We start from the raw sequence: 57,671 nt of genomic DNA, 5'->3' as shown, positions 1-57,671 counted from the left end.
TTGATAAGAATTAGCAACAGCCAGATTTCCTTCTTCCAAGAAGTCATTTTGAAAATCAATACCAATTACAGCCACGTCTTTATTAATTGTTGGATTAGAATTTAAGTTTTTTAAATTGGGCTTTTTTGTAGTCGCTTTCCCGATTAAATTAATATCAATTAATTCTTCAAATAAAATATTCATTTTTTTCATTCTCCTCCTATAACAGCTTCATGTGTTCAAGTTCTCCCCGGTGTTTTCTTTTCTATGTAGACTCTCAATATCAATGGACTGGCTGTTCGCTATAATATTGACAGGATTCCAACGAACAGAAATGATTTGTCCAATCGCTTGTTCAACCTTTTTATGGATTTTCACTTAGTAGACTTCCAGTAAGTCTTGGGCAACCTTCCGAAGCTTAGTGCCAGATTGTGATCTATGATACTGGGGCAAGTTGGTACATTTGCGTTTTATCATTTGATTTGGGATTCAAATGCAATTTTTTTCTGTCTGCCTAACACTGTTGTAAATCGTTTAGTTTGGAAGAGGATTTTATATGAAATTTTAGATATCGAGAGGTAATTTTTTTCAATCCTCTTCCAACCAATTGTAGAAAGGAACATGATCTTGGGCAGGATTTTCTTTATTGTTCACTATTTGTGAATACTCATCTTGCGTAAGTTCATACAACTTTTTACTCTGACTCCTTGGTATCTTTATAGGAACTGTATCAGTACTCCAATTGTCTCTAATTGCTTTCTTTATAAAACCTTCAACGTTTCTTACCTTTAAACGTGATTGCTGCAATATCAGAAGTACTTCCATACATCTCTGAATACCCACTTGAGATAACAATGCAACCATGTCTTCTGTAGGTGATGTTAATGTCACTGCTTTATATGCAAGAGTTACTAGGTCTCTGTTCTGATTTATTTCTTGATGGATAACATTGGTGTATGGCACTGAAGGAGATTGGGATTTAACAGGAGATTGCACCGGATGTGCTCGTTTAAATTTATTGTAAGTTAAGTCATTTTCAGGGATATGCCATCCCTGTACATCGCTGTCCTTAAAAGCGTTAGGGAATTGTTCACCAGATCTGACCAACGTTTGATGGTTTCCTCGCTTTTGCCTAGTCTAGAAGCGACCTGTGATACTGTTAGTGTCTGGTTATTTGTTTTAGGTTGTTCATTAATCGATGGTTTTGATAATAGAAAGATATCCGTCGCTGGTATTTTCCATCCTTCTTTATCTGAATTGTATTGGGCATTTGGAAAAACATCGCCTTTACGTAACCACCTACGAATAGTTTCCTCACTCTTACTCAATAAAATGGCACCTTCTTTAACCGTATAGTGTTTCATAAAATACCCCCAAGAAGTAATTTGATTCATTTCCTCTCACTCCAATTAATTATCTATACCTACTGGAAACAGCGTCTAATATTATTGAATCATACATTTTGCTATCGTGCAATAAAAAGAATCAGAATATTCAACCTATTGATTTTTTTATATAAAAACAAGGTTTTCTTTTTTATTTTTTTTGCTGATTATAAAAAAACCTATATAAATCAATATAAGAAGGAATACTTTTATGTCCTTTATTAAAAAACACTTGTCCTCGTAACCTTTCTATAAATTGACCAGTATAAAAATTAGTTAATAATTTTGTTTTCTTAAAATAATATTAAAACACGATAAAAGTATTGATTCGAGTCCAATCCGAGATTCTAATAGTATCTTGACTATGGATCATCTTTCATGCAATATGGCAAGATACATGCTTTTTCCAATACCCATTGGCCCGATCGGCTAAGACAGTTCTTTATAACACTCTCTGCTGGTTACTTTCCCCGAAAATCCAGTTGTTCGTTTGGATGTGGTAAAAGGAGAGAGCTTTTTCAGCATATGCACCTCCACTTCATAGGTGATCTGTTTGACTGTTCGAAACTTTTTAATCCTAGTATAGAACGGACTCTCATATTTTAAAGTTAAGATCTTGCATCAGGAATATTTTTCACTTTTTTCAACTCATCATTGGCTATAGGGTAAACGAGATTCTTATCGACCGTCCTTATACGAGGCTTATAAGCATGAAAGACCGCAAAGCTTTCTTGAAGAAGTGGTTTGCAGCCATTTTGTTTTGTCTCTTGTTTTACTGAAATAAATTCATTCGTGTTTCCTTAAAAATCCACTGCACGATACAGATACATAAAGAAAAGAATCAATTTTGATCAATCTAATTTCAAAATGGATTCTTTTTGTTTACGCTAATATAGTTGTTCATGAGGCACTTTTGACAATGAGATAATTCTTTATTGAATACTGAACATAAGCTTCAAGTATATGGAAATAACAAGAAATAAGCTTAACAATAATGAAATAACGGGGGCTTTTTTGATAAAAGACAATAAAACAAGGATTAAGAAAACAGCCGATAAACCAACAGAGAATTGGTGAATGAAATTAAGCTCTAGTTGAACTGGCAATGATGGTGGTACTGTTCCACCATAGATATATTGAAACAGAGTCCCACTATCTTTCATCGTCGTTTCAATCTCTTTTGGTGGCTCTTGCTGCCCGAGAACGGCCGTAACTGTAAAAATAAAAAATAACAGAATACTCTCTGCCTTCGTCCATGGCTTAAGGTTAAAGGTTGACCCGTTATACAGGTGCTTTTTTATCCAAAAACCATTTATAAAAGTAAATATCAATATAGGAAGTACGATTACATGCTTAATTAATAAGGCCTGTCCATAGTTCAGCATCCATGAATTTGCATAATCCTTGGCATCCAAGATGATTGACATAATAAGAAATCCCGATAGGATCGTCAGACCAAGACAAAAGATGGCTGTTGGTGTGAACCATTTTAAGAACGCTAACCAATTCTCCTGATTTTTTGAAAACCAGCTGACAATTAACAGTGTTCCCACCCATACACTTACCGCTGTATAGTGAATCGAATGATAAATAAAACCTGTCCACTCATTTAGAGAAGCAGGGTGGCTGGCCCAACCAATTGTAAAAATAATAAAAACGAAAAATAAAATGGAAATAACCGAATACCTCTTATTTTTTAACACAGGAAAGAAGGACACGAACAGATAAAAGAAAACCGAAATAATGAAGGTGATGATCCACCCCTTCCCAACTTTAAAGCTTAAAATACATCTTGAACGCTTAAAGAAATACCCGTGTCATTAAATAGCATAAAGATTAAATAAAGTACTGGCATTAAAGAGTACAGTAGAATACCTACTTTGGAAAATTGGAGCCATCGTTTATGAATATGAATCGATGGCTTTTTGGTTGATGGAATCAATTGCATGATAAACGTTCCCATCAATAAAGAAAAACATAAATATAATAATGTTTCAGTTAGATATAACGCGTAAATCATTTTTTTCCTTTTCTCATCAACCAGACAGTCACGAAAATCGCCACAACAAGTAAAATTCCTATTAGTATCGGCATGAAGTTAGCATTCGATTGAGATTCTTCTTGCACATCACTTGCAGCTGGTGCTTGTTCTGATGCCTTTTCTGGTTTTTCGATTGTTTGAGGTTTATCTTCATCCGATTTTGTTGGTGACTCGGTACTCTCCTTATTTGCATTCGCTTTCGCCACAGTAAAACCATATTCCCCATCGATGATGTGTCCGTCTTCCCCGATGATATTCCATTTCACTGTATACTTTCCGTTTTCTAACGGCTCATTAGACGCACCCGTCAATTTATTTCCATCCACTTTAATGTTTGAAACCGGGATTTCCTTTTCACCATCTAAAAGTAAAGTGAAGGAACTGCCAGTCTCCAATCCCGTTTCAAATTCCATCGTGATATCCTGAATTTCCTCTTTTATCGTGTCTCCATTTGATGGAGAAGACTTCTCTAACCCGGTATGTGCTGAAACTGAAGTAGAGAAAGCGAACAGTAGAAAGAATAAAATATAGAATGACTTTTTCAAAATCAATGACCTCCTTATTTTCACCAGCATTTTCAACTAGTTGATTAAAACGGTTTATATTGTTGTTGTCGTGATCTATAAAAAATCTAGTTTTTCAAAATGAAAAACAGATTCTTTACTAGGTTTAAATCATTTATTCCCACTTGTACTAACCTTTTATTTATTTGCAATGATAGAATATCAAGTATTTTATTTCCATACAGTACCATTTGATTAAGAGTACTTTAGTCGGATAAGGCTAACATAATAACAGATGTTTATCATGAAAATGCGGATTTAGAACGTTAAGAATATCCCAATTCCCAGAAATAATTACACGTTAAAACCTCAATAAAGAATGAAAAGCCAATATATAAAAATATGCTTAAATGTCTTTAAATTTTAAAAAATTCTAATAAAATTTTTATTTTCTTTGACAATAGAAGAAAATATCCCATAATATATAATAAAAGTTGCGTATGGTAAAAAAAAATGAAGAGGTGAAATATTGATGGGGTTGTCTAAAAAGATGTCATTATATGATGGAAACAAGGGAGACTTTATCCGCATCAATCATTTAGGTATCGTTGGTGTCATGCGGCGAAGGCTACTTGATTTAGGATTTGTTCCTGGAGCCGTTGTCGAAGTGCTTCGTAAAAGTCCCTTGGGCGATCCTATCGCCTTCCGTGTAAGCCAAACTTGCATCGCTTTAAGGAAAGAGGAGAGTCAAAAGATTGAAGGAGAGCTGGTTCAATATGAGTGATACGTTTCGAATAGCCCTTGCAGGAAATCCCAATACAGGCAAAAGCACCTTATTTAACCTTCTTACAGGTTTGAGGCAGCATACCGGGAATTGGTCTGGAAAGACTGTCGATATGAAAGCCGGAACCTTTTCTTTCAAGGAAAAGCAATATGAAATTATTGATCTTCCCGGCACCTACTCCCTATATTCAAATTCGTTGGACGAGGAAATCGCCAGGAACTACATCGTGTTTGAAAAACCCGATGTCACTATTGTGATTCTCGATGCGACAGCAATGGAAAGGAATTTGAATTTGGCTTTGCAGGTTTTGGAAATGACCGAACGGACCATCATCTGTATAAATTTAATGGATGAGGCGGAGAAATTAGGTATCCGTGTAAATGAAATGGCTTTAATGAGACGATTAGGCGTTCCCGTCATTAAAATTTCTGCAAGAAACAAAGACGGGATACCCCTGTTGCTTGATACCATTGACCGTTTATTAATAGGGGATATTCAGTGCACCCCTTTCCACATGCCCTATGATGATGAAATTGAACAAAGGATAAAAACTCTTGAACCAATGGTACGAAAGATATTCGGCGATGACCTTCCTACAAGATGGCTTACCTTACGTCTCTTGGATGGGGATAAGGACTTGTTAAGGCAAGTGGAAAAGAGAAATGCCATAAAAGAGGGAGGTAAATATGGAGATAAAAACATCGAAGGAACAGCTTAATATGGATGAACTATTTCAACAGGCAGACAGCCTTTCCTCTCCACATATCCGAGATCGAATAGTCGAACAGCTCTACAAACAAAGTAATCAATTAATCAAAGCAGGAGTCACTTTCTCAAAAGCCAAACATAACGAGAGAACGGAAAAATTGGATGCTATTTTTACCTCTCCAATTTTCGGCTTTCCCATCATGTTGATTATGTTGGGCGCGGTATTCTACTTAACCATCGCCGGGGCTAACATTCCATCTTCAATGTTGGCCGACTTTTTCGGATGGGTTGAAGGTTATTTGACTGTCTTCTTTATTAATATCGGCGCACCTGATTGGCTGCATGGGGTTCTTGTGCTTGGGTTATATCGCGGAACGAGCTGGGTGATCAGTGTCATGCTTCCACCTATGGCTATTTTCTTCCCTGTCTTTGCCTTGCTTGAGAATTATGGATATCTTCCACGAGTCGCCTTCAATATGGACCGATTATTCAAAACTGTAGGCGCCCACGGGAAACAATCGCTCACCATGGCGATGGGATTTGGTTGCAATGCAGCAGCCGTCATGTCCTCCAGGATTATTGAATCTCCAAGGGAACGTATGTTAGCCATCTTAACCAATAATTTTGTCCCTTGTAATGGACGTTGGGGTACATTAATCATTCTATCTTCCCTCTTTATGGCCTCGGGTTTCACTGGGGGGGTGAAATCAATCGTGACAACTTCAGTGATCGTTGGAATTGTGATATTCGGCATCATGACCACATTCCTTGTATCGTGGATACTTTCTAAGACGGCTCTTAAGGGGGTTCCCACACATTACACTCTAGAGCTCCCACCTTATAGGAAACCTAAATTTTTCGATACAATTGTGAGGTCATCTTTAAACAAATCACTCTCCGTTCTCTATCGTGCCATAAAAGTGGCAGCCCCGGCTGGAATTCTAACCTGGGTTCTAGCAAATATACAGATTGGGGATACTAGCATTCTTTTATACATCGTTAACTTCCTGGACCCGCTGGGACAGTTAGTCGGACTGGATGGGTATATACTAATGGCTTTTCTAATTGGTCTGCCGGCAAACGAAATTGTATTGCCTATCCTGTTAATGGGGTATCTATCGACGGGATCGTTAATGGATGTCGATGGTATCGAAGATTTAAAGCAAATATTTCTCGACCATGGTTGGACGTGGATTACCGCATTGAACATGATGTTGTTTTCCCTGCTTCATTATCCTTGTGGTACAACACTGATTAATATATATAAGGAAACAAAGAGTGTTAAATGGACATTCTGGTCCTTCATGATACCTACTGGGATTGCCTTCCTGGTGACATTTGCGGTGGCTCAGCTAGCACTTCTATTGGGCTTAGGTTGAAAATAGGTAAAATGAAATAAGGCCATTTCAAAGGGAAATAAAAATAGAGTACAGTTATGGGGGCTGGCCGTGTACATTGGTTTAGGAATAATCGTAGTCGCACTTGCGCTACTTTGCTTTATAACAGGGCTACACTTGCTAAAGGAAAAGAATAAACTTTGGTTGGTGATTGGTGTCTTTTCCCTCGCAATACTAATTGCCATTTCAGTGTTTCTATCATTGAATGGCAATCGTTAGGTCACTTGTAAAAATCATCATCACCAAGGGGGGTTCTTTAAATATAAGCATTCCTTAAAGTAGGTGTACGTCCTTTTATAGATAAGAGAATCCTGCCCTCTGTATTTTTGGGGGGCAGGATTTATTTTGTTGAATACAAATTTGTCATTATAATGACAAGTCACATAATCCGTCTATAGCTTTAACCCACCGTGTGGAGTATTCGTTTCTTTTAAATACGGCTAGAACTATTTATCAATGGCTAAAGGCAGCGATTTGCAGGAATAGAAAGGTTAGGAATCCAGCCAAAGCAGCTCCGAACATCAATGGGGTGAAACGGTCGGAAGCCCCCTTCCATAGTATTTCATAGAGAGTGACATAACTTAGGGTACCAAGAGCTGCTCCCAAAAGCAGGGTTTGGACCTTTATTGACCCAGTATTTATTGTGATTCCAATATATGAAGTGGTACCAACTGCAAAGGAAAGCAAAAGGCTAAACACCCAAAAAACTTTAGGGTTGGCATTTGAAATCATGACTGAAACCATCAAGACCATGCCTTCCGGAAAGTGATGAATCAGAATGGCCGAGAACAGGGATAGATTTTGGAATTGCGGGTCCTGAAAACTCATGCCTAAGGCCAAGCCTGTAGGTATGCTGTGAATGAAGAGTGCAAGGAACAGGAAAATGTACATTTGGGGCTTCTCAATATGTAAACCTTTCACGTTATGTAGAACGTGATCCATAATTATCATGAAGAAGATTCCTGAGGACATTCCAGCAAGTATGCCAAGGGAATTGTAATCACTAATCGTTTCCGGAAAGATTTCTAATCCCAATAACGCGACTAATAATCCACCACAGAACATATGTAACAGCGAATGATTATTCCTAAAAACCCCACCCATATATTTGGTGGCAAGGCCTCCTAAGCCTGTACCAAGGAAAATCATCATCATTATAAACAGGCTGATCTTCAGGCCATCTAACATAAACAACCTCCATTAATAAATGTTTGGTACATTATATTCATAATTTGGAGGTTAAGCTCTTTTATTTTGCTTTTGCACTGAACCATCATTAAGATATAATATGAATATATGCTCATATTATAATATTGAGGTGAATGAACTTGATTATTTTAGATACAATCATAGTCGGGGCCGGTCAGGCAGGGCTCTGCATGGGGTATTAGCTCTCTAAGACCGAGCAAACTTTTATCATCATTGATGGAGGGACCCGAATCGGGGATACTTGGAGAAAAAGGTATAATTCTCTGACTTTATTTACACCAAGATACCTTAGTTCCCTGCCAGGATTAACTCTAAAGGGGCATCCACAAGGATTTCCAACTAAAGACGAGGTAGCAGATTACCTTGAACAATATGCCCTAACTTTTGAGTTACCGATCCAAATGGAAACAGAAGTGATGGTTATGGATAAACAGGACGACACTTTTTTCCTGACGACGACAAAAGGCACATTTCAAGCAAGACAAGTCATTATCGCCACAGGCCCATTTCAAACACCTTTCATTCCGGAAATTGCTAGGAATCTTTCACCCATGGTATTTCAAATACACTCTTCATGGTATCGGGAACCTTCTCAACTAAAACCAGGTATTTCAGTAGTCGTGGGTGGAGGTAATTCAGGGGCTCAAATTGCAGTCGAACTTGCTGCAACGAGGAAAGTTTATCTCTCGGTAGGTCAAAAACCACGTCATCTACCGTTATCCATTTTAGGGAAAAGCACATTTTGGTGGTTCGACCGGCTCGGGCTACTGAGGGCGAAAAGGGACTCTAGAATAGGCCAAAAACTTAGAAACGCAGGTGACCCAATTTTCGGTAATGACCTTAAGGAATTGATAAGAGACGGTAAAATAAATATTTTGCCACGAGCTTTTAAATGCGAAGGACATTCAATGGGGTTCTTGGGCAGTGAGGAGCTGGATGTCCAGAACGTTATTTGGGCAACTGGATTCAAATCAAGTTACAGTTGGATTAACATTCCTTTCGTATGGGACGAAAGTGGCAACCCTATCCAACAAAGAGGCCTTTCCAATGTCGATGGCTTGTATTTTTTAGGAAGACCCTGGCAGCACAAGCGCGGTTCGGCCCTCTTGACGGGAGTCGGTGAAGATGCAGAGTATTTAGCCCAGGTCATTGGTAACAATTAAAAAAATCATGGGCATAAAATGCCCATGATTTTTAGTTCATATTTTTTGTTATAATTAGTATAGGGAGTTGATCACTTGGAGAACCAAAATGATAATCATCACTTGACAGATAACCTTGATGAAGAAACATTATTTATCGTTTCGCAAACTTTTAAAGCTTTATCAGACCCGACCCGCTTACGCATTCTACACTTACTGTTTCACGGGGAATACTCTGTAAATGACATTGCCGATAAACTATCTTTGCTTCAATCGACCGTATCACACCAGCTTCGCTTTCTTAAGAACTTGCGTTTGGTGAAATTTCGTAGGGAAGGAACCACCCTTTTCTACACGCATGATGATGAACATGTAATGGGTCTCTTGAAACAGGCCATTGATCATGCTAACCATCAATAGTTACATGTACTATGCGGACTTGCGCATCCCTGGTCTGCATTCTCCACCTGGAGCGTACTGTGATCAAACCCAAATTCATCGTGAAGGATCTTTTGCGCTTGATGGAGTATCGTATCATGGCTTCCTTCCCCACTAAACACGATGTGACAGCTTAACATTGGCATCTCAGAAGTGATGGACCAGACATGAAGGTCATGAACATCTTCAACTTGAGGGATGCCCTGTAGCGTTTCCTTTACTTTTTGTATGTCTATTTGTGAAGGGGTCCCCTCCATCAGGACATGGAAGGAATCCTTCGTCACCCTCCATCCGCTAATAATGATCAAAAAGGCCACAATGATACTGGCAATTGGATCAGCGATACCCCATCCAAAAAACATGATTAACACCGCGGCCACAATTGCTCCCACCGATCCCAGCATGTCCCCTAGGACATGTAAAAATGCACTCCGTACGTTCAGGTTTGTGTCCTTATCTCCTTTCATTAAGATAGCTGCAGCGATGATGTTCACGATTAACCCTAATACCGAGATTAATAGCATCCCCTTGCTTTGCACTTCAGGTGGGTTCATCAACCTTCGATACGACTCATAGAAAATGTAAAGGGAAATAACAATTAGCGTAATTCCATTTAAAGATGCCGCAATGATTTCGAACCGTCTATACCCGAACGTATTAGTGGCTGACGCTTTTCTTTCCCCTAACTTGATGGCAACTAAGCTAAGCCCTAATGCAGCTGCATCGCTAAGCATATGACCTGCATCAGACAGTAAAGCCAAACTGTTAGTGACTAGTCCACCAATTACTTCAACAACCATAAAACTAGTGATAATTATAAATGATAAAAATAATGCTTTTTTATTTCCCGACCCGTGACTATGACCATGGGAATGTCCGTGATTATGTCCCATTCCAAACACCCTCTCCATATATGAATATATGCTCATATATATTATGTAATATATAATTAGTTAGTTCAACATTTTTTTATTATTCCCCTCAAAAGGATTTTAAAAACAGTATACAGATGGTTATGATATTTATGGTATATACACAGTAATTACTCATACTAGTGTTTTAAAAATAAACTTAATTTAATTGAACCATAATAAAAAGGACCCTAGTAAAACTAGAGTCCTCTTTCAAATAAAACAATCTTAACCAAGAGCTTGTAAAGCCCCTGCCGTAATCGGTTTTGTCCCTATTTACTTAAAGGGGTCCTACCACATAGCCATCAAGGTAAGATATCATAATACCCCCAGAACGAAAATTTTGTGTATCTTACTCGTTTTTATCGTTTTGGGGTAACTCGTTATTGCTAGCTTGATGGCGATGTGGCTGTACCCCAATCGGAGATAATGTTGCTGGATGTTATAGCAATCCAAGTCCAGCAACTACTCCTGCTATAATTGCAATTGGGCCAATTACTCCTACGATTTGTTTTACGATCATTATTCAATCCTCCATTATTTTATTTAGTATCTTTTTCCCATGAACCGTGACGCCGTAAGTCTGCGTCACCTTTAATCCTATTTTTCTTTAAATCTTTGACGAGCGCTTGAACGCCTCCATAGAACATTGGGTTATCATTAGTTTCCAAATCATACCCATATGTTTTTAGCTGATCTTTTGTTTGTTCATTCAATTCAGCTTCTGAATAAAACTTATGCGACTCGAAAATCACTCGTTTGCTTTCAATGGATTTCTTAATTGATTGGTTATTTTCAAAATAGTTCCCCATTACTTGCATTAGCACTTGTGGAATTCGATTTCCACCCGGTGTACCGATGGCCATTATCCATTCGTCACCTTCTCGAATAATAGTTGGCGCTGTGAACGTTCTCGGGCGCTTTCCTTCTTCGATTTTATTAATTCCTTCACCGAACGTACTAAGCGTATTATTTAAAAAGAAACCATCTACATATTTACCGCTTCCGAAAAAGTTACTGAGTGTGTTCGTTGTAGAGACAACCGTTCCATCACCATCTATGACAACGAAGTGGGTTGTACTTTCGTGCTCTTCCACGTCACTAACTTTCGTTTTGTTAGCTTGGGTTTCATTAATTTGTTTAATTAATAAATTTACGTAGTGATCATCCACCCAGTCATCAGATGCTTGTTTAATAAATGATGGGTCAGCCATCTTTTTCAAACGATCTTGATACGCCACTTTCGAAATTTCACTGAGATAATGATAGAAAAGGCTTGGGTGTTTCTCTTTTAAACTCCAAACATCTTCTTTGTCGGCCATTTTCAACATTTGAATTAATGTTGCACCTGAAAACGGAGGAGGTGCGCTGATGATTTCATGCCCTTTATAAGTCGTCATTAAAGGCTTTCGTTCCACAGGCTTATACTCACGTAGATCACGTACTGAAATTTCTGTTTCACCCTGTATTTCATCTGCAATTTCACCTTTATAAAAAGCATTTGGTCCTTCTTCTTTGATGGTTTGCAACGTGTCTGCTAACTCCGACTGCTTTAAAGTATCACCAGTATCAATCGCTTTTCCATTTGAATAAAAGCTTTTTAGTTCTTGCTCATCAATGTTGCCGCTATACGATATGAGATGATCATGCAAATCTTGATCCACCGTAAAACCTTTTTCTGCATATCCAATAGCAGGATCAATTAACTCATTCATCGGCAACGTCCCATATTTGTGATGAATATAATCCATACCAGCGACGAATCCTGGTACACCTACTTCTTCACCTTTATCATCATTAGGTGCTACCTCTCGGTAATCAATAAATGTCGGAGAGGCATCGGCACGATCGATTAACATTCCTCCGCCTCCGCCAATTCCTGAGGCATAAGGTTCAACAACTCCAAGCGTATACGAAATCGCAATAGCAGCATCAACAGCTGTTCCCCCGTTTTTTAATACATCCATTCCAACTTTCGTTGCAAGCGGATCTGATGTACTAACCGCATATTCTTGTTTCGGAAACATGAATTGATAAGCATATACACCGACTACGAGTGAAAAGATGAGAATGGATGCGATTATTACGTTTCGTTTTTTCATCATCTTTCACCTCCTTCATGTACAGACCTACTGAAGTTCGTTTGAATATACTTCTTATTATTAACAGGCGTATCATTTGTTTGTTTATTTTTACGTTCTTTTGCTCGTTCCACAACGTGTGAGTGATCTAACTTAATTTCAAATTTATCTTTCTTTTGTTCTAAACGTGCTTCGTTTGATGCATATTTCGTTAAATCATTATAAAAAGATAAGTCACCCAAATACTTCTCTTTTAATGAATCAATATATCCTTCAAAATTAAAAGATACATATCGAATAGGTGTTACTGGTGTGAAAAAAGCTGGCATATTAAACCCTCCTTTAAATTTTTAAAGATGCGAAATTATCCACATCGATTTAAAACGTTTTTAAACGGCTTTATTTTTGTTTTTAGAACATTTAAGACTCATACCCTTACCTTTGACCAAAAAGTCCCGCAAAATCGATTCTGTGAAGCCGTTTTTTAGTTATCTGGGTTATAAACCGATAAATGGTGACGGATCAATCCGAGATCCATTTTGAAAAATCTCAAAATGTAAATGTGGACCCGTTGACGAACCCGAGTTGCCACACTTCCCGACTACATCACCCATTTCCACAACCCAGACTTACACTTAAACCGGATAAATGGGCGTATGTCGTTTTAGAACCATTTCCATGATCCACCCACACATAAAGTCCGTATCCTTCTTTATGATTATTCGGGTTTTGCCAACCGGCATAAACCACCTTACCGTCTTTTGAAGCTGGGACCGATTGGCCAATACTACACGCAAAATCAATTCTATCTGCATTTCCTAGCCGATCCCCACCTGGATATGACCAACCAATCCAAGTTAAAACCATGAATTGCAAATGTCCGATTGCCCCGACCGAGGACACCATAGTTTCTAATGTTGAAAACCTGGTTTCTACCCGGTGATGAGCCGCAAGCAGATTCCACGGAACCCCGTATTTTTCTTCAGCAGCTTTATAAACGGGAAGGTATTCAGCAGGGATTTCATTTTCTCCAATTTGCGAAATCTCCCCTCCAATGATCTTTGTTTCACCTTCTTCCGTCATCGTTCCAAAGATCATGAGAAACATGAACATAAACCCGAATAACAGAAGAAGCATAACCAGCAAAGGCGAAGAAGCTAACAAACTGCCCCCAATCAACCATTTCCACCACTTAGATCCTTGGTTAACTTCTTCCTTGCCAATTGATTCAACAGCAGCCTGTTCACTCATCGATCCTCACCCCGTCCACATTCCAAGTGTCGCCATTGGCTTTAAGTAAGACAGAATAGGGAGTGATAACCTTTTGCTTTTTCCCTTCAGTATCGGTTTGCTCGCTTGTTACTTCAATATTCCATATTTGCGTTTCTTCTTGAAAATCCCCTGGTGTAGCAGAAGTATTTTTCACTTCAATTTTTTGACCGTCTAACGTTCCCCTTTTAGGGGTTCCACCACATGCCCATCAAGCTAAGGGCAAATCATTTCCCCAAAAGCGAAAAAAACGCTATCCTTTCTGTAATATCATGGAAAGGCTGGTGTTTTTTTATGAGTCGCGAAATTTCAGACGAACTTACCCTCTTTTCACAGGAACTACAACGATCCTTGGCTCCACAAGCTCTCCAAGAGCTAGCTAAAAAGGTAGGTTTTGTTCAAAGGACGAGTAAGTACCAAGCTAAAGATTTAATAGCGTTGTGCGTGTGGTTAAGCCAAAAAGTAGCGAGTACTTCCCTAACACAGTTATGTAGTTGTTTAGAATCTTCAACGGGAGTCTTGATAAGTCCTGAAGGACTCAATCAACGATTTAATCCTTCGGCTGTCAAGTTCTTAGAACAGGTATTTACTTCCTGCTTACTCAAAAGCTATATGCCTCTCAGGCTCTTCCTCATCGTTACGCTTCTCAGTTTCAGCGTATACGAATCTTGGATTCTACGACCTTTCAACTCCCAGACATGTTTGCCTCAGCCTATCAAGGATCTGGAGGCAGTAGTCATACAGCTGGCGTAAAGGTTCAATTAGAATATGATCTCCTCAGTGGTCAATTCCTGCACGTTCACTCAGGACCTGGTAAACAAAATGATAAAACCTACGGTTCTACGTGCTTACAAACGGTAGAAACGGGTGACTTATGTATACGTGATTTAGGTTATTTTGACTTGAAAGATCTCTATCAAATGGGTAAGAAAGGAGCCTATTATATCTCTCGCTTAAAATTAAACACTCGGATTCATCTGCGAAATTCTAATCCCGAATACTTCAAAAATGGAACGGTCAAAAAACAAACCGAGTATATTCAATTGGATATGGAAGAGATTATGCATCAATTAAAACCAGGACAAACCTATGAGATCTCTGACGTTTACATTGGCCAGTATCAAAAGTTGCCGACTAGAGTCATTATCCACCGGCTTACGGAAGAACAAACCCGAAAACGGTGGGAAAATCAAGCCCTAAAGGAGAAAAAGAAAGGGATTGTCATGAAAGAACGCATTAAACGATTGAGTGCTATGAATGTATACATAACCAATGCTCTACCCGAAGATGTTGCAACGGAACATGTTCACGATCTTTATTCCTTACGTTGGCAAATCGAATTACTCTTTAAAACTTGGAAATCCTTCTTTGAAATAGATGATTGTAAAGAGATCAAAAAAGAGCGATTAGAATGTCATCTCTATGGTCAACTGATTGGCATTCTTCTCTGTTCCTCTACCATGTTTCAAATGCGACAACTACTCCTCATCCAGAAAAAACGAGAACTTAGTGAATATAAAGCTATTTATATCATCAAAGACTATTTTTTACTGCTGTTTCAAGCGATACAAAAAAGCACCCAAGAGCTATCAAAGATTCTACTTCGCCTGTTTGTCCTCCTACAGAAAAACGGGCGAAAATCCCACCGTTATGAGAAAAAGACAGTCTTTGATATATTGGGTGTTGTCTATCAGTATACCATGTGTCACAAGAGTGCAGCATAGCGAAAAAAAATGACCTATCAGAGGCTTATTTGGCATGTCTTTCTTTAATTGCATGAACGATTATCTTGTAGAAATAGATCTACTTTAAGTACTCTTTGGTGTTAGCTTGATGGGCATGGGGTGCCGCCAACATTTTGACATAAAACCCATGTTAATATAATAAATGGAAATGAAAAACTGGTTTCTCCCACGCTAAGTAGATATCAGCATCATTTTATATCTTTAATGGTCGTATTCAAATCAAATGAATATTCTCCAAGTAAATTTATATGTTCCCAACCTAGTCCCTTTGCTTTTAATATTTTTGTGGCCACTGTAAGGTAAACTAGTATGTCGACAGTCTGACAGCCATTTTAATGGTTGTTTTATTATTGTACATTTAATTTTATTGTTCATGCGTCCAAGTGACTGATTCACCTGTTGATGGGCAGCTTGGGAACTTTTCTCCTTGCTGAAGCACCACATGTTCTCCATCTGCATCTAGATAATGTCCTGATTCCATAACAGTTTCTCCAGTTCTATGAACGTGGCTTGCATGAGTCCAGGTTGTAGAATTTCCTGTGGAAGGACATTCAGGAAATGTTTCCCCTTGATGCAGTTCTTTTTTTTCTCCAGTAGTACAAATGTAAGCACCAGCTTCTGATACAGTTTCTCCTGTGTGGTGATGGTCTGTGATGTGAGTCATAAGAATTCCTCCTTTTGATTTAACTAAACAACAACTGATAGTTTCTCACAGACCCATTAAATTATTCATATTAAATGAAGGAAGAAATCGCAAGAAATAATGAATCCCCACGATTCCCAAAAGCACGATAAAAGCTACTTTTCCTTTTTGGAGGCTTTTCTAAAATATAAAACAAAAGGAATTGCCTACCCACTCCTCCTCTACCACTAGTTATATTAAATTCCTTTTTTGGTATTTTGTGTTTTTATAAGAACCATAGACACAATAATCAAAGTAAAAGCCGTTAAGGCTAAAAAGGGGATCGTTACAAAACCAAGCCAGTTGATATATTGGGCATTACACGGGACACCGTTAACACAAGGCTTTATTTCTGCAAAGCCAGGAACTTTTTGTATCAAGTAATGATAAATAGAAATAAACCAACCAATAATTGCCATAGGCAATACAAACTTCTTTACTGATGAGTCATTTTGAAAGGTGCCAATCCCAAGAATTAAAGCTAAAGGATACATTAATATCCGTTGGTACCAACATAGTTCACATGGAATAAAACCACGTATTTCACTAAAATAAAGACTCCCTAGCGTAGCCACTGTTGAAACAAGCCATGCTAAATAGAGAAAAAATTGTCTATTGAATCCGGCCTTAGCCTCCTTCATTATTCATTACCTTCTAGTTCTTGCTCAATAAGGCTTTTTATTTTTTCATAATCAAAAGGATCTTTTAGCATTGTCCCATTCACCACTATTGTTGGAGTTTGCTGTATCTTAAACTCTTCTACTAATTCTGTATCCTTATTTACTTCTCCCATCACTAACTCCTGTTCAATATCTGATTCCAATTTATCTGCATCAATGCCAGGTATAGCTTTAGCTACTTCTAGTATTTTCTCTTGCGTTATCCATAATCCATCATGATTTTGACTTGGCTGTTCCTTAAATAACCCTTTGTGAAATTCCCAATACGCATCTGGAGAGTTTTTAAATACTGATTCAGCAGCGACTGCACCTAACTGTGATTCATCTCCATGAAATAGTACATTTATATAAGAGAATTTCACTTTTCCATTATCGACATAATCTTCAACTAATTTAGGGAAAACCGTTTCTCCCCATGCCTTACAAGATGGACATTTAAAATCACCAAACTCTACAACGGATATAGGGGCATCGGCTTCCCCTATAGTCGGTTGTCCTTCAATAGGCGGCTTTTTTCCTGTGGTAGATACATTGGTTGTTTTTGAGTTCAAATTATTGATAACAACTAGTGCAGCGATTATAGCCAATATAACAGTGGTAAGTATAACTGCAATTTTAAAACTAGAATTCTTACTTTTCATCTCATTTCACCTCTTATTGTATTTTTAAATGATGCAAACTTTATTGGATGCTGACCATTAAAGTTAAATAACCCGTTACGACGCATAGTATGCTCATTGTGAAACTCAATAGGATAGGAGCCTTTTTTATGTATGACAATATGGTTAACCCTAAAAAGGATAATCCGGCTATCAATAACATCGCGCTATCAATGCCTAAATCTAGGACAATTTCTAAATCACGCGTTATGGTTCCCTGATAGAAAAGGTCAAACAATCGTGAAACTCCTGAAGATGCTACTGTCGTTTCAACACTAAAATAGCGAAAGTAATATACCGATAAAATAAACTACTAAGGTTTTTGGTACCTAATTCCCTATTTTTAAGTACTATAGGATCGATATTTGATTGATCTTGAATATCTATTGTTTCCATTTTACCCCTCCACCCATCCGTATATCTTACTTAAAGAATCAAACTTTTGGTTTATTTTTCTAGTTTAGAGTAAATGATTGGACGTCACCAAAAAGTATCGCCATTTTATATGTTTCCATTTTTGCAGTCTTAGCTACCTTCTTTACGACAGTTAAATATTCGTAAACGAAAACACTCTAATTAGATTCACCAATTACCCCAAATACATGTGTGAATACAAAAATCCGAAGAGAAAACGGTTTCATTTTTTTAAAAAAATAGTCATGTTAATACAGCTTGATATACAAATCTATTTTCGTTTGGCTGTATTGTCTTATTTCATCGTTTTATGATAATTCTGTTCTATTTAATAGTAATAGATTGAGAGACATTGTTTACAGTAACTTAGAAGCCTTGCTTTTGGTAGAACAATTTCAGTTGTCATATAATTTCTCCTTTATTAAAATTATTTCTAAAATGAAAAAAACGATGAAATTGTATTTTGTAAAATATTTATATTTAATAATAGTAATTGTTAGTGTATACACCATGTCAATAGCTTACAATAGGTTAGTTTTCGAGTATTATATAAAAAAATGGTGTTAGACCATATTTTTGCAGGGGGGCTGCCTAACGAAATAACTTGTCTAACTTTATGGGGTCAGTACAAAATGAGTGCTCTTTTCACTTCCACCTTATCGCTCCGTCACGACCCCTTGTACGTTGCGACATTTAATTCATAAACTCTTCCAGATCCCGACGACACAATTCTACTTTCTTTTTTACCAGGCTTCTTTCTCTGGTCATTCGAGGGTTTCATCGTTCTTACCAAAAACAACAACCGATTATTCGAATGCTTTATTTAAAATCTTTCCTAATTTCATGAACAATCTTTAGTATCCCAATTTTCGTCTTAACTATTTCGATTTTCAGATCCTTAAAATATACCCACTTTAGCTAAAGTGGCCTACTTATACTTATTTAGTCCCGAATTTAATTGTGTAAATAGTGATTTTTCAATGGAGAAATACTACTCTTTGGGCTGGATTATAAATTGTTAGTTAACAAAGTCGAATAAGAAATATGTTAGTACAGCACATTTCTTATTCGACTTCATTTTCCTCCATCATTCCACTTGCAAACAGCAACGATGCTAAAGCCCAGAATAAATTAGTACTTTGTTGATAATGCTGGTGGACCAGAACGTGGTCCGAATGGGCCTTCGTCTAACCATTTTCCTAATTTCGGAATATGCGGCGCTAAGAAAGCACTAATTTCTCGTTTTAGCTTAATCTCTTCATTTGTACCTTGAATATGTTCAAGAGCTAAGTTTGAACATTCACGATTATATAAACCTGCGCTTAGACGCTCATTCGCTGCTGCTTCAATAGCTGTTCGAGCTTCTTCAACCGTATCAGCTTTTAATGCGTGTGCAATACCTTGTACACCTACTATTGCATCAGGTACCCCAGAGTTTAATCCGCGCGCGCCGAATGGAGCGAATAAATGGGCAGCTTCACCAGCTAAAATGACGCGACGATTTTCATCTGTGTAGCTTTCTGCAACTACTTGATAGAATGTATAGGTTGAAATCCATGTAATACGTTCTGTATATTTCGGATCCATTACTTTTGGAAGCCATTCGCGTACGCCTTCTTCTGAACCGTAGTACGCACGATCATCTTCATCAAATAGCTGTAAGTCGATACGCCAGCCACCTGCAAATGGTACATACATCACATTACGGCCACCAGCATCTGGATGTTGATAATGGAAAATACGTTCCACTGGAAGTGGACTTTTTTCGTCTTCTTTTACATCCACTACGACAAACGCATCACTTGTACGTGGCCCTTTGAATTTGATGCCGACAGACTCTCTTACCTTAGAATGTGCACCATCTGCTGCAACAACATATTTTGCTTTCCAAGTACTCTTTGCGGTTTCAATTATAACGCCTACATTTGAAGGGACTACGTCTTTCACGGGTTCTCCCCATATAAACTCTATATTGGCAGCTTGACATGCTTTAAATAACGCTTTTTCAATTTCACGTTGATGTAAACTTGAGAACGCTGGAATCGTATTTGGTGCTGGTGGCTCATAAACACGTTTATAGATCGATTCGCCTCGATAGCACGTTTTCTTGACAGGCCAAACCACACCGATATTCGCTAATTCAAAACCTAAGCCTGGAGAAATACTTTCTAATAGTTTTAAAGTTTCTTTATGAATATAAATCGCGCGACTGCCTGCACGTTCACGTCCTTCTGGCTCTGCTTCAATAATTGTTGTCTGAATACCTTGGCTGTGTAGTGCAAGGGCAGCCGTCATACCAACTGGTCCTGCACCGATAACTAATACTTCACGTGTGTTTGTCATTTTTACCTACTCCTCTAATCATAGTTTATTTTTCACTTGTTCTGGAATTGCTACTGCCTTTGCACGCCCTTCTGCTGTTGAAGCCCATACTCGCATTTCATAGCCTTCCGCCACAAGTTGATCTTCACAATAAAATTGATGTGATAATTTGAACACTTTTTCTTTTAATAGTACGACTTCTGAGTACACAATCAGTTCTATATTGTATAGAACGGGTCGTTTAAACTCACAATGCGTTTCAATTAAAGGTAATGCCACATTCTCTTTAAATAAAACATCTGTGGGGTGTCCAATCGCTGAGAAAAATTCATGTGTTGCTTCATCCATCCATTTATAAAAATTTGGATAATATACAATGCCCGCAGCGTCCGTGTCGCCCCAATGTACTTTTACTTTATACTCCATTTAACAACCTCCTTCTTATACAGTTACTTTAGATGTACGATTGTCAATAACGCGACGAGCCTTCATTGTAAAACGGGACAAGGAATTGTCTTTCACTTGCTCCACTTCTATTCGTAGACCTACACGTTTGCGTAATAATTGTGCCAAAATTGGTATTACTTCTTCTCGCCTTTCAATTTGAATTTTCACTTGATTCATTTCAAAATCTGTATAGTAAATAATTCGGAAATTTTTTAATCAAATCGAATTTACGAACAATGGCTTCAAGGGATGAAGGATAATTCCATACTATTCCCTCCTACTACTCTTCTATTAATTAACGTATTTATTTTTCTCATAATTCGAAAAATAACTATACTAAAAACCCCACAATCTATTTCTGCATAATTTCAGAAGATTATTTACAGGGATACATATATGTGTTCAAGTCATAGCTCTGTTTTATAATCGCTCCCAAATAGATGCTATCCCTTGCCCCCCACCAATACAGACAGCAGAAGCTCCATACCTTTTGTTACGTCTTTTTAACTCATAGGCAAGGGAAAGAGTAATTCTTACGCCACTAGCCGCAAGTGGATGACCTAGAGCGATCGCACCACCATTCACATTTCCTTTCTCTAGGTCAAAGCCTAATTCTTTCTGGCATGCTAAATACTGAGCGGAGAAAGCTTCATTGATTTCAATTAAGTCCAAATCCTCCACTCTTAATCCTGCTTTTTGTAAAGCATTTTGAATCGCCGGTACTGGACCAATGCCCATGTATTTTGGATCGACACCAACAACATCCCAGGCAACTAGTCTAGCAATGGGCTTCAGACCTTTTTCGGCAGCATATTCGCTAGATGTGACAATAACAGCAGCAGCACCATCAACCATACCACTCGCGTTTCCAGGTGTCACAACACCATTTTCGATAAAGCGGGCTTTTAGTTTACCGAGCTTTTCCATGCTTGTTTTCCGGACATGCTCATCTTCTGCAACGACTCTGCTTCCTTTTCTTTCCTGAACCGTTATCGGAACGATTTCTTCCTTCAAATAGCCTTTTTCCATCGCTGCCAGCGCCCGCTCATGACTTGACAATGCATGACTGTCAATCTCCTCACGAGTGATCCCATATTTTTCTGCTAGATTTTCCGCAGTAACAGACATACTGCACTCACCAAACGTGTCATATAATCCATCCCACACCCAATCTTCTATAACAGGCCCACCCAACTGGCTCCCCCATCTCATTCCAGGAATGACGTGCGGGACTTGACTCATGCTTTCTGTTCCACCGGCCAATACCACTTTTGCTTCGCAGGACATAATTTATCGTGCAGCCGTTAATATGGATTCTACACCAGTTCCGCATAAGCGATTGATCGTCAATGCAGGTACATGGATGGGAAGTCCTGCCTTTAAACCCACATGACGAGCGAGATAATGTGCATCTTTACTGGACTGCTGGACATTTCCAAATACGACTTGATCGATTTCCTCTGGGTGGATTTTCGCTTTATGAATCGCTTGCCGAGCTGCTTCTACTCCTAAATCTGTTGCGGAAATCTCTCTAAATGAGCCTGAAATTTCCGTGAATGCAGTACGTGCTCCTTCTACTAGTACGACGTTGCTCACCCTACACATCTCCTTTTTAATAGAACGCTTTCATTTCAAACACTCATTTTTACTTTTTATATAAATCCTCGGTCAGTTCTGCTTTTATATCGAATTCAGGTAACGATTCTTCGGGAACCAATTGAACATCAGCTGTGAAAAACAGTTTAGACTGCAGCACAAATTCAAGTTCTTTTTTCAAACCCATTTTTTCTTCTTCAGTCAAACCATTGGAACAGTGCTCAAGTACTCTAAGTCGAAGCCAACTTTCTCACTTAACACTTCAATTGTGATGTCCTCAATTATTTCAACAACTTTGACACCATCTTCAGTAAATTCAAATACTGCATAATCGGAAATGAATAAGTCCACTCGTCTAATCCCACTCGTTTTATACGTTAAGTTTTGGACAAGCTTAGACTCTCCCTTTTTATTAAATAAAGTTGCAGCGATAATTACTTTCTTAGCACCTGTCACTAAATCCATTGCTCCGCCAACGCCCAAAATCGGTTGATTTGGTACTGCCCAGTTGGCAATTTCTCCATATACGTCGACCTGTAGTACACCTAAAATTGCAACATCCACATGCCCCCCGCGAATGAGCGCAAAAGAATCAGCACTACTAAAAAAAGACGCCCCTTTTAAATAAGTCACTGGCTCTTTACCCGCATTAATTAAATCGATATCAAGATTCTCTTCTTCAGGAGGTGGCCCTATGCCAAGCAATCCATTTTCTGACTGTAAATAAACCTCTTTATCACCTAAATATTGTGTAACTAATGTGGGGATACCAATCCCTAGATTAACAACTTGTCCTTCTTCCAATTCTTCTGAAATGCGTTTGGCAATTAAATGTCTTTTATCTTGACTCAACATATGTTCCTCCCTTTTTTACAAATTTGCTTTCAATGATGTAATCTACGTAAGCATGTGGTGTCACAATATATTCAGGATCTAATTCTCCAACTTCGACGATTTCATCAACCTCAGCGATGACAACTTTTCCCGCCGTTGCAACCATCGGGTTAAAGTTTCTCGCCGTCGTATGGTAAATTAAATTCCCTAGTTTATCCGCTTTTGCAGCCCTTACAAGAGAAACATCACCCTTAATGGCCTTTTCAAAAATATAGCGCTCCCCGTCAATTTCACGCTCTTCTTTACCTGCTCCAAGCCCTGTTCCTACAGCTGTTTTCGTGTAGAAACCACCAATTCCAGCACCGCCCGCTCTAATCGCTTCTGCAAGTGTCCCTTGAGGAATTAAATCAATCTCTAACTCCCCCTTTTGCCAAGCAGTGACGGCCGGCTTATTCGTTGTGAAAAATGAGCCAATTATCTTCTTGATTTTTCCTTGAACGAATAATTTATGCAATCCCAGACTATCTTCACCTAAATTGTTGCTTACAACTGTTAAGTCACTAATATCAGTTTCTAATAGCTCATTTATAATCGTTAAAGGGCTTCCAGATAAGCCAAATCCACCGACTAGTAACTTATCACCACTTTTAACTAAATTTCTTACTTCACTTGTATCAATAACCTTTTTCATTTTATCCCCTCCAAATGTAAGCGCTTTTCCACTTGCTATTTCGAATAATATCACCATATTTTTTCATTTTGAAGCTTACTATTCTTCTATGTGGTAATTTACTTATTATTTAGAATAATCAATCAAAAATATTTTCTAGGTCTTTCAGATTATAGTGAAAAGGTATCTTTTTTCATCCAAAGAAGGACTGTTTCTTATAAGAAACAGTCCTAATCACTAACCTTTCTTCGTTGCTTTTTATTACTAAGGATTAACGCGGTGAATGATTAAAGGTGCCGGACATGGAAAAGTTGTTTTGATTTTTCGGGCAGCCCGTAAACTTTTCCAATAATTCTTCTTTATTAATATTTCTTGTAGAAGGATTTTTCCAATTCAATCGCAGCTTCCATCATCATTTTTACATATTTATGAACGGATGATGGCTGTATACGTTGCTCAGGACCAATTAATTCAATGGCAGCTATAATGTCTCCGCCTTCATTTTTTACAGGTACAGCAATTGATGTTATTCCAGAGGAAAAGTTGTTATAACTAATCGCGTACCCCTTTTCCTGAACCTGCAATAATTCCGTTAAATCATACTGAAGCGTAGCTGCTTTATTGAATGACGCTCCCGTGGAAATAATTTCCTCTATTTCGTCTTCCGGTTTATCGGAAATTAACACTTTTCCTGCGCTTGTACTTAAGATGGGATGAGATTTCCCTGAGTACGTCAATCCGTGATAAACAGGGCGATCAGAATCTACTGTATTAACATAAAAAGTTTGATTGTCATATAAAATGCAGATTGATGCTGCCTCATTCGCCTTTTTAGCCAGTGAAAACAGAATTGACGCAGATGCATTATATAGGTCCAAATCTTTTATTAAAACCGTAGAGAAGTTATTAAATCTTTAGCCTATCTAAAAATGTTAGCGTTTACATTTAAGGGAGAATTGCAAAAGAAAGAATATGCCCCCTACTAGCAAAGGTATTTTCTAAAGCAGAAGTTTTGTTAGTTCTTGATGGCGATGTGGTAGGACCCCTTGGAATTTACTTAGATTTGAAATGAAGGAGAAACTGACTAGAAACGCTCACCGATTTGTGATAGGGGAAAGGCTGTCAAACCTGTGAGTATATCCACCAAAGCAATTTGTTAAATATTTGTAGAGCGTAAAGTTGATTATTTATTTTAGGAGGGATTTTATAAAATGAATTCAATCAATCAATCGATTGAGAGTACAACAATCAAAAAAACAATGATTCATATTTTACCATTCACCTTTATATGTTATGTCATTGCTTATTTGGACCGCGTAAATTTAGGCTTTGCAGCTTTGGAAATGAATGCAGATCTGGCGTTATCCGCAGAAGCTTTTGGTTTATTGTCAGGTATTTTCTTTCTTGGATATTTCTTATTTGAAATACCGAGCAATATGATCATGCACAAAGTCGGTGCGAAAATCTGGATTGCCCGAATTATGATTACATGGGGCATCATAGCGATTTTAACAGCATTTGTACAATCAGGTACACATTTGTATATTACTCGTTTTTTTCTCGGAGTTGCTGAAGCAGGCTTTTTCCCAGGAATTATTTTATATTTCACATATTGGTTTCGAAGTAAAGAAAGAGGGCGTGCTTCCGCATCTTTAGTGCTAGCCTTGCCGATTGGTACGATCATAGGGGCCCCATTATCAACTTGGATTATGGATAACATTGCATGGAATGGGATGGCTGGCTGGAGATGGATGTTTATTCTTGAAGGATCTCCAGCCGTTATTTTAGGGATTGTTACGCTATTTTACTTGAGTAATCGTCCGAAAGATGCTAAGTGGTTGACAGATGAAGAAAAAAATTGGCTAGAAAATGAACTGGATAGGGAAAGAAAAGAAAGCCTTGCGGTAAATAAAGTATCAAAATTAGAAATGTTTAAAGATTCGAAGGTTTGGAAATTAGCTTTCATTTACTTTGCGAATTATTCAGCGATATACGGTCTTGGTTTTTGGCTTCCGAGTATCATTAAATTATTTGCCACTAGTTCAAGCAATATGGAAATTGGCTGGTTAACGATTATACCGGCACTTATCGGGATCCCCTCGATGTTACTCTTTGGATGGAGTTCTGATAAAAGAAATGAGCATAGGAAACATTTGATTGCAAGCTTCCTTATTGCCGCTGCAGGTTTTATTGCGTGTGGGTTTGCCAATAGTGCAACGATGATGATTGTAATGATTTCCTTTACTGCGATTGGATTGTATGGATTTGTAGGTTCTTTCTTCTCATTTATGACACTGTTCTTTACAGAATCTACCGCACCAGCCGGCATTGCAACGGTTAATGCATTTGCTAGTTTAGGAGGCTTTTTTGGCCCAATGATTTTCGGACAGTTAGCCCTTTCAAACGGAATGTTCGTAATTGGTGCATTCGCGATTCTTGCTTGTGTGGTTATCCTATCGCTGAAACAAAAAGGATTAAATCTCGTAAGTGGAGATGAGGATATAGAGAAAAATGCCATTAATCAGTAATATGGGGTGAACTGTACTCGTGACAGCAGCAACACAAGGAAGCAGATTTGAGACCGACAACATTACAAGGTTGTTACCAGGACCCCAATTACGAAATTGCTATAGTAAATTAAGATTTAATGTTGATATTGACGCATCAACAGGAATAGTTTTGAAATTCCAACAAAACATTATTTTCAAATGTAATAGGGTCTCCAACTACAATTGCACGGAAGTTAACATTAAGGGTGTTTAAGACCGTAGATTTCATAGAATCTAAGGTTTTTAGAAACTAATTCTTTCAACCCCTTACTTTTGAACTGTGCCCCATTTTACGGACAGTATAAAAAAGTGCCTAAGCGGCTAATAAATGGTCCCGGTATTGTACCAGGGCCATTTTTGCCAAATGTAATCGGTAAATCAGGATTTTCTCGATATTCTTTTCTCTTAATGTCATTAACAACTCTGGAATATTCTCCTAAAGGATATATTTTTTCAACGCCCCTTGTTATTTGTTCTCTACAACTAATTTTATTTAAATTGGTTACATACAAAGTTTGGTTCTGGTGCAACAACAGAAATACTTGAATAACATAGTGGAGCAGGATCATCGCTTTATAAAGAAGTGAGTCCGTTCTATGCTAGGATTAAAAACATTTCGAACAGTCAAATAAATCATCTCTGGAGTGGAGGTGATGCATATGCTGAAAAAAGGACAACTTCAACAAGGGGTGAAGTCTGTCCAAAGTGAGATTGAATTTATACATAAATTATTTGGAGTGGCCTCATAATTCATAGATGAAAAGGATATTGATATTCTACGTTTCTAACAGGTCATATTTGCACCAGAACCTTTTTATGTCTTTCCGATAATGCCAAAGAAAATTCAAAAACAGAACGTTCTTCAGAATCTTTAACAGGAATCAGTTCTCAGCATCCCCATTATGAAAGCTTTTGTCCTATTGATAATTCGTTGATCCCATGCCCTTAATTTTTGTTTTTACATGTATGTTTATTTTTGATTTTGCCAGAGTGTTCCCCCATTCTTCTTGTACTTTTTTCCACTCTTGATAAGTGTAGGCTCTTGCATACAGACCAAGCCCTAATGGATCAATTTGAGACTTTTGTATTTTTTGAATTAATTGATTGGTTTCATTCTCAAGCTCATTTGTAATGCTTTTTTCAAGCTTTGCATAATCTTTTCGGACATCGAATGGAAAGAGTTGTTCGGATAGCGAGATTTGTAAATCTACATTTATATCAAATACAAAGCGTCCATTGAACTTTACTTTCTTCTTTACTTTCAAATCTGAAATGGAGAAGCTGATGTATGGTTTGCCCTTACTGGCGGATTCCATAGAAACTGGAATAGTTATGGAATAATCACCTTTTTGTTTACCTTCTAAAACATTTAATAATTGATTTTCTTCAGGTGTTATTGTTATTTTATACTGGCCGGACTGAGCTAGCAGTGCGGAGCCTGTTAGCTCGATTCTTTTTTTCTTTTTGATTTGGGTGATCCACGCCGTTCTCCCTTTGTCCTTCATTTGTCTGTGAAAATCCTGGAGGGTCGTGTCTTTCACAATATTCCTCTTGGCGGCAGCATCAATTAAACTTGTTAAATATAGAGATAGTCGCGGTTTATCTGTTGGTTTATTGAAAATAACATCTGCAACAGATCCATCTACAGCGACAACACGTGCGGTTACTGTATTTTTAGGATCTCTGAAGAAAGGATCGAGATAGTCAAACCAATCCTTCTTTTTAAGCAGTCGTTTTCCCACCAAAAACAATTGCGTTTTACTTCCTGATGTTAATCCTATTACCCTCGCATCAAATTTTTCTCTTGAATGTCGGAGGGTATATGATTTAACTTCATACACTTCTTCCTTATCTTTTGCCTCTTTACTAAATATCGGGCTTGACATATATACTAATAAATTATCCTCTTCATCTAAATCGAGGCCTAAAATAAGTGAGACGCTAACTTCCTCTATTGGTGTAGCATCCATACACCCAGAGAGTATCATTACAAGGATTAAAAGACACAATCCTATTTTTCGGCTCATGAAAATCTCCTCCGTGAAAATCTCTCATATCCCAAACTGTAAATCCATAAAAAAACGGGAAACACATATGCTACCGCAATCCCGGCATTCGAAAGCCATTTTTGCCAGGTTGTTACTTGCATCCATGTTGGTTGAAAAAAAAATGTGCTCACGACAAGTAAACCTAACAAAACGGGCACATATAAACTATGATCCTGCTTATTCATTAATTGACTGAAACTAAAGACCGTACAGTACATGTACAAGATCCAGGCTCTTGAGGAAAAAAGGATCAAAATATTCAATATAACCACGTCAAGACGTTCAATAAACCGGAATTCAATCACTTTGAGCATACTAAGGACAGGCTGATTAAAACTTGTAATGCTATCCGGACTAAAGAACACAAAACAGCTAATGGTTAAAAAGAGATAAAAGAACATCGATAGGGTGTTGGCAATAATAATTCCATGAATGGCATATTGCTTTTTCTTTAAGAAAGGATAAAAGAAAAAGACAAGTTCAAACCCTAGGAACGAATAAATGACCGGCGGCACGGTAGCTGAAATTGACTTCCAACCAACTTTAAACAATGGAAGTAAATTCAAGAAACTTCCATCTTTTAATGGAATCAAAAAAATTAACGGGATCCACATCGTCATATAGAAAATCAATTCATTATATCTTCCAATCACACGGAGACCATTCCTGACTATAAATAATACCGGGATTGAAAATAACAACACAATTAAGTAGTCAGGTGTTTTGGGAAGAAACCATGCTTTTATATAAAGAAAAGTGTTAATAAATATGATCAAAGAAAAGCATAAAGTGTATCCAAGAATAATGAAAATAGCAACTTTACCCAGTATTTTTCCAAAAAATCGGATAAGAAGATCGTAAAGCGTGTCGTTTGGGTACTTCTCAGCCGTTTTCACCATAATAATACTGGCAGCAACGCTTAATATCCAACCAATGATGAGGCCCATCCAGCCGTCTGTTCCAGCCTTTTCGGCAACAACTTTAGGAAGCGACAAAAAACCGACTCCCATCTGGGTCCCAACAATTAAAAAAATATATTGCAGGATGGTGATTTCATTATGAGTGTATTTTTTCATTTTCCTCACCTTATCTTTTAGGCTTTCCCTGACGACTGGATTGAATGGTCCTTACACTTTTTGGTCGTGTAATCATTTTCCATAAAGGAAAACGAATAAATGAGTCCTTCATATCAGCAAACCGGAAAGGAGCTAATGGGCTTGCATACGGAGTTCCCAGCGATTCAAGACTAATTAAATGGGCAATCAACGTCATGGCACCAATCATGATTCCGGTACTTCCAAACATGACTGCTAATAACATCATGGGAAATCGCAGCATTCGGATAGCCGTCCCCATGTCATAACTTGGAATGATAAATGAGCCGATTGCGGTTGCAGAAACGACAATCACCATAATATTGCTTACTATACCTGCCTGAACAGCTGCCTGTCCGATCACAATTCCTCCCACAATTCCAACCGTTTGGCCTATTGGAGCCGGAAGACGAACGCCTGCTTCTCTCATCATTTCAATGGTAACCTCCATCAGGAGTGCTTCTATGATTGGCGGAAAGGGCACCACCACCCGTGATTCGGCTATGGATAAAAAAAGCTTTAAAGGAATGACTTCGTAATTATAGGATATAATGGCTACATATGTTGAAGGTAGAAATAATGTGATCATAAAAGCGAAAAAGCGCAGCAACCGTATCAATGATGCAGCTAACCAGCGTGTGCTGTAATCATCAACACTCTGAAGAAATGCCATTAATGTTACCGGAGCAATTAAAACAGATGGCGAACGATCGACGATAACGGCAAATCGACCTTGAAGAATTTGTGAAGCTGCTGCGTCCGGCCTCTCGGTTAATATAAACTGAGGAAACGGGGAATATGGGTTATCTTCAATGAGTTCAGATAGTTCACCAGTATTAATTATCACGTCCATTTGAATTTGTTTGATTCTGTCTTCAAGTTCCTGCAGTACTTCTTCACTAGCAACATCCCCCAAATAAACGATAAAGACCTTTGACTTTCCGCGAACACCGACTGTAAGTTCCTTTATGATCAATTCTCGGTTAGGAATATACCTTCGCAACATTGCTACATTCTGACTTCCGGTCTCTACAAATCCCTGGTGGGCACCTTTCAGTGATGTTTCTAACTTCGGATCTTCAATCGCTCTTTGAGGCCATCCTTTTGTATCCAAAAGAAACGCTTTCGTTTCCCCTTGGATGAATAAGGCGCTGTCACCTGCAAAAAGTGCATTTTCAACGGATTTCCATGAATGGACGTCTTCAACATCCCCTACAGTTGTAGGCAATCCCTTCTTTGGGTCGAAAGAGGATTGCATCACGGCACTTAGAACGTTATTGCTTATTGAATTTTTATCTGTTAAACCATCTACGAATACTAAAGCTGCCTTTGTTCCCTTTCCGGCGAATTCGAAGTGGCGAATCACCAAATCCGGAGCATGGTGAAACATCTGCTGAAGTACTTGTATATTCATCGATAAATCAGGATACAGCGGATAATGATCTATCGAACTAAGTGTTTCTGAATAAACATTTTGGTTTGTTTGCTGGTATTTTGAATAACGTTTCCTTTTAAATAAACCGGAGAAAAAAATATGAAACGCCCCCCTTTCTCTCAGATTTATCATTTCTCGCATAAGAAGAAATATACTCTATGCTGTAAAAAAAATTAGATTATGACGGAGGCAAGTAAAACGTACGCCAGAATTAAAATAAACGTTTAATTATATTTTTAAAAAATGGAGTTTAACTTTAAAAACTTCAAAATGAAGTAATAGAAATAGGTGCATCCTACTAAAGAAGAGCATCTCTTCTTCTATGAGTAAGCATAAAATATCCTCACCTTCAAAAAGGATAGGGATTGAATTACTATTTGGTACAAGCCAACACGATTACAAGTGCGTTCAATGAATCGTTTGGAATCGAAAAATAGGCTTCGGCAATCATCCAGGCTATCGTTACGGCTGTCATCATTTTTGGCGGGATTAAAATGATTGCAAAAGCATCTGTTGTCACCTTGCAACCCGGTGGCTTCAATGTTTTCCTGTGCTCTTCCCTTCTAGAGCTACAGATGAGTTTTAATTTCACTTAATCACTGCCTTAATTTATTTTAAATTCTATAGTATATAACTCTTAACATTATCAAAACCTATGACTAGCAACACATTACATTCATAGGAGCTGACAACATGGCTAGAAATAACAACAGTAATCAATTAGTAGTTAATGGTGCAGAACAAGCTCTAGAACAAATGAAATACGAAATCTCTAGTGAATTCGGTGTTACACTTGGCGCTGATACAACATCTCGTGCAAACGGATCTGTTGGTGGAGAAATTACAAAACGTTTAGTGCAAATGGCTGAACAACAATTAGGCGGAAGAACTCGTTAATCGAAATCATATGTAATGTTAGGGATAGTGATTGGACTATCCCTATTTATAATTTTACAAACTTCAAAAAAAAGAAACATCAGTAGCTGTTATTTTGCTATGTCGCAGTATGAATATACTGTGCTTGTAGAGCTATCCTGCCCCTTTAGTTCCATAAGAAACTCCTATGGCGGCGCTCCTCGCCGCCACCATCTTCTACGAAAATCTAAACTCAAAAATAGAGTCTAATCATTGCTTCAACAACCTCCCTTATTGATGTAAAGCACGTATTCCCTGACTTTCTTTGAGTGTGGGGTGTTGAGAAAGTATCTTCCTGAAAAGAACGAGACTTATCTTTTTATTCAGCTACCTAAGCCAAGTGAGTATCCAAATGTTTTAAAAATTACTGCTGGAGATTACTGGTGTATCCAAAATAACGGCTGGTCTATTGATTCTGCTACTGAAATTTATAGTGAGGAATGGATATCTGATGAAGAGTTTTTTGTCACCGAATCTGAAATTTATGGGAATAATAAACTCTATCATCAATTAAGGGGACAGACCAACACTACCAGAACAGACCATACCATTGTCCTGATGCCTATAAGATAGAGTGGAAACCTAACCATCAAATAATCTGGAACTTCTTTAGACGAAATGGATTTTCAGAGGAAGCAACCGCAGGTATCATGGGTAACTTAGAGCAGGAGTCTCATATGTAGCCGAGGGCAATACAACGTAATAAACGAAATAAGGAAGATTGGAGTTTATGTGGAAGGGGGACTTGCTCAGTGGGAAACCAAACATTGTAGTAAACATGGGGGAGGGCGTTGGGGTATATTGGAAGCAAAAGCTCATGGTCGTCAGTGGGATTTAAACTTTCAACTTGAATATATTTTGAAAGAATGGAATGAGCGTTGGATGCAGAATTTAATGCGTCAAAAAGGTTATAGTATGGAAAAATTGAAACACACAAAGGACATAGAATATGCAGTTAGAGTTTTTCTGAAGGCATTTGAATTGGCTGGAACTGCACTTATTAATTGCCGCTATGCATATGCTCATGAAATTTACAAGCGATTTGCTAGAGCAAGGGTATAAAGGATAAGGACTGTTGCTTCCCGCTCTTAAAATGGGTTAATAGTCCAACATATCCAGTATCATCAAAAAGATAATTGATCAAGTGGATTAAAAAGACATTACCAATATTAACCTTTATTAGGTGGTCAAATTAGAATAACCGATTGAGGCAGTCCAGCCTATATTCAATGGATTGGGCCCACACTTGGGTGCTACCGAGTTTTTAGAATTAGACAAAGCATTACCGAGAAACAAGGACTAAAACGATAAAGATACGTACGCAATTGACAAAAGCTTCATCAAACTTAAAGAATTCACTAAAAAACAACTAGGGCACTCTTCCAAGGTTTTTTCAGACCTTCATGAGTGTCCCCTTACTTACGAGTTTTTTGGAACAAATAATAAATTATTTATAATATCGTGCTTAATCGATAAAAATCAAATAAACGCCAATCCCTTATAGATATGGGATTGGCGTTTTGGCGTACTTTTTAAAGTTACAAATATGTTAAGTTCATTTTATAAACAACATTTTAAGAAATGTTTTTCAATTCCTCTGTTAATCGTAGGAATTCTTCTTTGTTTTGATCCTGTAATGACTGGTCAATCTCTTTTCGGATTTGCTCTTTTCGGAAATTAAGAAGGGCTTTCTTTATCACCATTTCAGCAAATTCAGAATCCTTGACGTTTATTTCAGGTTGTGGTGTTGTATTAGCCAAATTCTTTTCCATAGGAAACCAACTCCTTGACCTTTTTTTTATTATACCAAAAATTTTCAGATTATTCAAATAATTAGCCGAGTAGTTCCAATTAAATAATCCGTTTGCTCAATGAAAATGAGTCAGTGAAAAATATAAGTGAAAAAACAGGTGTAACAAGATTTTTATATATTTTGCGGTGGGGTTCAAAATTACTTACACGGTGTTATCCCCTTTTTTAAAAAACAATGTGCTGCGTCTTCTTAAGTATTGCCTTTTCCCCTAAATTCCAGAAGTCTATTTTCATGGTAGTTCAATAAGAAAAAACCCGAAATCACAGATAGTTTTCGGTTCAGGCGATACATTCTTCAGGAGACCAATGTGGGCGTTTAATGACAGACCCAAATTTGTAAGCTCCAGCAATAATCTGAAAGGGAAGGCGATAATCAAAGGCCACTGCCTCCTACATCACGTGGAATGGAGGCTTCTAACATAAAAAAGATGACGGCAATGAATATTGGACTTGTCTATAGCTGTCTTTATTATACTTTTCTCATAATACATAGCATCGGAAAGGATACCTTTTTTATATTCTTGCTAATCTCCATAAAGTAACCTGATGAAAGATCATCAGGTTGTGAAAGCTTTATGCAAAGCCCTAGAAGCTTTGGTGAAGTAGGTATTATCTAATTCGAAACCAATAAAGCTCCGATTTAGATTTATAGCAGCTTGTCCTGTTGACCCTGAACCCATAAAAAAATCTAATACTGTTTCACCTTTATTAGAATGAGTTGCAATTATTTTTTCGAGAACATCAACTGGCTTTTGACAAGGGTGAAATCTCACTTTTCCACTAACTATAGGTGCTTCATAAGAAGCCCTATCATAATAGGAATTAAACGTTCTTTTTGTGCCTTTAGTATAGGAAATAAAATATTCCCTTGAGTTTGACAAATAATTGACTTTTGCATTAATGGGGACAGGATTCGTTTTTTCCCAAATTCCTATTCTTTTTTGTTTCAACTTCAGCTTATCTGCAACTTTTGATATATCAGTTATTTTAAAAATATCGTAAAAGATAACCATTGTTCCACCTGGAACTAGTACTCTTTTAAATTCTTGTAATAGGGAAAACCAATTTAAACTATTCTCTTCTAAATCCCATTCACCAAATTCCATTGAAATTGAGCCATATTTTTTTTGGTCATCGCCGCCACTTTTAAAATTCGTCTTTCTAGAAATAAAATATGGCGGATCCGTACAGATTAAATGAATAGAATTACTTTCAATTTTTTTTATTTCATTAAAGACATCGCCATTTATTAATTTCAATTCTCCTGCTGATTTACTTACAGTCATTTTATTTATCCCCAAACTTAATTTAATTCTCTTAGTTGCCTAAGGTGTTTGAATTAAATTCAATTTGTCTAATAAAAAACAAGGGGAGACTTGATCTTTTTAAAAAATTAATTATTTTTTCCATAAACGTCACAAAAAAAGCCTTTATAGGGGGTTTTAAGTCTATAACTTTTCTCTAAAAAAATTAAAATGAAAAAGCCACCATTAAATGGCAGCTTAATCTATAATGTATCCCTTTTGGGAATAAAGTATGGATATTAAATGTAGAACGTATTCAGTATGTTTTAATAGATTTGGAGTCCGGATAATTATTGTGGACATAATTTTTAGGGGTTCACTAATAAATCTTTGAGATAGCATCTTTCATTTTCATGTTTAAAGGGTGAGCAAGAACAATTAGCGTATAACTGAAATTCAATATCCATATATTGGTGGAATAGAACGTGGCGAGATGAATGTATCATTTAGAAACTTTTGAAAAAAACCTAAACTTATCATCATCTGTCTTTTTTAATATTCCAGCATCCCCTAATGTTATAGTGATTGTAATACTTTATAAGAACTTAATCTAAAGCTTGGATCGAAGTGTTTACCATTGCCGCTTAGGAACCATATTCTCTCTAACTACAATAAATTTATGTACAATTCCTTTCGGTAACGTATACTACTGATATCCCACTACTACTACTACTACTACTACAACATGGATTTTTTAGGTGCCCGTGTTGTAGTAGAAAACAGGGTCTGTTATGAGTCATTTATTACTAACGATATAACTTCAAATCCTAATAAATTTTTATTGAAGTATACACCCTGAAAACCCCTACTATATAAGGGTTTGAACAAATATCCGATTCCTAGTATTCATAAGCAGATATCTGTACAAACCCCGACTAAATAAACATCGGTAATGTGACGTTCCCTTAGGCGGATATCAAGGTCCGTTCCTGCAAATGCCGAATAACGCGTTTCATCTATATAATGAAAATGAACATTCTTTTGATTTTTATTTGTTTCATATTCTTCTTTTAAAGTCCCATATAGGTCTCTACCCATTGTACCGCTAATATTATGCGGTGGGAACAAATTCGATTCAGGATGTAAGCGGTCTCCATTTTCATGTAAATCAATCGCGAAGACCGTGTATTCCCCTTGTTTGATAAACTCCTTGGTTATCCTGACTAGTGCCTTCTCGATATCCTGTCCTGGCTTCCCGCAGGTCAATGAACCCCCGTCTGCCACGAAGTCATACGTATAATCGATATTGATCAATGCCTTTTTATCCATTTCACCTATTCCCCCTTAATAATAAATAGAGTCCATGACAATCTCTGCATTAAATCGGTAAAGTTGTGAAGGCCGATACGAATTCCGTTTTGTTTTCTTCTGGATACCCTTTTCATCCAAGACTTTCTCCAAGAAGGGGAGTTTAGGGGCTTTTGCATAAAAAAGTGAATCCGCGCTGATTTTTGCATCATCTCTAGCTATCAGCAACACCCGTTGCAGTTCAGAAAGTGTAAATTCATCCGGCAGGAATTTTTGGGCTATCGTCGTTTGCACCATTTCTTTTTTCAGTAAGTTCATCGCGTCGTTAATGATTGTATGATGATCAAATGCAAGCTCTAATTGTAACGCTTCCTGTATCGTGAACAATTCAACCTCAGCTGCATCGTCATTCGCTTTTCTTTGATTGAGAAAATCTTCCTGGACAATGGCGTAAAAAGCATTGGATATGATCCATCCCCTGGGATCGCGCCCTGGGCGGTCATAAACACCGAAATGCTTGACATGGAATCCAGCTACGCCCGTTTCTTCTTTTAATTCCCGTTTAGCTGCTTCATAAGCAGTCTCCCTAGCATTTACAAAGCCTCCAGGCAATGCCCATTTATCTCCTTCAACATTTGGGTGTCCTTCCTTATCTTTCGTCGCACGTTTGATTAACAATAGCTTTAAAAACATTTCAGGCGGCGCTTTCTCTGCCGTTTTCTGCGAAGTAATAGTAAAGATCGCAATGTCTGCTGTGTATCCATCTGGAGTTATATATTTCTTTTTTTCCTGCTGAACCATGGCAACGCTCACTTTCTTTCACTAAGTATGAATTGAGTAATTAGTAAATCAATAATTACTAATTATAGTACTCTTCCTTATGTGATTTAGCAACTCTAAATAAGAAAATTTTTCTTATTATTTGAAAAATCATTTTATTTTCATACATGATAAATAGCCCGGTCATGATGACCGGACTTGTTTCTTGAATTCATTAGACTGGATAGACTCCATGTTTACGATCGGTAAATGTCAATTGTTTACTGCTATATGCTTCAAACCGGGCGCTCAATTCATCACGCAGGTCATTTGGCTGGATGATGCCATCAACAATCATCTCGGAGGCTAAGCGGTAGATATCAATGTCTTCATTATATTCATTGCGCTTCTGTTCGATGAATGCTGGGCGATCCTCCGCTTCCATCGCATTGATTTTATTGGCATAGACTGCATTGACCGCAGCTTCTGCCCCCATGACCGCAATCAATGCCGTCGGTAAGGCAAGTACGCAGTCCGGTTCAAAAGCGGGACCAGCCATCGCGTAGAGTCCAGCACCATAAGCTTTTCGGACAATGACAGAAATCTTGGGGACCGTGGCTTCACTCATGGCCGAAATCATTTTCGCACCATGGCGAATGATGCCTGCCTGTTCGACCTTCGTTCCAATCATGAATCCTGGAATATCCACCAGGAACAACAGCGGTATATGGAAAGCATCACATAAATTGATGAACTTGGCCGCCTTATCGGCTGAATCATGGAAAAGGACGCCTCCCTTGACACGCGGCTGATTGGCTATGATCCCAATCGTCTGTCCATTTAGCCTTGCAAGCCCGGTAATCAATTCGGGGGCAAATAGCTTCTTGATTTCACAAAACGATTGCCTGTCTATAATCCTATCGATCAGGTCGTACATATTAAAGGCTGCATTCTGGTTTTTTGGAATCAGCTCTTCTAATGTTTTTTCGAATTCAGCTGGCAGCTCAGGCTTTTTGGCTTTAGGCTTTTCTTGATAATTTCCTGGAAAATAGCTTAAGTATCGGCGTGCAAACGCGATGGATTCTTCTTCTGACTTAACAAGCACATCCCCGCATCCTGAAACAGAACAATGCATTTTCGCCCCGCCCATTTCCTCTTCGCTAACCTTTTCGCCAATGACCATTTCTGCCATTCTCGGTGATCCTAAATACATCGATGCATTACCGTCAACCATTACGACAATATCGCAGAAAGCTGGGATATATGCCCCTCCCGCTGCAGATGGTCCGAACAATAGACAAATTTGCGGAACTTTTCCCGATAACTTTACTTGGTTGTAAAAGATTCGTCCTGCACCGCGGCGTCCCGGAAACATTTCTACTTGATCCGTAATTCGAGCACCGGCAGAATCGACTAAATAAAGGAGGGGCAACTGCAACTTATCAGCTGTTTCCTGAATGCGAATGATTTTCTCGACGGTCCTTGCTCCCCAGGAACCTGCTTTTACGGTCGAATCATTGGCCATGACACAGACCCTCTGACCATTGATTTTTCCTATACCTGTAACCACACCATCTGCGGGAAGACCATCACTGGCACAATTTGCAAAGAAAGCGTCTTCTATTTCAACCCCTTCATCAAAAAGCAGCTCTAACCGTTCACGTACGAAAAGCTTTCCTTTTTCAGCATTTTTTTGATGATATTTTTCTAAACCGCCTTTTTTAATCGTTTCAACCGTTTCGGTTAGTTTATCCGTCGTTACCATCCATGTTCCTCCTTCAATTGAAATCATCGACCCGTAAATACCGGTTTGCGCTTTTCCTTGAATGCTGACAGACCCTCCAGTCGGTCACGGGTTTTTAAAGTTGTCTGATAGCAGTCTTTTTCAATTTGCAATCCTGTTTTCAAGTTAGTATCAGCCCCTTGATTGATAGCCGCTTTTGCTGCCCTGAGTGCTAATGGGGCATTGACCGCAATTTCCCCAGCCAGTTTTTTCGCTTCCTCAAGTAATTGTTGTGGTGGATATACATGACTGATGATTTTCATGGCAAGTGCCGCTTTTGCGTCCAATCTCTTCGCCGTATAAATCAGTTCTTTCGCCGTTGACATTCCGACTATACGGGGCAGGCGTTGAGTACCGCCGGCGCCTGGGATGATTCCTAATGCCGTTTCTGTCAGTCCCATCTTTGCCGTTTCCGATGCGATTCGTATGTCACAGGCCAGCGCCAGCTCCAGCCCTCCTCCAAAAGCCGGGCCGCTAATTGCAGCGATTACTGGGACTGGAAGGTTTTCTACAGCCGTAATCGTGTCACCAATCAGTTTGACTGTCTCCTTGACTTTATCATCATTCATCCCAGCCCGTTCCTTAAGATCCGCACCTGCACAAAACGCCTTTTCCCCAGCTCCCGTTAAAATGACGGTTCGTAAATTGGACTCTCTTTTCAGTTCATCCAGCCCTTCGAATAAGCAATGAAGCAATTCGGTGGATAATGCATTGGCAGCATCCGGCCGATTCAAAGTCACGATGGCAATTCCCTTGGCATCATGACTGATCTCTACTAATGAAGTCATCGTTTCACCTCAATTCAACTTATTGCGCGTTATATACAGCCATCTGATGGCTAGGCAATGGTTTTTCCAAAAAGCTTTGCATCATGGACGCAGCCTTCATTAGTTTTTCTTGATTGATTCCCGTGTGAATTCCCATTTTATGTAGCATATGAATCAGGTCATCCGTAGCCACATTGCCGCTCGCACCTGGTGCATATGGGCATCCTCCCAAACCACCGAGAGAAGAGTCGAAAGTGTCCACTCCATATTCCAGTGATTGGAGTACATTTGCGAGTGCCATGCCACTTGTATCATGAAAATGGAGGGCAATTCGGCTTATATCATATCTTTTTACAGCCTGTTCAAGGAACAAGGCAACCTGTCTTGGTGACGCGACCCCAATGGTATCACCCAATGAGACCTCACTGATTCCGTAGTCAAATAGTTGATCACAAACACGGAAAACCTGTTCGGACGAAACCTCCCCTTCATAAGGACAGCCGAAAACGGTTGAAACATAGCCCCTAACCGTTTTCCCGCTTTTTGCTGCAGTCCCGATGACATCCTTCATTATTGGAAAGGTATCGGAAATCGATTTATTGATATTTTTAAGATTATGGGTTTCACTGGATGACATGAACACGGAAATTTCATCGATATTGGCTTCAAGGGCCGATTCCAGACCCCTTTGATTGGGTACAAGGGCCGCATATGTGGTCCCGGGATTGCGCTTTATTCCCTTAGCCACAAGGGCCGCATCACTCAATTGGGGAATCCATTTTGGATGTACGAAAGAAGTCACCTCTATATAAGATAATCCTGTATCAGAGAGCTGATCGATCCAATCCATTTTGCTTTGCGTAGGTATAATGACCTTTTCATTTTGCAGCCCATCACGCGGTCCAACTTCCTTAATTGTCACTTTTTCAGGCCAGTTCATCTTACCCCTCCGTCCCTTTATTCAATGACGGCCAATATGTCGCCTTCATTTACAAAATCCCCTTCATTCACTTTAAGTTCTTTGATGGTGCCAGCTTCCTCAGCTGCAATGGGGATTTCCATTTTCATGGATTCCAAGATAATGATGTCCTGTCCGTCGGTAACACTTTGCCCCTCGCTCGCTACGATTTTCCAAACGCTTCCTGCCATGCTTGCCTTTAATTCTGCCATCTTACATTCCTCCTGATCATTATGTTTTTAAAATATGCGTTATACAGTCAATTTTTTAATATATTTCGCAATGAAATCCGTAGTCGTATCTCCTTGGGAAAAAGCTTCATGAGAAATTATTTCCATCAGCAAAGGAAGGTTTGTTTTAATTCCTTCTATTTTATAGTTTGCCAGCGCTTCTATTAATCTCTTGATCGTTTTATTCCTCGAATCGCCGCTCACTACCAATTTGGCGATCATCGGATCATAAAAGTGGGATACGACGGAAGTTCCATGAACCGCCAATTCATGACGGATCCCTTCACCTTCCGGAAGTTCCATGCTGGTGATTTTCCCCGGTGCTGGATAGAAGGTTTTCGGATCTTCAGCATATATTCGCACTTCAATGGAATGTCCATCCTTTTTAATCTCTGCTTGAGTGAATTCCAGTTTGTTGCCCGATGCAATTTTAATTTGCTGTTCGACTAAATCCAGTCCCGTAATTTCTTCGGTGACAGGATGCTCAACTTGTAGGCGTGTATTCATTTCCAGGAAATAAAAATTTTTATCCGCATCAACTAAAAATTCGAGGGTACCTGCATTGCTATAACCAATGGATTTTACCGCTTTCACAGCAGCCATTCCCATCCTGTTTCTTGTTTCTTCGTCAAGGAAAGAAGAGGGAGCCTCTTCCACGACCTTCTGGTGGCGCCTTTGAACGGAGCATTCCCTTTCCCATAAGTAAACAGCATTCCCAAAGGAATCCGCCAATACCTGAATTTCGATATGACGAGGCTTCTCAATCAATTTTTCTATGAACATATCTCCATTGCCAAAAAACAATTGAGCACGTTTTTGATTCCCTTCGAAGGCTTTGTAAAGTTCCTCTTCATTAGCAACGGCCTGCATGCCGATTCCCCCGCCGCCTGCTGCTGCTTTTAACATGACTGGATATCCAATCCTTTCAGCAACGGCTGCCGCTTCTGCGCTATCTATTAATGGACGTGAAAATCCTGGCACCAATGGAAGTCCCGCTTGCTCCATCTTTTTCCGTGCTTCGACTTTATTGCCCATCTGCTGGATGACCTCTGGTTTGGGACCAATGAATATCAAGCCTGCTTCTTCGCATGAACGTGCGAAATCTGCATTTTCACTAAGAAATCCGTAACCAGGATGAATGGCTTCCACTCCGGTTTCTTTAGCGATTTCTAAAATCTTATTGACGTTTAAATAGCTTTCCTGTACTCTCGGGCCCCCCAATAAATATGCCTCATCTGCCAATTCCACAAATGGCGAATCCGAATCTGCTTCCGAATGGACGGCGACAGTAAGTATTCCCAACTTCTTGCATGTACGAATAATACGTGATGCTATTTCTCCTCTATTTGCGATAAGAATTTTTCGAATCATTCGGTATCCTCCTTATTTGGTGCGTTCCGATAGTAGGTCAAGAGTTTGTTGCCTAAGCCTATACTTTTGGATCTTTCCGGATGCAGTCATTGGATATGCATCGGTAAATTGAATGTAACGGGGAATTTTATGAAATGATATCTTCCCTTTGCAATATTCTGTCAGTTCTTTCTCCGTAAGGTTTTCTCCCGGTTTCAAAATGATCCATGCCGCTACCTCTTCCCCATACTTCCGATCTGGGACACCGAGTACCTGGACATCGACAATTGCAGGATGTTGATAGAGGAATTCTTCTATCTCACGGGGATAAATATTTTCCCCCCCGCGAATGATCATATCTTTCAACCTGCCTGTTATCATGCAATAACCATTCTCGTCCATCACCGCTAAATCTCCCGTATGTAGCCAGCCTTCCCGGTCAATCGCCTGTTCAGTTGCTTCCGGGTTATTATAATACCCCTTCATTACATGGTATCCTCTTGAACAGAGTTCCCCCTGTTTGCCCCGTGGGACCTCTACTCCAGTTGCCGGATCGATAATTTTCACTTCCACTTTCGGCAATGCTCTTCCCACTGAGGAAACACGAAGTTCGATTGGGTCGTCCGTTCTTGTCATCGTAATTCCTGGAGATGATTCCGTTTGACCATAAGTAATCGTAATTTCAGAGATCCCCATCTTATTCACCACGCTTTTCATGACTTCGATCGGGCACGTGGAGCCTGCCATGATTCCAGTCCGTAACGAACGTAAATCATACTGGTCGAAGTCATCGAGATTAAGTTCGGCGATGAACATCGTAGGTACACCGTGGAGCCCCGTACATTTTTCTGCTTCAACGGTCTGTAGGACTACACGTGGATTAAATTCCACAATAGGCACCATCGTTGCCCCTACAGTAACAGAGGCCATCGTACCAAGGGAACAGCCGAAACAATGAAAAAACGGAACGGGGATGCAAAGCCGGTCATCCTTTGTAAGCTTCATGCATTCCGCAACATTCAAGCCGTTGTTGACCAAGTTTGAATGCGTCAACATCACTCCTTTTGGAAATCCTGTCGTCCCAGATGTATATTGCATATTGATCACATCACTGGAAGACAATTCCCCCATCCTCAGGTCCAGCAACTCTTCCGAAACGGATTCGCTCCCGCTAATGACTTCATCCCACGAAAACGTGCCAGGATAACGCGTTTCACCCAAAACGATGATATTTTTCAATTTTGGCAGTTTCTCAGATTGTAATTTTCCTGGTTCGGCATTTTTCAATTCAGGTACAATTTCATACAACGTATCTATATAGGAATGATCCTTATATTGTTCCATCACGATTATCGTCGTCGAATCCGATTGCTTAAGCAGGTATTCCAGTTCACTTGTACGGTAATTGGTATTGACCGTTACCAGCACCCCGCCCATTTTCGCTGTCGAAAATTGGGATATAAGCCATTCTGGTTTATTGGACGCCCAGATGGCGATATGTTCCCCTTTTTTAATATCGAGTGCCATGAACCCCCGGGCCGCCTTTCGGCAAATCTTTTCAAATTCGCGATACGAATGACGAAGGCCAAGTTCATGGTAAACCACCGCTTCATTATCACCATATTGTTCAGCTGTCTTTTCAAGCAGTTTTCCGATAGTAACATCTAGCAAATCGGACATCAAACTCCTCCTATCAAATAAAAGTAAGAATGAACGCTTTTTGCTGTATGGATAACATCTGCTTCCCATCTGATTGAACCCAAGCATCATTGTTCATCTTCGTTCCGAAAAGATTAACAGCCTAATTGTCTGGCGATTACGATCCTTTGAATTTCGGATGTGCCTTCCCCGATTTCCAATAACTTAGCATCTCTTAAATAGCGTTCCACTTCATATTCACGCATGTATCCAGAACCGCCATGTATTTGAATCGCTTGATTGCTGGCCCTGAACGCGGTCTCACTTGCAAAAAGCTTGGCGTATGCCGCTTCCTTTGCAAAAGGTTTTTTATTGTCTTTTAACCATGCAGCCTTATATACCATATTCCTCGCCAATTCGATTTCCATCGCCATGTCTGCCAGCTTGAATTGAATGGCCTGGAAATTTGATATGGTTTTACCGAATTGAATGCGCTCTTTAGAAAAAGCTAAAGCTCTGTCAAAGGCAGCCTGAGCGATACCGACGGCCAAAGCTGCAATGGAAATCCTTCCTCCATCAAGCGTGAATAAGAATTGTTTGAACCCTTTGTCTGGATCTCCCAATAAATTCCCCTTTGGCACCCGGACATTATCCAGAATGATTTCACACGTATTGGAAGCCCGAACTCCCATTTTTTCATAATTGCTATTGATCGTAAGCCCATGGGTATCCGTTGGCACGATGAATGCGGAGATGATGTTCTTGCCCCTGGAATCTTTGCCCGATACAGCGGTAACGGTAATGGTTCTTGAATAGCTGGCATTTGTTATCCATGTTTTCTCGCCGTTAATCACATATTCATCACCTTCTAATACGGCAGTTGTTTTCGTACCGCCAGCATCCGAACCCGCATTAGGCTCTGTCAACCCGAAAGCTGCCAAAGTTTCACCGGTCGTGATTGGAACCAGATATTTTTGCTTCTGTTCTTCAGTTCCAAAATAGTAAATTGGGCTTGCTCCAAGTGAAACGGCTGCTGCATAGCTTAAGCCGGTTCCTCCGCATGCCTTGCCAACCTCTTCAACTGCAATGGCATACGAAATCGTATCTCCACCCGAGCCGCCATATTCTTCAGGGAACGGAATTCCAAGCAACCCGAGTTTCCCCATTTTTTTGAATGCATCTTCCGCAAACATGGACTTTGCATCCAATTCTATGGCAATTGGTTTAATTTCCTTTTCAGCAAATTCCCTAACCATTTCCTTAATCATCTGTTGTTCTTTCGTAAGTGAGAAATCCATTTGTTCATTCCCCTTTCTATTAAGACCGACTAGTTGGTCTGTACAATTCAGGTTTTACTGTTTAATCCACAACCAATTGGTTTTTCAGTAAAAATGGCCGGGTTATTTCCTCTTCTTTTTGTTTATTCGTCAATAGTGCCTGTAGAATTAAATCTACGTAAATATCACCAATTTCATTTATGGTTTTTCCGCCGTCCCTTTTGTACCATTTGTAGGACCAGTTCACCATGCCCAGAATCGACATCCCGGTAATTTCAACCGGTAATTCGCTGCGGAACACTCCCTTGTCAATGCCTTCTTTGATGACGGAAAAAATAATTTCTTTATATATTTGACGTTTTTTTTTGATTGCTTCTACATAAGGTGGTTTTAAGTAAATGCTTTCTTGATAGAAAACTGAGATGTGTGGTTTATAGAGGTCAAAAACTTTAACGAAAGATTGAATGATCTTTTGCATTTTTTCTGTTGGATGGGTACTTGCTGAAATGGCTTCCTGTGCTTTAGTTAAAACATATGAAATAAAGTAATCATGAATGACAAATAAAAGCTCATCTTTGGACGAGAAATGGTGATAAAATCCACCCTTGCTAGTCCCGCATGCCTTGACGATTTCGTTAACGGAGACACCATGAAAACCATGCTGTTCGAAGAGTGTCAACGATGTTTCGATTATTTTTTCTTTTAACTCCGTAAGTCTGCACCCCCTTGTATCCGCTTACATTTAACCCAGCAAGAAAGTTTGATTATGTATAAACTGGATTTATTTAGATTTTACCAAATATTTAAAAATTGTCAATTTTAAATATAAACAAAAAACAGCCCTCATGACCAAGAGCTGTCAACCTGCTTTATTTAATATGTCTGAACAATTTACCATTCACACTTGACTATTTATTATTCTTCGCCTTGACTGGCTTAACCTGGGCTTTTACAAGCTGCCATCCATTGTTATACTTCCATACCGATTTGATTTCCAGGATCGAATCACGTTCATCGGAACCTTTCACATGTTGGATCCCTATAAACCCCTTTCCTTTTCCCAAAACGGTCTTGAGGTCCAGTGAAGAGTAGGGATCAACCAAAAGCTCTGTCGGTTCATTTAGTTTTCCATTTAGATAAATGCCCATTTCATCATAAGCTTGTTTTCTGGAACTGACATCTATCACCACAGGCTTTTGACCTTCTATAATGATTTCCGCTTTGTATCCGTCAAGAAATTGGGCCATTACAGGAACGGGTGGAGGGATTTCCAGTTCCTTCGCTTTTCCATCCTTGAACGTATAGGCATAACTGGTTATCAACCGCTCTCCACCTTCCATCAAAACCGTGACCAATACATCCTGGACCCCATCATCATTCAAGTCGGCAACCTTGAGGTCTGGATTATATCCAGCTTCAAGCGGGACGCTGATTGTACGGCGATTGCTTTCCACACTTAACTCAATTTTCTTCAGGAACTTGCTTCCTTCCTCATATGGCAAACCCTGAACCTGGATGATGTCTATTTTCTGGTCACCTGTTACATCTCTTTTTGTTGAAATATAGGTGCCATCGACCTGAAAATTTTTATCATGTGCTTCAACCGCTTGATAGCTCAAAAAGAGTGAGATGACTAAAACCGCATATTTTAGCAGGTCTAACATTTTCATAGTGATAACCTCTCTTTTCCAAGATGAACTAGTTTGACATTTGTCTCCGTTTTAACTTTCGGCGCTGATCTTTCATGAAGATGGACCAGAAATAACCTGGCACCAATATCACAAAGCCCACTATATATGTGGCAAACACGGCACGGAATGAAGTCGGGTCGGTAAATCCTGAAAGGATCGTGACATTTGGAAAAATGATATAAGGTAAATGTGCGATGCCATAAACATAACTGCCGATTAAATAATGATGATCGCTATAACGGCGCGGCGCGGCACCCCATACCCCCCTGCTTAGAAAAATTTTCATTTTTGTCTAAGCTGTGCGAGAAGACCAAGAATGCACTCATAATACATAATAGGACCAAGATTAGGCTTGCGGGAACGATCAAGGCTTCCCCAATCGGGAATACTGCATCTGGAAATAAACTGCAAATAGCGATAACAAGACCAACGACAAAAGTATTAGTTACCTCCCAAGTTGGTGATAAATAGCTATTCGCTATCTTCTTAGCATTGGTTTCTTCCTTTTTAATGTAAGTCTGCCCAAAAGCCAGCGCCAAAATCCATGGACTCGTCCAATCACTTCCATGAACCCAGTCCATAATAGTGACAGTTGCACACCCGCAATCGTACTAGTCGGAATGCCGACCCCAAGCAAACCCCCTAATGTTTTGGTTCAGCGTTTAGCCATGACGACATACTGTAAATCCTTTGTCTTTTGATACATCAATTCCGCTGCCAACATCATCATCGGCAACCCGACGCCAATCGTTGCAAATATGATATGTACAGCCATATTCGTCCCGAACATCGTACGGGCCATTTGTATATGATCCATACTGTCTTCCTTTCTAACCTTTGCTCTTGGTAGTATCTCCTCTGTACAGGAAAATATTTAATAATATTCCACAAACTATATTTTCATGGTTTTGCAGAAAGACAGCATTTTACTTGATGATGTTTTTGGTTAATTGTTTTATTTAAATATTCTATCGGGGTTATTATTGGGATATATTTACTCGGTTGATTGCTTCTTAATCTTGCTTAGATCGCATGTACGGACGGCATTTTTAGTATAGTTGTGCAAATAATAATATGAATTGATAAATCCCCAATCAATTTATCAATTTTTTCTAAATAAGAAATATCCATCTTTAATGATTACTTTTTACAATAATCCTGCCTCATTATGGTTATGCGCCCATAAACGGGTCACCAAACAATCACCATTGCGAATCCTTCACAATTCTCTAAAGAACTGTTCATTCATTTTTATATTCTATTCAATCAAAATACACACATATCCTACAATATAGTAGTCTATGTGTGTATTTGCGGGTGGTGTTTGACTTTTGCCCAATTTTCCTTAAAGCACAGGTACTAGCCTATATATTTATGTTTAATCCATAGAACTCCTTTGACGTAAAAAAGAACAATACAATAAAGTATCTTTTTTGCAAAAATCGCCCTATGTTTCTTGCGATAGGTTATTGCACCAGAACGGAGGATTTCTATAATTAAAAAACTCTACCATATCGTAGAGCTTTTTAAACATATGTTCATTAACTAGCACTTTTCTATCATTATAAAAAATAGGATTACTCCGTTTTTAACAATTTGAAATTCTTGCTTAATTCATTTATTCCGCTTTACTCTGTTTAATGCACTGAATATTCTAAATATTGAACGCGTGCCTTTACAAGACTCTGGTTTAGAAAAATTCATATTCAGGATACTAATCCTAAAAACCCTTTGGACCTTTTTATCAATCACTTCCTGTGATTAATAAATCATCCTGTAACTGAATTAACACTGTTTCATTACTTACATTTTGATTTTTTGTTACTTCAATTGAAACAACATGACCACTTACACTAGTCTCAATTTCCACTTTTTTATTGTCCGTTGTATGAACTACCATTAGTTTTTCCCATTCATATACATAAGAGCCTTGACTAACAAATATGTTTTCAACTTTTCCACAACAAGGACTATAGACAGTTTCTATAACTTTTTTCACCTTAAAACCCTCTCTTTCTATTGAAATGAATTAGAAATTCCAAATATCATACTTACACCGAGCCATGTAAGCAGCTAGACGCATATCTATTTATTAATTTTGTGCTATGGATGATATCTTTTGAAAAGAATGACCATGCCATTTTTCCTGTCCAATAATAGCCTGATCGTTTTGCAGCCATTCAAACTATGATGCCGCCATTCCACCAGAACCATAATATCTTTGGTTGTTCCAACATTTTACTAATCGCTCCCACATACCCTCGAATTAACCGATCTAATTCAGGGGAGGGCATGATACGGGAGGATCGCAAACCGCCTTTACTTCGATAAAGCAGTTACTTCCGGATGAAAACGAACTCGTCCCTTTGTAGGCCAGACCAATCATTCTGCTGAGAACGATAGCCGGAGAAAAGACTGGATTGAACTAGTAAATCTAATGCTTCACTTGCTTATTGCCCGGCTTTTCAACTTGAACGATATTGATAAGGATTGCCTCTTACCTTGCAGGTGATGAAAGTTAAGGATAATCTACATTTAAAAACATAGCCACATCTTTGCTTTTTTGTTTTCTTTGTTTCCGCATACTTGCTCGATCTAAGGCCGTTTCATGTAATTTTTTTTCTTCTTCTGTCTCCGGAATAACATTTGGAACACGTGTGGGACGTTTATGTTCATCTAGTGCAACAAATGTTAATAGAGCAGTCGCTGCAATTCTACGAACACTGCTTTTTAAATCTTCAGCAATAATTTTCACAAAAACCTCCATTGAAGATGTGCCTGTCCATGCCACATAAGATATAAAACACACTGAATCTGTTGTACGTATGGGATGTAAAAAGTCAACTGAATCTGTTGAAGCAGTTACACATTCACTCCGACTATGACGTGCTGCAGAAATCGATGCTACTTGATCGACATCACTCATCAATCTGCCGCCGAATAATGTATTATGATTGTTCACATCATTTGGAAATATACGACTCGTTCTTATGACCCTTGATTCTCTGCAATATTTCGCTTCTATAAACCCGTCCTCCTAAAACATGGGACCTGAAATCATCACCTATGTAAACTTTTAGTATATGGTTATATTATGATACAATTTTGCGCTTTTTAATCTTAAAACACTATCGGCGTATGTAGCCTAGTGTTCCGAGAATACGAAGCTTGCTTTAAAATATCATTCACCATATGCTGTTGCTCAAGCTCTTTACGAAGCATTAAAAGCTCCTCCTGCTCGAGTAAACTGTTTTCATTCTCTTGGTAGGATCCAGATTTTTCATACTGGGTGAATCCACCGGTCAAGGGAGGACGGGATCGTATTATTCCTTCACTGTGCGCTTTCAGAGAAGATTTATGCTTATATTTTTCTATTTAAAAAGAGTGGTTGTACCTATCTGTTTAGTTTCCCAGAAACGAACGCTAACATAAAATAACTTTCTATGGTATCTTCACCCATTTTAATAAACCCATCAATTATTTAGAAAAGAAACCTTTAAGGGCAAAAGCTATATTTTGTGGTCTTTCTGCCAAGCGACGCATAAAATAACCAAACCAGTCGTTACCAAAAGGAATATACACACGCATTGTATATCCTTCTTTAGCTAAACTTAATTGCATGTCTGTCCTAAATCCATATAACATCTGAAACTCAAATTGGTTACGTGGAATATTGTTTTTTTGAACAAACTCTTTTACACTGGCAATGATACGATGATCATGGGAAGCAATCGCCGTATAGCTGCCACTCAGCAAATGCTCTTCAATGATTCTCATATAATTTTTATCTACTTCTTCTTTCTCTTGATAAGCCACAGAAGGAGATTCTTGATAAGCTCCTTTAACTAAACGAAGGGGAATTCCTTTTAATTCTTTTACGTCCTGTTCCGCTCGATATAAATAGGATTGAATCACTGTTCCTACATTATCATATGTTTCGCGTAATTCTCTCAGGATATCTAACGTGATTTGGCAATGTGCATGATCTTCCATATCGATTCTGACAAAATTGTTGTATTTCCTGGCTGCCTCAAGTATTAGACACATATTTTGAACACAAAAATTCCGATCAATGTCCAAACCAAGTTGGGTCATTTTTACAGATAAATTACTATTTACTCCTGCACTCCCCATAGCTTCCAACGTTCTTACGTTGTATTCCGTTGCCTCTATTGCCTCTATTCTACTTGAAACAAATTCCCCTAAATGATCCAGTGTACAAATCAAGCCTTTTTCATTTAATTCTTGAACTTTCTTAATCGCACTTTTGATAGTATCTCCTGCCACAACTTGGGAAGCCCCAAATCGAAGGCCCCATTTTTTCGCAGCTTTATTTAACGCTTTGTTGTTGGAAGCGTGAAGAAAAATATTTTTTGAAACATCTGCCAGCATGAATATATCCCCCTAAATGCATGTCCTTGTTTTATTAAATGGGGCAACCTTTTTAAATTGCCCCAGCCCTTATTAAAGTGTTTCGCTAGTTGTTTTCGCTTGCATGTGCAGAATCAAATAATCAGGGCCCCCTGCCTTCGAATCCGTTCCAGACATATTGAACCCACCAAACGGATGATACCCAACGATTGCTCCTGTACAACCGCGATTAAAGTATAGATTACCTACGTGGAATTCTTCTTTTGCTCGTTCAATATGATCAGGAGTGTTAGAAAGTAACGCACCCGTTAAGCCGTAGTCCGTGTTGTTCGCTATTTCCATCATATGATCGAAATCGCGCGCTTTACAAACAGCTACAACAGGTCCAAAAATTTCTTCCTGCATCAGACGTGCTTTTTCATCAATATCCGCAAAGATGGTCGGTTCAATAAAATACCCTTTGGAGTCGTCCCCTTCTCCACCAGTCATCAACTTGCCTTCTTCCTTTCCTATTTCAATATATTTCATGATTTTATCGTAAGAAGCCTGGCTGATGACGGGTCCCATATAGGTATTTACATCTTCAGGGCAGCCATTCGTTAAATCTTGAGTTAATGCCACTGCTTTTTCAAGGACTTCGTCATAAACATCCTGATGTACCACCGCACGTGAACCAGCCGAACACTTTTGTCCGGAGAATCCAAAAGCAGAATAAACAATCGAAGCGGCCGCTACATCCAAATCCGCGTCTTTATCTACGACTACAGTATCTTTTCCGCCCATTTCGGCAATCACACGCTTTAACCAAATTTGACCCGGATGCACTTTTGCCGCGCGTTCATAAATGCGGCAGCCAACTTCACGTGAACCCGTGAAGGAAACAAAGCGAGTTTTCGGATGATCAACAAGATAATCCCCTATTTCCGCGCCCCCTCCTGGAATATAGTTAAGTACGCCATGAGGAAGACCTGCTTCTTTCATGACTTCAACGAATTTCGCTGCAATCACTGGTGTGGTATTTGATGGTTTCAGAAGAATCGTGTTTCCGGCAACAATCGCTGCAGCTGCCGTTCCGGCCATAATAGCTAATGGAAAGTTGAATGGAGAAATGATGACACCTACACCCAGTGGAATATAGTTGAACTTGTTTGCTTCTCCATCTCGACTTTTTACAGGTACTCCGTCTTTTAAATGCATCATTTGACGGGCATAGAATTCAAGGAAATCAATGGCTTCAGCCGTATCTGCATCAGCTTCTTTCCATGGCTTTCCAGCTTCTTTAACTAGATAGCCTGAAAATTCATGTTTGCGGCGACGAATGATATCCGCGGCACGAAATAAAATGTTAGCACGTTCTTCTGGTTTTTCTTTTTTCCATGTGTTGAATGTAGACAATGCTGCTTGCATTGCCTTCTCGGCCAATTCTTTATTCGCTTTAGAAACTCGACCGATTACTTCTTCCTTATTTGCTGGATTTATCGATACAATTTGTTCATTTGTTGTAATGAATTCTTCTCCAATGACAAGTGGATAATTTTTTCCTAGCTCTGATTGTACAACCTCTAAAGCTTTTTTAAATTCACTTTTATTTTCTTCAAGTGTAAAATCTGTAAATGGTTCGTGTTTATATGTTTGAATGTCCGTATTATTTGTTGTAATCATGTTTTTCTCTCCCTTAAAAAATAAATTTGTATAACCGATGTAATAGCGCATCATCTTAAGTTAAAAGTATGAATAATTTTCAACTGATAGTTGCTGCCTCTAATTTCTTCTTTTACTTTTGTTTGTGAAAAAAGTTCGCTAATCCAATATCTCCTCCTTCATTAACGGAAAATTTATAATAAAAATAATATTCAAAAACTTAATATGAACATATTATAATTCCATTTATACACTTTTGTATACTACTTTTAACAAAATTGTCTAAATAATTTAAAATTAAACACTTTTGTTCAATTTAATATTCATTTTTTAAAAAACAGATTATTATACTAGCTTATGAAGCTAATCTAAACAGTATATGGTGAATTCATTTTATCTTGGGGAGAGTTCACCACCTATTAACCCGTTTTTTTCAATTGCAAAGCTTCTAAACCACATAGTATGTAAATGGCTGTAGGAATGCCTTCAATCATAACAACGGAACGAGCTCGCTTTTTGATTTAAGTTTTATAAATAACTTTAAAGTATACATAAGTGTTTAGTTTATGTTCCATTCCGGGAAATAAATAGACAAATATGCACAAAATGTATTATCATATAATTCTTAATATTTTTTCATCTTTTATTTGGAGTCTATATGCATTTTAAATTTTTAATTCTAATAAGTAGAAGAAATAAAAGAGGAAGAATTGTTAAAGATTTGTTTCTTGTTTTAAGGGTTATCACTTTCTGTTATTTTTTTGAAAGATTTGAATCCCCTTAATTTTTTTGGTTTTTACGTTATGGAGAGGATGTAGGATATGAATCATCAACAACCTGAATTAAAAAAAGAGTTGAAAATTCGGCATATTACCATGATTTCTCTCGGAGGAATCATCGGTGCTGGGTTATTTGTTGGAAGCGGCCCGTTAATTAATACGGCTGGGCCAGGTTCTATTTTCTCATATGCGCTAGCAGGATTACTGGTAATTTTGGTGATGCGGATGCTTGGGGAAATGTCAACGGCAAATCCATCAAGTGGCTCTTTTTCCACTTACGCCCGGGAAGCGATCGGCCCATGGGCCGGGTACACGATTGGCTGGTTATACTGGTTTTTCTGGGTAATTGCCATTGCAGTTGAAGCGATAGCAGGTGCGACAATTATTCAATATTGGTTTCCTTCTTTGCCTTCTTGGTCAGTCAGCCTTATGCTTACTTTTTTATTAACCCTAACTAACATCTATTCTGTTAAATCATTTGGTGAGTTTGAGTATTGGCTGTCCATGATCAAAGTTGTCAGTATTGTTCTCTTTTTAATTCTTGGAGGTGCCATTATATTCGGTTTCATACCAGGTATAGAATCACCTGGTACTTCAAACCTTCTACATAGAGGTGGATTCCTGCCATCTGGAATAAGTTCTGTGTTTATAGGAGTTGCCCTTGTTATGTTCTCTTTTATGGGGAGTGAAATCGTGGCTACTGCAGCTGGGGAAACCTCACATCCTGAAAAAGCCATGAGGGTTGCTACAAATACTGTTATCTATCGTATCTTAACTTTTTACCTAGGTTCAATTTTAATAATCGTAACAATTCTTCCATGGGACTCTACCAGTTTGATGAAAAGTCCTTTTGTTTCTGTCCTTGAACTTTTAAATATACCAGCTGCAGCTCAAATCATGAACTTCCTTCTTTTGACGGCAGTGCTTTCTTGTTTGAATTCTGGTATTTATACGAGCTCACGTATGTTATTTTCGATGGCGAAAAATGGAGATGCTCCCCGAATGTTTTTAAAGGTAAATAAGAAGGGGATACCCATGAATGCGATTTTAGGATGTACCGTTATTGCTTATATCAGTATTGGATTCAATTACGTTTCTCCAGATAAAGTATTTCTGTTTTTAGTTAATGCTTCCGGAGGTGTAGCCCTTCTTGTTTATCTAGTGATTGCCTTCTCTCAGTTACGTATGCGAAGAAAATACGAAAAAGAAAATCCTGGAGCACTTAAGATCAGAATGTGGTTATTTCCTTATTTAACATATGCCACGATTATTACGATCACTAGTATATTTATCTCGATGGCATTTATTGATTCCTTACGTTTACAATTCTTTTTAACGCTACTTCTCACTATCCTGATTGTCGGTTCTTTCTTTGTCTTAAAGAAAAAGAAACCATCGGATTTATTATCAACGAACAAAGAAAAAAATGCCTCATAAATAATGGACGCTATTTGAAATTAGACACGGGCTGGCGCATTAAAAAATCCCAACTCAGATTAGTCATTTGATTTACCCCTGTCAAGTAGACAGTCATAAAAGACTACAGTCATCGAGATTCGATATTCATTCGGAGCTCGGTGGCTGAGTCGTTTTTGGAATCGTTTTTAGCTGTAATAATAGATATCCTCCCAGTTTTTAAAAATGATTTTGATTCAACATCTCTTATTTATAATGGGGAAAGAACGATTCCACTAAGACATTATCATGTTGGTTTCATTTAATGCCAAGATATTGAAGTCGTAGATTGTATGCATGGGCTGTGCATTAGAAGCCTTGATCCGAATGGAGAATGGTTCTGTACTTCTCAACATGATTCTGGGTTCCTCCATTTACAGATTTACATAACGCTTTTTTCAGCCTGTACTTTATAATAATCTCACTCTGATACCTTTCAATTGAATTGGTATCCTTCGTTTCATTGCTGCCTTCCCCATTCAAATACATCTGTACAGCTTTCATTTTTTTCCTTTGAATATTTCTCGAACTTTTCCCTTTTTTAGCCTATAATGAAATCCCCTCCAGGTAGTGGTGTATTTTCCACGATTGTTTGTGGTCTTTTTACACGGTCTACCTTAAGGGGATATTATCAAAGCAGTCTTTCCAGAAACTAGCTCTCGTTTTTTTGTTATCTGTGATAACAAAAGTTTCGATAGAGAGCGTAACTGGGGCATAATAAAATGCAAAATAAAAATAAATCAGTTTAATCCGTATTCTTTAATCTTATTGTAGAGCGTTCCTCTGGACATGCCGAGTAATTTGGCAGCCGCACTTTTGTTTCCATATGTCTTGCTTAAGGCTTCTTGAATCATGTATAACTCTTCTTTTTCCTCTTCCTGAAATGATGTTTCTTGTGGGCATGAGATAAGGCTATTATGAACATAATAGCTACTAGTTATGTTTTTTTGAAGATGATTGCTTTTAATAATATTTTCATCATTCAGAAGGATAACACGTTCCACAACATTCCGAAGTTCACGGACATTTCCTGGCCATTCATAGTTAACTAATATAGTTATAACTTCCGATCCAATTTTCGGAACTGGTTTCTTATACTTAGAACTGAACTCTTGCACAAACTGTTCAACTAATTTGACAATATCTTCTGGCCTTTCACGTAAAGGAGGAATATCAATGTTAATTACAGTTAAGCGATAATAAAGATTTTCGTTGAATTTCCCTTCCTTTACCATTGCTTCTAATGCCTGAGATGTAGAGGCAATTACACGTGTATGTGTCGTCAATAATTCCGTTGTCCCTACACGATAAAATGATCCATGTTCTAAATAGTGCAGAAATTTTTCTTGAATGTCTAATGGCATTTTATCAATTTCCTCAATGAATAATGTCCCATTATGTGATTGTTCAATTTTTCCATTTTTCCCCGTCTTCTTATCTGCTGTATAAACTCCTTTTTGATATCCAAATAATTCAATCTCCAAAAGAGTGGAAGGAATGGCTGAACAATTAATAGATACAAAAGGGCCGGTTCGCTTTGAACCGCCGTAATGAATAGCTTGTGCTAACATCTCTTTTCCTGAACCCGGTTCTCCGGTTAACAGAACCGGAATGTCTGCGTAGGCAACTTTTTGCGCTATCTTCACGGCCTTTTGAATTTCTACATTTACTCCAATAATAGAGGAAAAAGGGTTGTCCTGATGGATAAGCAACGGTAACGAAGAATCAAGTTCCTCGTTTAAACGAACAATTTGAGTAATATCATGTTCCGTTGCAATGCCTCCAATGACTGTATTATCCTTTATGACTGGGGAGGCATTTACTAATACGTGATTATCATTATTAGGGCGATGATAAGCCCCGCGAACGGGACGTCCCTCATTTAATATACGATGCAATATAATGGACTCTGATTGAAAATGCTCTCCAATCTTTTGACCAAGGATATTTTCACGTTTAATGCTGTATGTTCCCTCGGCAACGGTATTCCAGCAGATGACTTTCCCCTCTTGATCCACAGCTGTGACTGCGTCATTAATGGTTTCCGCCAATGTAGAAAAGTATGCGGATAGCTCCTCATTTTTCAATTCCAGCAGTTGGACCCATTGGTTTGCAGTTATGATTCCACTAATTCCTTCTTTTTCCGGATCTTTAATCAGGACCGGTCTGCTCCAATCAGTTTGTAGCATAGAAAGTTCATCTATTGTAGAAATGGTAGAGGGAGTCCACTTTACCTTTTCAATCCACTCGATTACAGACAGTGAATCATCCATTAATGCCAGAAAATTGCATTCATTCTTTGAAACAATGTAGTATTCCTTCGCTGAAATGATTACAAAATCATACTTTAAAAAGTTATTCTTTATATCCATTAAAGTTGTATAGGGTTTCACTATAGTGAAGGAGTCGTATAGAGTAATTTCTTCCATTTTAAACATAATAAACCCCTTTTATTATATATTTTATGAGAAAGTATAAGGATTTATACAGTATCATCTTCTAAAACAATCATAAAACAAATATGTTTAAATAAAAACTAATAACTTTATTATAATATAAACTTCACTCTATGTTTCTAACGATTGATTTTCTGTTGGAGTTAGTATAGTTTCATGGACACATTTTAGTTAAGTCCTTACAATGATTTTTGAGAGGATGTGTCCGTCTTGGA

At 38.4% G+C, this 57,671-nt stretch carries 57 protein-coding genes and 8 pseudogenes (1 of these 65 running past the window's edge); 14 read left to right on the top strand and 51 right to left on the bottom strand.

Annotated elements, in window-relative coordinates:
* The 7 genes and pseudogenes from ACFX4X_RS10850 to ACFX4X_RS10820 all read right to left on the bottom strand — a co-directional run.
* On the bottom strand, positions 1 to 183 hold the start of the coding sequence (locus ACFX4X_RS10850; RefSeq protein WP_377383373.1) for a cysteine hydrolase family protein. The gene continues 702 nt to the left of window position 1, outside the view; only the first 183 of its 885 coding nucleotides appear in the window; the start codon lies at positions 181 to 183; its stop codon lies beyond the left edge, outside the window.
* Between the two features lie 27 nt (positions 184 to 210).
* Positions 211 to 357, bottom strand: coding sequence for a hypothetical protein (locus ACFX4X_RS10845; protein ID WP_377383371.1), 147 nt, complete (start codon positions 355 to 357; stop codon positions 211 to 213).
* A gap of 210 nt (positions 358 to 567) precedes the next feature.
* Positions 568 to 1,086 carry a DNA-binding protein gene (locus ACFX4X_RS10840; RefSeq protein ID WP_377383369.1) on the bottom strand — a complete coding sequence of 173 codons (519 nt, stop codon included), beginning with the start codon at positions 1,084 to 1,086 and terminating at the stop codon, positions 568 to 570.
* Positions 1,005 to 1,343 (bottom strand): hypothetical protein, encoded by a 339-nt coding sequence (locus ACFX4X_RS10835; RefSeq protein WP_377383367.1) that lies wholly within the window; start codon positions 1,341 to 1,343, stop codon positions 1,005 to 1,007. Before ACFX4X_RS10835 ends, ACFX4X_RS10840 begins: the two co-directional genes overlap by 82 nt.
* A gap of 644 nt (positions 1,344 to 1,987) precedes the next feature.
* Positions 1,988 to 2,124, bottom strand: a pseudogene (locus ACFX4X_RS10830) (IS6 family transposase); the annotation flags it as partial.
* Positions 2,125 to 2,296: 172 nt separating this feature from the next.
* Positions 2,297 to 3,067 carry a copper resistance D family protein gene (locus ACFX4X_RS10825; RefSeq protein ID WP_377383365.1) on the bottom strand — a complete coding sequence of 257 codons (771 nt, stop codon included), beginning with the start codon at positions 3,065 to 3,067 and terminating at the stop codon, positions 2,297 to 2,299.
* Positions 3,068 to 3,380: 313 nt separating this feature from the next.
* Positions 3,381 to 3,950 carry a copper resistance CopC family protein gene (locus ACFX4X_RS10820; protein WP_377383363.1) on the bottom strand — a complete coding sequence of 190 codons (570 nt, stop codon included), beginning with the start codon at positions 3,948 to 3,950 and terminating at the stop codon, positions 3,381 to 3,383.
* Between the two features lie 490 nt (positions 3,951 to 4,440).
* Here ACFX4X_RS10820 and ACFX4X_RS10815 point away from each other — a divergent pair, with 490 nt between their 5' ends.
* From ACFX4X_RS10815 to ACFX4X_RS10800, 4 genes are all read left to right on the top strand, one after another.
* Positions 4,441 to 4,692, top strand: a complete 252-nt coding sequence (locus ACFX4X_RS10815; protein WP_377383361.1) for a FeoA family protein — start codon at positions 4,441 to 4,443, stop codon at positions 4,690 to 4,692.
* Positions 4,685 to 5,410 carry a FeoB small GTPase domain-containing protein gene (locus ACFX4X_RS10810; RefSeq protein WP_377383359.1) on the top strand — a complete coding sequence of 242 codons (726 nt, stop codon included), beginning with the start codon at positions 4,685 to 4,687 and terminating at the stop codon, positions 5,408 to 5,410. The genes ACFX4X_RS10815 and ACFX4X_RS10810 overlap by 8 nt, the downstream gene beginning before the upstream one ends.
* Entirely contained in the window at positions 5,379 to 6,779 is a 1,401-nt protein-coding gene (locus ACFX4X_RS10805; protein WP_377383357.1) for a nucleoside recognition domain-containing protein, read from the top strand. The genes ACFX4X_RS10810 and ACFX4X_RS10805 overlap by 32 nt, the downstream gene beginning before the upstream one ends.
* Before the next feature lie 69 nt (positions 6,780 to 6,848).
* Positions 6,849 to 7,016: a hypothetical protein gene (locus ACFX4X_RS10800; RefSeq protein WP_377383355.1), complete on the top strand. Its 168-nt coding sequence runs from the start codon at positions 6,849 to 6,851 to the stop codon at positions 7,014 to 7,016.
* A gap of 234 nt (positions 7,017 to 7,250) precedes the next feature.
* Here ACFX4X_RS10800 and ACFX4X_RS10795 read toward each other — a convergent pair whose 3' ends face one another.
* Positions 7,251 to 7,985: a ZIP family metal transporter gene (locus ACFX4X_RS10795; protein WP_377383353.1), complete on the bottom strand. Its 735-nt coding sequence runs from the start codon at positions 7,983 to 7,985 to the stop codon at positions 7,251 to 7,253.
* 134 nt (positions 7,986 to 8,119) lie between these two features.
* Between ACFX4X_RS10795 and ACFX4X_RS10790 the strand changes: the two are divergent.
* Together ACFX4X_RS10790 and ACFX4X_RS10785 are read left to right on the top strand one after the other, a co-directional pair.
* Positions 8,120 to 9,169: pseudogene (locus ACFX4X_RS10790) on the top strand (flavin-containing monooxygenase).
* A gap of 75 nt (positions 9,170 to 9,244) precedes the next feature.
* On the top strand, positions 9,245 to 9,568 hold the full coding sequence (locus tag ACFX4X_RS10785; RefSeq protein ID WP_377383351.1) for an ArsR/SmtB family transcription factor: 324 nt from the start codon (positions 9,245 to 9,247) through the stop codon (positions 9,566 to 9,568).
* Here the strand turns inward: ACFX4X_RS10785 and ACFX4X_RS10780 are convergent.
* From ACFX4X_RS10780 to ACFX4X_RS10755, 6 genes are all read right to left on the bottom strand, one after another.
* On the bottom strand, positions 9,562 to 10,479 hold the full coding sequence (locus tag ACFX4X_RS10780) for a cation diffusion facilitator family transporter (protein WP_377383349.1): 918 nt from the start codon (positions 10,477 to 10,479) through the stop codon (positions 9,562 to 9,564). The genes ACFX4X_RS10785 and ACFX4X_RS10780 overlap by 7 nt on opposite strands.
* A 560-nt stretch (positions 10,480 to 11,039) precedes the next feature.
* Positions 11,040 to 12,599 carry a gamma-glutamyltransferase family protein gene (locus ACFX4X_RS10775; protein WP_251437127.1) on the bottom strand — a complete coding sequence of 520 codons (1,560 nt, stop codon included), beginning with the start codon at positions 12,597 to 12,599 and terminating at the stop codon, positions 11,040 to 11,042.
* Complete coding sequence (locus ACFX4X_RS10770; protein ID WP_125161340.1) at positions 12,599 to 12,907, bottom strand: hypothetical protein; 309 nt, start codon at positions 12,905 to 12,907, stop codon at positions 12,599 to 12,601. Before ACFX4X_RS10770 ends, ACFX4X_RS10775 begins: the two co-directional genes overlap by 1 nt.
* A gap of 168 nt (positions 12,908 to 13,075) precedes the next feature.
* Positions 13,076 to 13,192, bottom strand: coding sequence for a M23 family metallopeptidase (locus tag ACFX4X_RS10765; RefSeq protein ID WP_081109057.1), 117 nt, complete (start codon positions 13,190 to 13,192; stop codon positions 13,076 to 13,078).
* Positions 13,185 to 13,829: a M23 family metallopeptidase gene (locus ACFX4X_RS10760; RefSeq protein ID WP_377383346.1), complete on the bottom strand. Its 645-nt coding sequence runs from the start codon at positions 13,827 to 13,829 to the stop codon at positions 13,185 to 13,187. Before ACFX4X_RS10760 ends, ACFX4X_RS10765 begins: the two co-directional genes overlap by 8 nt.
* Positions 13,822 to 14,004, bottom strand: a complete 183-nt coding sequence (locus ACFX4X_RS10755) for a hypothetical protein (protein WP_061466433.1) — start codon at positions 14,002 to 14,004, stop codon at positions 13,822 to 13,824. The genes ACFX4X_RS10760 and ACFX4X_RS10755 overlap by 8 nt, the downstream gene beginning before the upstream one ends.
* Positions 14,005 to 14,141: 137 nt before the next feature.
* Here ACFX4X_RS10755 and ACFX4X_RS10750 point away from each other — a divergent pair.
* Positions 14,142 to 15,571 (top strand): annotated as a pseudogene (locus ACFX4X_RS10750) (IS4 family transposase).
* A 385-nt stretch (positions 15,572 to 15,956) separates the two neighbouring features.
* Here the strand turns inward: ACFX4X_RS10750 and ACFX4X_RS10745 are convergent.
* The 12 genes and pseudogenes from ACFX4X_RS10745 to ACFX4X_RS10690 all read right to left on the bottom strand — a co-directional run bounded on the left by ACFX4X_RS10745 (position 15,957) and on the right by ACFX4X_RS10690 (position 24,774).
* Positions 15,957 to 16,256, bottom strand: a complete 300-nt coding sequence (locus tag ACFX4X_RS10745) for a hypothetical protein (protein ID WP_230137289.1) — start codon at positions 16,254 to 16,256, stop codon at positions 15,957 to 15,959.
* Between the two features lie 215 nt (positions 16,257 to 16,471).
* Positions 16,472 to 16,915 carry a disulfide oxidoreductase gene (locus tag ACFX4X_RS10740; protein WP_377383344.1) on the bottom strand — a complete coding sequence of 148 codons (444 nt, stop codon included), beginning with the start codon at positions 16,913 to 16,915 and terminating at the stop codon, positions 16,472 to 16,474.
* The gene (locus ACFX4X_RS10735) at positions 16,915 to 17,595 is read right to left on the bottom strand and encodes a DsbA family protein (protein WP_377383342.1); all 681 of its coding nucleotides are present in this window, start codon (positions 17,593 to 17,595) and stop codon (positions 16,915 to 16,917) included. The genes ACFX4X_RS10740 and ACFX4X_RS10735 overlap by 1 nt, the downstream gene beginning before the upstream one ends.
* A 40-nt stretch (positions 17,596 to 17,635) precedes the next feature.
* Positions 17,636 to 17,851 (bottom strand): hypothetical protein, encoded by a 216-nt coding sequence (locus ACFX4X_RS10730; RefSeq protein WP_377383340.1) that lies wholly within the window; start codon positions 17,849 to 17,851, stop codon positions 17,636 to 17,638.
* A 1,307-nt stretch (positions 17,852 to 19,158) separates the two neighbouring features.
* Positions 19,159 to 20,370 (bottom strand): FAD-dependent monooxygenase, encoded by a 1,212-nt coding sequence (locus tag ACFX4X_RS10725; RefSeq protein WP_377383338.1) that lies wholly within the window; start codon positions 20,368 to 20,370, stop codon positions 19,159 to 19,161.
* An 18-nt stretch (positions 20,371 to 20,388) separates the two neighbouring features.
* A complete protein-coding gene (locus ACFX4X_RS10720; RefSeq protein ID WP_377383336.1) occupies positions 20,389 to 20,775 on the bottom strand; it encodes an acyl-CoA thioesterase in 387 nt (128 codons plus the stop codon).
* Between the two features lie 15 nt (positions 20,776 to 20,790).
* Positions 20,791 to 20,973: a hypothetical protein gene (locus tag ACFX4X_RS10715; protein ID WP_377383335.1), complete on the bottom strand. Its 183-nt coding sequence runs from the start codon at positions 20,971 to 20,973 to the stop codon at positions 20,791 to 20,793.
* Between the two features lie 243 nt (positions 20,974 to 21,216).
* Positions 21,217 to 22,401: pseudogene (locus tag ACFX4X_RS10710) on the bottom strand (acetyl-CoA C-acetyltransferase).
* Positions 22,402 to 22,441: 40 nt separating this feature from the next.
* Positions 22,442 to 22,579 (bottom strand): hypothetical protein, encoded by a 138-nt coding sequence (locus tag ACFX4X_RS10705; protein WP_377383334.1) that lies wholly within the window; start codon positions 22,577 to 22,579, stop codon positions 22,442 to 22,444.
* Positions 22,580 to 22,593: 14 nt separating this feature from the next.
* On the bottom strand, positions 22,594 to 23,247 hold the full coding sequence (locus ACFX4X_RS10700; protein ID WP_377383332.1) for a 3-oxoacid CoA-transferase subunit B: 654 nt from the start codon (positions 23,245 to 23,247) through the stop codon (positions 22,594 to 22,596).
* Entirely contained in the window at positions 23,231 to 23,917 is a 687-nt protein-coding gene (locus ACFX4X_RS10695) for a CoA transferase subunit A (RefSeq protein WP_377383330.1), read from the bottom strand. Before ACFX4X_RS10695 ends, ACFX4X_RS10700 begins: the two co-directional genes overlap by 17 nt.
* A 341-nt stretch (positions 23,918 to 24,258) precedes the next feature.
* Positions 24,259 to 24,774: an IclR family transcriptional regulator gene (locus tag ACFX4X_RS10690; RefSeq protein ID WP_377383328.1), complete on the bottom strand. Its 516-nt coding sequence runs from the start codon at positions 24,772 to 24,774 to the stop codon at positions 24,259 to 24,261.
* A gap of 333 nt (positions 24,775 to 25,107) precedes the next feature.
* Here ACFX4X_RS10690 and ACFX4X_RS10685 point away from each other — a divergent pair, with 333 nt between their 5' ends.
* Complete coding sequence (locus ACFX4X_RS10685; RefSeq protein ID WP_377383327.1) at positions 25,108 to 26,424, top strand: MFS transporter; 1,317 nt, start codon at positions 25,108 to 25,110, stop codon at positions 26,422 to 26,424.
* Positions 26,425 to 26,969: 545 nt separating this feature from the next.
* Positions 26,970 to 27,194, top strand: a pseudogene (locus tag ACFX4X_RS10680) (DDE-type integrase/transposase/recombinase); the annotation flags it as partial.
* A gap of 168 nt (positions 27,195 to 27,362) precedes the next feature.
* On the opposite strand, the gene ACFX4X_RS10675 reads toward ACFX4X_RS10680, so the two are convergent.
* From ACFX4X_RS10675 to ACFX4X_RS10660, 4 genes are all read right to left on the bottom strand, one after another.
* Positions 27,363 to 28,472 carry a Ger(x)C family spore germination protein gene (locus ACFX4X_RS10675; protein ID WP_377383325.1) on the bottom strand — a complete coding sequence of 370 codons (1,110 nt, stop codon included), beginning with the start codon at positions 28,470 to 28,472 and terminating at the stop codon, positions 27,363 to 27,365.
* Positions 28,469 to 29,569: a GerAB/ArcD/ProY family transporter gene (locus ACFX4X_RS10670; protein ID WP_377383323.1), complete on the bottom strand. Its 1,101-nt coding sequence runs from the start codon at positions 29,567 to 29,569 to the stop codon at positions 28,469 to 28,471. The genes ACFX4X_RS10675 and ACFX4X_RS10670 overlap by 4 nt, the downstream gene beginning before the upstream one ends.
* Positions 29,570 to 29,579: 10 nt before the next feature.
* Positions 29,580 to 31,154 (bottom strand): spore germination protein, encoded by a 1,575-nt coding sequence (locus ACFX4X_RS10665; RefSeq protein ID WP_377383420.1) that lies wholly within the window; start codon positions 31,152 to 31,154, stop codon positions 29,580 to 29,582.
* A gap of 241 nt (positions 31,155 to 31,395) precedes the next feature.
* Positions 31,396 to 31,614 (bottom strand): hypothetical protein, encoded by a 219-nt coding sequence (locus ACFX4X_RS10660; protein WP_377383322.1) that lies wholly within the window; start codon positions 31,612 to 31,614, stop codon positions 31,396 to 31,398.
* Between the two features lie 101 nt (positions 31,615 to 31,715).
* Here ACFX4X_RS10660 and ACFX4X_RS10655 point away from each other — a divergent pair, with 101 nt between their 5' ends.
* The 4 genes from ACFX4X_RS10655 to ACFX4X_RS10640 all read left to right on the top strand — a co-directional run bounded on the left by ACFX4X_RS10655 (position 31,716) and on the right by ACFX4X_RS10640 (position 32,999).
* A complete protein-coding gene (locus ACFX4X_RS10655) occupies positions 31,716 to 31,919 on the top strand; it encodes an alpha/beta-type small acid-soluble spore protein (RefSeq protein ID WP_214750194.1) in 204 nt (67 codons plus the stop codon).
* A gap of 297 nt (positions 31,920 to 32,216) precedes the next feature.
* Complete coding sequence (locus ACFX4X_RS10650) at positions 32,217 to 32,510, top strand: hypothetical protein (protein WP_377383320.1); 294 nt, start codon at positions 32,217 to 32,219, stop codon at positions 32,508 to 32,510.
* Positions 32,447 to 32,620 carry a phage tail tip lysozyme gene (locus ACFX4X_RS10645; RefSeq protein ID WP_377383418.1) on the top strand — a complete coding sequence of 58 codons (174 nt, stop codon included), beginning with the start codon at positions 32,447 to 32,449 and terminating at the stop codon, positions 32,618 to 32,620. The genes ACFX4X_RS10650 and ACFX4X_RS10645 overlap by 64 nt, the downstream gene beginning before the upstream one ends.
* Before the next feature lie 49 nt (positions 32,621 to 32,669).
* Entirely contained in the window at positions 32,670 to 32,999 is a 330-nt protein-coding gene (locus ACFX4X_RS10640) for a phage tail tip lysozyme (protein WP_377383318.1), read from the top strand.
* 512 nt (positions 33,000 to 33,511) lie between these two features.
* Here the strand turns inward: ACFX4X_RS10640 and ACFX4X_RS10635 are convergent.
* From ACFX4X_RS10635 to pruA, 20 genes and pseudogenes are all read right to left on the bottom strand, one after another.
* Entirely contained in the window at positions 33,512 to 33,709 is a 198-nt protein-coding gene (locus tag ACFX4X_RS10635) for an IDEAL domain-containing protein (protein ID WP_377383316.1), read from the bottom strand.
* 597 nt (positions 33,710 to 34,306) lie between these two features.
* Positions 34,307 to 35,035, bottom strand: a complete 729-nt coding sequence (locus tag ACFX4X_RS10630) for a DNA-methyltransferase (RefSeq protein WP_377383314.1) — start codon at positions 35,033 to 35,035, stop codon at positions 34,307 to 34,309.
* An 867-nt stretch (positions 35,036 to 35,902) separates the two neighbouring features.
* A pseudogene (locus ACFX4X_RS10625) lies at positions 35,903 to 36,322 on the bottom strand (cysteine hydrolase family protein); the annotation flags it as partial.
* Between the two features lie 15 nt (positions 36,323 to 36,337).
* Positions 36,338 to 37,102, bottom strand: a complete 765-nt coding sequence (locus tag ACFX4X_RS10620; protein ID WP_089363868.1) for an NUDIX domain-containing protein — start codon at positions 37,100 to 37,102, stop codon at positions 36,338 to 36,340.
* Between the two features lie 193 nt (positions 37,103 to 37,295).
* Positions 37,296 to 38,825 (bottom strand): acyl-CoA carboxylase subunit beta, encoded by a 1,530-nt coding sequence (locus tag ACFX4X_RS10615; RefSeq protein ID WP_167555981.1) that lies wholly within the window; start codon positions 38,823 to 38,825, stop codon positions 37,296 to 37,298.
* 23 nt (positions 38,826 to 38,848) lie between these two features.
* On the bottom strand, positions 38,849 to 39,631 hold the full coding sequence (locus ACFX4X_RS10610) for an enoyl-CoA hydratase (protein WP_377383312.1): 783 nt from the start codon (positions 39,629 to 39,631) through the stop codon (positions 38,849 to 38,851).
* A gap of 19 nt (positions 39,632 to 39,650) precedes the next feature.
* Positions 39,651 to 40,550 (bottom strand): hydroxymethylglutaryl-CoA lyase, encoded by a 900-nt coding sequence (locus ACFX4X_RS10605; protein WP_377383310.1) that lies wholly within the window; start codon positions 40,548 to 40,550, stop codon positions 39,651 to 39,653.
* Positions 40,551 to 40,567: 17 nt separating this feature from the next.
* Positions 40,568 to 40,780 (bottom strand): acetyl-CoA carboxylase biotin carboxyl carrier protein subunit, encoded by a 213-nt coding sequence (locus ACFX4X_RS10600; RefSeq protein ID WP_089363871.1) that lies wholly within the window; start codon positions 40,778 to 40,780, stop codon positions 40,568 to 40,570.
* Between the two features lie 39 nt (positions 40,781 to 40,819).
* Positions 40,820 to 42,169, bottom strand: a complete 1,350-nt coding sequence (locus ACFX4X_RS10595; protein WP_284470858.1) for an acetyl-CoA carboxylase biotin carboxylase subunit — start codon at positions 42,167 to 42,169, stop codon at positions 40,820 to 40,822.
* 12 nt (positions 42,170 to 42,181) lie between these two features.
* The gene (locus ACFX4X_RS10590; protein ID WP_284472073.1) at positions 42,182 to 43,819 is read right to left on the bottom strand and encodes an AMP-binding protein; all 1,638 of its coding nucleotides are present in this window, start codon (positions 43,817 to 43,819) and stop codon (positions 42,182 to 42,184) included.
* Positions 43,820 to 43,941: 122 nt separating this feature from the next.
* The gene (locus ACFX4X_RS10585) at positions 43,942 to 45,084 is read right to left on the bottom strand and encodes an acyl-CoA dehydrogenase family protein (RefSeq protein WP_284470859.1); all 1,143 of its coding nucleotides are present in this window, start codon (positions 45,082 to 45,084) and stop codon (positions 43,942 to 43,944) included.
* A 61-nt stretch (positions 45,085 to 45,145) separates the two neighbouring features.
* Positions 45,146 to 45,757, bottom strand: a complete 612-nt coding sequence (locus tag ACFX4X_RS10580) for a TetR/AcrR family transcriptional regulator (protein ID WP_377383416.1) — start codon at positions 45,755 to 45,757, stop codon at positions 45,146 to 45,148.
* Between the two features lie 214 nt (positions 45,758 to 45,971).
* Positions 45,972 to 46,733, bottom strand: a complete 762-nt coding sequence (locus ACFX4X_RS10575; RefSeq protein WP_284470860.1) for a hypothetical protein — start codon at positions 46,731 to 46,733, stop codon at positions 45,972 to 45,974.
* A gap of 28 nt (positions 46,734 to 46,761) precedes the next feature.
* Positions 46,762 to 46,977, bottom strand: a pseudogene (locus ACFX4X_RS10570) (cytochrome d ubiquinol oxidase subunit II); the annotation flags it as partial.
* A 10-nt stretch (positions 46,978 to 46,987) separates the two neighbouring features.
* A complete protein-coding gene (locus tag ACFX4X_RS10565) occupies positions 46,988 to 47,335 on the bottom strand; it encodes a cytochrome d ubiquinol oxidase subunit II (protein WP_377383307.1) in 348 nt (115 codons plus the stop codon).
* Positions 47,302 to 47,571, bottom strand: a pseudogene (locus ACFX4X_RS10560) (cytochrome ubiquinol oxidase subunit I); the annotation flags it as partial. The gene ACFX4X_RS10565 and the pseudogene ACFX4X_RS10560, both read right to left, overlap by 34 nt.
* Positions 47,572 to 48,498: 927 nt before the next feature.
* Positions 48,499 to 48,753 (bottom strand): biotin/lipoyl-containing protein, encoded by a 255-nt coding sequence (locus tag ACFX4X_RS10555; protein WP_377383305.1) that lies wholly within the window; start codon positions 48,751 to 48,753, stop codon positions 48,499 to 48,501.
* Between the two features lie 519 nt (positions 48,754 to 49,272).
* Complete coding sequence (locus ACFX4X_RS10550) at positions 49,273 to 49,779, bottom strand: acyl-CoA thioesterase (protein ID WP_377383414.1); 507 nt, start codon at positions 49,777 to 49,779, stop codon at positions 49,273 to 49,275.
* A 452-nt stretch (positions 49,780 to 50,231) separates the two neighbouring features.
* Positions 50,232 to 51,146, bottom strand: coding sequence for a proline dehydrogenase family protein (locus ACFX4X_RS10545; RefSeq protein ID WP_377383303.1), 915 nt, complete (start codon positions 51,144 to 51,146; stop codon positions 50,232 to 50,234).
* A 72-nt stretch (positions 51,147 to 51,218) separates the two neighbouring features.
* The gene (pruA, locus tag ACFX4X_RS10540) at positions 51,219 to 52,787 is read right to left on the bottom strand and encodes an L-glutamate gamma-semialdehyde dehydrogenase (RefSeq protein ID WP_377383301.1); all 1,569 of its coding nucleotides are present in this window, start codon (positions 52,785 to 52,787) and stop codon (positions 51,219 to 51,221) included.
* An 800-nt stretch (positions 52,788 to 53,587) separates the two neighbouring features.
* Here pruA and ACFX4X_RS10535 point away from each other — a divergent pair.
* Complete coding sequence (locus ACFX4X_RS10535) at positions 53,588 to 54,982, top strand: amino acid permease (protein ID WP_377383299.1); 1,395 nt, start codon at positions 53,588 to 53,590, stop codon at positions 54,980 to 54,982.
* 758 nt (positions 54,983 to 55,740) lie between these two features.
* Here the strand turns inward: ACFX4X_RS10535 and ACFX4X_RS10530 are convergent.
* Positions 55,741 to 57,438, bottom strand: a complete 1,698-nt coding sequence (locus ACFX4X_RS10530; protein WP_377383298.1) for a sigma-54 interaction domain-containing protein — start codon at positions 57,436 to 57,438, stop codon at positions 55,741 to 55,743.
* Positions 57,439 to 57,671 lie beyond the last annotated feature (233 nt).

Origin of the sequence: Peribacillus sp. YIM B13481 (genome assembly GCF_042787985.1) — a bacterium.
Classification (GTDB): domain Bacteria; phylum Bacillota; class Bacilli; order Bacillales; family DSM-1321; genus Peribacillus; species Peribacillus simplex_A.
This window is presented reverse-complemented; position numbering and strand designations above follow the sequence as displayed.

Excerpts from the sequence above, each read along its gene's own strand:
- ACFX4X_RS10835 (WP_377383367.1), bottom strand. The coding sequence starts at position 1,343 with ATGAAACACTATACGGTTAAAGAAGGTGCCATTTTATTGAGTAAGAGT.
- ACFX4X_RS10815 (WP_377383361.1), top strand. The coding sequence starts at position 4,441 with ATGGGGTTGTCTAAAAAGATGTCATTATATGATGGAAACAAGGGAGAC.
- ACFX4X_RS10810 (WP_377383359.1), top strand. The coding sequence starts at position 4,685 with ATGAGTGATACGTTTCGAATAGCCCTTGCAGGAAATCCCAATACAGGC.
- ACFX4X_RS10805 (WP_377383357.1), top strand. The coding sequence starts at position 5,379 with ATGGAGATAAAAACATCGAAGGAACAGCTTAATATGGATGAACTATTT.
- ACFX4X_RS10795 (WP_377383353.1), bottom strand. The coding sequence starts at position 7,985 with ATGTTAGATGGCCTGAAGATCAGCCTGTTTATAATGATGATGATTTTC.
- ACFX4X_RS10780 (WP_377383349.1), bottom strand. The coding sequence starts at position 10,479 with ATGGGACATAATCACGGACATTCCCATGGTCATAGTCACGGGTCGGGA.
- ACFX4X_RS10775 (WP_251437127.1), bottom strand. The coding sequence starts at position 12,599 with ATGAAAAAACGAAACGTAATAATCGCATCCATTCTCATCTTTTCACTC.
- ACFX4X_RS10770 (WP_125161340.1), bottom strand. The coding sequence starts at position 12,907 with ATGCCAGCTTTTTTCACACCAGTAACACCTATTCGATATGTATCTTTT.
- ACFX4X_RS10765 (WP_081109057.1), bottom strand. The coding sequence starts at position 13,192 with ATGGGTGATGTAGTCGGGAAGTGTGGCAACTCGGGTTCGTCAACGGGT.
- ACFX4X_RS10760 (WP_377383346.1), bottom strand. The coding sequence starts at position 13,829 with ATGAGTGAACAGGCTGCTGTTGAATCAATTGGCAAGGAAGAAGTTAAC.
- ACFX4X_RS10745 (WP_230137289.1), bottom strand. The coding sequence starts at position 16,256 with ATGACTCACATCACAGACCATCACCACACAGGAGAAACTGTATCAGAA.
- ACFX4X_RS10740 (WP_377383344.1), bottom strand. The coding sequence starts at position 16,915 with ATGAAGGAGGCTAAGGCCGGATTCAATAGACAATTTTTTCTCTATTTA.
- ACFX4X_RS10735 (WP_377383342.1), bottom strand. The coding sequence starts at position 17,595 with ATGAAAAGTAAGAATTCTAGTTTTAAAATTGCAGTTATACTTACCACT.
- ACFX4X_RS10725 (WP_377383338.1), bottom strand. The coding sequence starts at position 20,370 with ATGACAAACACACGTGAAGTATTAGTTATCGGTGCAGGACCAGTTGGT.
- ACFX4X_RS10720 (WP_377383336.1), bottom strand. The coding sequence starts at position 20,775 with ATGGAGTATAAAGTAAAAGTACATTGGGGCGACACGGACGCTGCGGGC.
- ACFX4X_RS10715 (WP_377383335.1), bottom strand. The coding sequence starts at position 20,973 with ATGAATCAAGTGAAAATTCAAATTGAAAGGCGAGAAGAAGTAATACCA.
- ACFX4X_RS10705 (WP_377383334.1), bottom strand. The coding sequence starts at position 22,579 with ATGGGTTTGAAAAAAGAACTTGAATTTGTGCTGCAGTCTAAACTGTTT.
- ACFX4X_RS10700 (WP_377383332.1), bottom strand. The coding sequence starts at position 23,247 with ATGTTGAGTCAAGATAAAAGACATTTAATTGCCAAACGCATTTCAGAA.
- ACFX4X_RS10695 (WP_377383330.1), bottom strand. The coding sequence starts at position 23,917 with ATGAAAAAGGTTATTGATACAAGTGAAGTAAGAAATTTAGTTAAAAGT.
- ACFX4X_RS10685 (WP_377383327.1), top strand. The coding sequence starts at position 25,108 with ATGAATTCAATCAATCAATCGATTGAGAGTACAACAATCAAAAAAACA.
- ACFX4X_RS10675 (WP_377383325.1), bottom strand. The coding sequence starts at position 28,472 with ATGAGCCGAAAAATAGGATTGTGTCTTTTAATCCTTGTAATGATACTC.
- ACFX4X_RS10670 (WP_377383323.1), bottom strand. The coding sequence starts at position 29,569 with ATGAAAAAATACACTCATAATGAAATCACCATCCTGCAATATATTTTT.
- ACFX4X_RS10665 (WP_377383420.1), bottom strand. The coding sequence starts at position 31,154 with ATGATAAATCTGAGAGAAAGGGGGGCGTTTCATATTTTTTTCTCCGGT.
- ACFX4X_RS10655 (WP_214750194.1), top strand. The coding sequence starts at position 31,716 with ATGGCTAGAAATAACAACAGTAATCAATTAGTAGTTAATGGTGCAGAA.
- ACFX4X_RS10635 (WP_377383316.1), bottom strand. The coding sequence starts at position 33,709 with ATGGAAAAGAATTTGGCTAATACAACACCACAACCTGAAATAAACGTC.
- ACFX4X_RS10630 (WP_377383314.1), bottom strand. The coding sequence starts at position 35,035 with ATGACTGTAAGTAAATCAGCAGGAGAATTGAAATTAATAAATGGCGAT.
- ACFX4X_RS10620 (WP_089363868.1), bottom strand. The coding sequence starts at position 37,102 with ATGGTTCAGCAGGAAAAAAAGAAATATATAACTCCAGATGGATACACA.
- ACFX4X_RS10615 (WP_167555981.1), bottom strand. The coding sequence starts at position 38,825 with ATGGTAACGACGGATAAACTAACCGAAACGGTTGAAACGATTAAAAAA.
- ACFX4X_RS10610 (WP_377383312.1), bottom strand. The coding sequence starts at position 39,631 with ATGACTTCATTAGTAGAGATCAGTCATGATGCCAAGGGAATTGCCATC.
- ACFX4X_RS10605 (WP_377383310.1), bottom strand. The coding sequence starts at position 40,550 with ATGAACTGGCCTGAAAAAGTGACAATTAAGGAAGTTGGACCGCGTGAT.
- ACFX4X_RS10600 (WP_089363871.1), bottom strand. The coding sequence starts at position 40,780 with ATGGCAGAATTAAAGGCAAGCATGGCAGGAAGCGTTTGGAAAATCGTA.
- ACFX4X_RS10595 (WP_284470858.1), bottom strand. The coding sequence starts at position 42,169 with ATGATTCGAAAAATTCTTATCGCAAATAGAGGAGAAATAGCATCACGT.
- ACFX4X_RS10585 (WP_284470859.1), bottom strand. The coding sequence starts at position 45,084 with ATGGATTTCTCACTTACGAAAGAACAACAGATGATTAAGGAAATGGTT.
- ACFX4X_RS10575 (WP_284470860.1), bottom strand. The coding sequence starts at position 46,733 with ATGAAAATGTTAGACCTGCTAAAATATGCGGTTTTAGTCATCTCACTC.
- ACFX4X_RS10565 (WP_377383307.1), bottom strand. The coding sequence starts at position 47,335 with ATGGACTGGGTTCATGGAAGTGATTGGACGAGTCCATGGATTTTGGCG.
- ACFX4X_RS10545 (WP_377383303.1), bottom strand. The coding sequence starts at position 51,146 with ATGCTGGCAGATGTTTCAAAAAATATTTTTCTTCACGCTTCCAACAAC.
- pruA (WP_377383301.1), bottom strand. The coding sequence starts at position 52,787 with ATGATTACAACAAATAATACGGACATTCAAACATATAAACACGAACCA.
- ACFX4X_RS10535 (WP_377383299.1), top strand. The coding sequence starts at position 53,588 with ATGAATCATCAACAACCTGAATTAAAAAAAGAGTTGAAAATTCGGCAT.
- ACFX4X_RS10530 (WP_377383298.1), bottom strand. The coding sequence starts at position 57,438 with ATGTTTAAAATGGAAGAAATTACTCTATACGACTCCTTCACTATAGTG.